At 65.2% G+C, this 42769-nt stretch carries 35 protein-coding genes, 1 other RNA gene, 1 pseudogene and 1 riboswitch (1 of these 38 running past the window's edge); of the genes and pseudogenes, 25 read left to right on the forward strand and 12 right to left on the reverse strand.

The window, feature by feature from the left end; genetic code table 11:
• From HGI30_RS01100 to HGI30_RS01125, 6 genes are all read right to left on the reverse strand, one after another.
• On the reverse strand, nt 1-642 hold the 5' portion of the coding sequence (locus HGI30_RS01100; RefSeq protein WP_235680277.1) for a M15 family metallopeptidase. Its footprint begins 36 nt before the window's first position; the window shows 642 of its 678 coding nt (coding positions 1-642); it begins with the start codon at nt 640-642; its stop codon lies off the left edge, out of view.
• A 43-nt stretch (nt 643-685) separates the two neighbouring features.
• On the reverse strand, nt 686-2194 hold the full coding sequence (locus HGI30_RS01105; RefSeq protein ID WP_235680278.1) for a cryptochrome/photolyase family protein: 1509 nt from the start codon (nt 2192-2194) through the stop codon (nt 686-688).
• 130 nt (nt 2195-2324) lie between these two features.
• Nucleotides 2325-2828, reverse strand: a complete 504-nt coding sequence (locus HGI30_RS01110; RefSeq protein ID WP_168906018.1) for a C40 family peptidase — start codon at nt 2826-2828, stop codon at nt 2325-2327.
• A gap of 5 nt (nt 2829-2833) precedes the next feature.
• Nucleotides 2834-2994, reverse strand: a riboswitch (cyclic di-AMP (ydaO/yuaA leader).
• A 231-nt stretch (nt 2995-3225) separates the two neighbouring features.
• On the reverse strand, nt 3226-3453 hold the full coding sequence (locus tag HGI30_RS01115) for a hypothetical protein (RefSeq protein ID WP_168906019.1): 228 nt from the start codon (nt 3451-3453) through the stop codon (nt 3226-3228).
• 257 nt (nt 3454-3710) lie between these two features.
• Nucleotides 3711-4559, reverse strand: coding sequence for a hypothetical protein (locus HGI30_RS01120; RefSeq protein ID WP_168906020.1), 849 nt, complete (start codon nt 4557-4559; stop codon nt 3711-3713).
• 28 nt (nt 4560-4587) lie between these two features.
• Nucleotides 4588-6540, reverse strand: coding sequence for a M1 family metallopeptidase (locus HGI30_RS01125; protein WP_168906021.1), 1953 nt, complete (start codon nt 6538-6540; stop codon nt 4588-4590).
• Between the two features lie 186 nt (nt 6541-6726).
• On the opposite strand from HGI30_RS01125, the gene HGI30_RS01130 reads away from it, so the two are divergent.
• Nucleotides 6727-7341: a YwhD family protein gene (locus HGI30_RS01130; RefSeq protein WP_168906022.1), complete on the forward strand. Its 615-nt coding sequence runs from the start codon at nt 6727-6729 to the stop codon at nt 7339-7341.
• Between the two features lie 201 nt (nt 7342-7542).
• On the opposite strand, the gene HGI30_RS01135 is transcribed toward HGI30_RS01130, so the two are convergent.
• The gene (locus tag HGI30_RS01135) at nt 7543-8136 is read right to left on the reverse strand and encodes a GNAT family N-acetyltransferase (protein WP_168906023.1); all 594 of its coding nucleotides are present in this window, start codon (nt 8134-8136) and stop codon (nt 7543-7545) included.
• A gap of 622 nt (nt 8137-8758) precedes the next feature.
• Here HGI30_RS01135 and HGI30_RS01140 point away from each other — a divergent pair.
• Nucleotides 8759-10495, forward strand: a complete 1737-nt coding sequence (locus HGI30_RS01140) for a family 10 glycosylhydrolase (protein WP_235680279.1) — start codon at nt 8759-8761, stop codon at nt 10493-10495.
• A 162-nt stretch (nt 10496-10657) separates the two neighbouring features.
• Here the strand turns inward: HGI30_RS01140 and HGI30_RS01145 are convergent, their stop codons facing one another.
• Nucleotides 10658-14050 (reverse strand): galactose-binding domain-containing protein, encoded by a 3393-nt coding sequence (locus HGI30_RS01145; protein WP_168906024.1) that lies wholly within the window; start codon nt 14048-14050, stop codon nt 10658-10660.
• Between the two features lie 380 nt (nt 14051-14430).
• Between HGI30_RS01145 and HGI30_RS01150 the strand changes: the two genes are divergently transcribed.
• The 3 genes from HGI30_RS01150 to HGI30_RS01160 all read left to right on the forward strand — a co-directional run bounded on the left by HGI30_RS01150 (nt 14431) and on the right by HGI30_RS01160 (nt 17270).
• Entirely contained in the window at nt 14431-14865 is a 435-nt protein-coding gene (locus HGI30_RS01150) for a hypothetical protein (RefSeq protein ID WP_168906025.1), read from the forward strand.
• An 84-nt stretch (nt 14866-14949) separates the two neighbouring features.
• Nucleotides 14950-16191, forward strand: coding sequence for a glycosyltransferase (locus tag HGI30_RS01155; RefSeq protein ID WP_168906026.1), 1242 nt, complete (start codon nt 14950-14952; stop codon nt 16189-16191).
• Entirely contained in the window at nt 16188-17270 is a 1083-nt protein-coding gene (locus HGI30_RS01160) for a glycosyltransferase family 4 protein (RefSeq protein WP_168906027.1), read from the forward strand. The genes HGI30_RS01155 and HGI30_RS01160 overlap by 4 nt, the downstream gene beginning before the upstream one ends.
• Before the next feature lie 92 nt (nt 17271-17362).
• Here HGI30_RS01160 and HGI30_RS01165 read toward each other — a convergent pair whose 3' ends face one another.
• The 3 genes from HGI30_RS01165 to HGI30_RS01175 form a co-directional block, all read right to left on the reverse strand.
• Nucleotides 17363-19168: an ABC1 kinase family protein gene (locus tag HGI30_RS01165; RefSeq protein WP_168906028.1), complete on the reverse strand. Its 1806-nt coding sequence runs from the start codon at nt 19166-19168 to the stop codon at nt 17363-17365.
• Nucleotides 19165-19626, reverse strand: coding sequence for a phasin family protein (locus tag HGI30_RS01170; RefSeq protein WP_168906029.1), 462 nt, complete (start codon nt 19624-19626; stop codon nt 19165-19167). Before HGI30_RS01170 ends, HGI30_RS01165 begins: the two co-directional genes overlap by 4 nt.
• A gap of 140 nt (nt 19627-19766) precedes the next feature.
• Nucleotides 19767-21908, reverse strand: a complete 2142-nt coding sequence (locus HGI30_RS01175; RefSeq protein ID WP_235680280.1) for a transglycosylase domain-containing protein — start codon at nt 21906-21908, stop codon at nt 19767-19769.
• A 447-nt stretch (nt 21909-22355) separates the two neighbouring features.
• Here HGI30_RS01175 and speE point away from each other — a divergent pair, with 447 nt between their 5' ends.
• The 6 genes from speE to argS all read left to right on the forward strand — a co-directional run bounded on the left by speE (nt 22356) and on the right by argS (nt 27468).
• Nucleotides 22356-23183: a polyamine aminopropyltransferase gene (gene speE / locus HGI30_RS01180; protein ID WP_168906030.1), complete on the forward strand. Its 828-nt coding sequence runs from the start codon at nt 22356-22358 to the stop codon at nt 23181-23183.
• The gene (speB, locus tag HGI30_RS01185) at nt 23184-24053 is read left to right on the forward strand and encodes an agmatinase (protein ID WP_168906031.1); all 870 of its coding nucleotides are present in this window, start codon (nt 23184-23186) and stop codon (nt 24051-24053) included.
• 126 nt (nt 24054-24179) lie between these two features.
• Entirely contained in the window at nt 24180-24443 is a 264-nt protein-coding gene (locus HGI30_RS01190) for a DUF7667 family protein (protein ID WP_206109995.1), read from the forward strand.
• A 116-nt stretch (nt 24444-24559) separates the two neighbouring features.
• Nucleotides 24560-25090, forward strand: a complete 531-nt coding sequence (locus tag HGI30_RS01195; protein WP_168906032.1) for a DNA-deoxyinosine glycosylase — start codon at nt 24560-24562, stop codon at nt 25088-25090.
• Nucleotides 25091-25189: 99 nt separating this feature from the next.
• Entirely contained in the window at nt 25190-25795 is a 606-nt protein-coding gene (locus HGI30_RS01200; protein WP_235680389.1) for a YwiB family protein, read from the forward strand.
• On the forward strand, nt 25792-27468 hold the full coding sequence (gene argS / locus HGI30_RS01205) for an arginine--tRNA ligase (protein ID WP_168906034.1): 1677 nt from the start codon (nt 25792-25794) through the stop codon (nt 27466-27468). The genes HGI30_RS01200 and argS overlap by 4 nt, the downstream gene beginning before the upstream one ends.
• Nucleotides 27469-27506: 38 nt before the next feature.
• Here argS and HGI30_RS01210 read toward each other — a convergent pair whose 3' ends face one another.
• A complete protein-coding gene (locus HGI30_RS01210; RefSeq protein WP_407945004.1) occupies nt 27507-28625 on the reverse strand; it encodes a S8 family peptidase in 1119 nt (372 codons plus the stop codon).
• 401 nt (nt 28626-29026) lie between these two features.
• Between HGI30_RS01210 and rpoE the strand changes: the two genes are divergently transcribed.
• From rpoE to HGI30_RS01280, 14 genes and pseudogenes are all read left to right on the forward strand, one after another.
• Nucleotides 29027-29578: a DNA-directed RNA polymerase subunit delta gene (gene rpoE / locus HGI30_RS01215; RefSeq protein ID WP_168906035.1), complete on the forward strand. Its 552-nt coding sequence runs from the start codon at nt 29027-29029 to the stop codon at nt 29576-29578.
• A gap of 364 nt (nt 29579-29942) precedes the next feature.
• Nucleotides 29943-31544: a CTP synthase gene (locus HGI30_RS01220; protein WP_168906036.1), complete on the forward strand. Its 1602-nt coding sequence runs from the start codon at nt 29943-29945 to the stop codon at nt 31542-31544.
• A 229-nt stretch (nt 31545-31773) separates the two neighbouring features.
• On the forward strand, nt 31774-32175 hold the full coding sequence (locus tag HGI30_RS01225; protein WP_168906037.1) for a response regulator: 402 nt from the start codon (nt 31774-31776) through the stop codon (nt 32173-32175).
• A 207-nt stretch (nt 32176-32382) separates the two neighbouring features.
• Entirely contained in the window at nt 32383-33642 is a 1260-nt protein-coding gene (locus HGI30_RS01230) for a UDP-N-acetylglucosamine 1-carboxyvinyltransferase (RefSeq protein WP_168906038.1), read from the forward strand.
• A gap of 317 nt (nt 33643-33959) precedes the next feature.
• Nucleotides 33960-35261: pseudogene (gene rho, locus HGI30_RS01235) on the forward strand (transcription termination factor Rho); the annotation flags it as partial.
• Nucleotides 35262-36244: 983 nt separating this feature from the next.
• Nucleotides 36245-37501, forward strand: coding sequence for a radical SAM family protein (locus HGI30_RS01240; protein ID WP_168906039.1), 1257 nt, complete (start codon nt 36245-36247; stop codon nt 37499-37501).
• Between the two features lie 105 nt (nt 37502-37606).
• A complete protein-coding gene (gene rpmE, locus HGI30_RS01245) occupies nt 37607-37804 on the forward strand; it encodes a 50S ribosomal protein L31 (protein ID WP_021882051.1) in 198 nt (65 codons plus the stop codon).
• Nucleotides 37805-37881: 77 nt separating this feature from the next.
• On the forward strand, nt 37882-38292 hold the full coding sequence (locus tag HGI30_RS01250; RefSeq protein ID WP_168906040.1) for a hypothetical protein: 411 nt from the start codon (nt 37882-37884) through the stop codon (nt 38290-38292).
• Between the two features lie 213 nt (nt 38293-38505).
• An RNA gene (gene ffs / locus HGI30_RS01255) (signal recognition particle sRNA large type) lies at nt 38506-38771 on the forward strand.
• A 254-nt stretch (nt 38772-39025) separates the two neighbouring features.
• Nucleotides 39026-40804 (forward strand): DNA polymerase III subunit gamma/tau, encoded by a 1779-nt coding sequence (gene dnaX, locus HGI30_RS01260; RefSeq protein WP_168906041.1) that lies wholly within the window; start codon nt 39026-39028, stop codon nt 40802-40804.
• Between the two features lie 51 nt (nt 40805-40855).
• Nucleotides 40856-41167, forward strand: a complete 312-nt coding sequence (locus HGI30_RS01265; RefSeq protein ID WP_168906042.1) for a YbaB/EbfC family nucleoid-associated protein — start codon at nt 40856-40858, stop codon at nt 41165-41167.
• 118 nt (nt 41168-41285) lie between these two features.
• On the forward strand, nt 41286-41882 hold the full coding sequence (gene recR / locus HGI30_RS01270) for a recombination mediator RecR (RefSeq protein ID WP_168906043.1): 597 nt from the start codon (nt 41286-41288) through the stop codon (nt 41880-41882).
• 189 nt (nt 41883-42071) lie between these two features.
• Nucleotides 42072-42362, forward strand: coding sequence for a DUF2508 family protein (locus HGI30_RS01275; protein WP_168906044.1), 291 nt, complete (start codon nt 42072-42074; stop codon nt 42360-42362).
• Entirely contained in the window at nt 42359-42622 is a 264-nt protein-coding gene (locus tag HGI30_RS01280) for a pro-sigmaK processing inhibitor BofA family protein (RefSeq protein ID WP_168906045.1), read from the forward strand. The genes HGI30_RS01275 and HGI30_RS01280 overlap by 4 nt, the downstream gene beginning before the upstream one ends.
• Nucleotides 42623-42769: the final 147 nt, after the last annotated feature.

The raw sequence follows: 42769 nt of genomic DNA on the forward strand, positions 1-42769 counted from the left end.
GCCGTCTGCGAGCAGCGAGCCGGCCGGGCGGTTGCCGAGCTGAAGCTCGCGGATCGAGTAGCCGAAGTCCATCTGAAGGTGAGGATTGTCCTTGAAGCCCTCCCAGTCGCCGCCCCAGGTGAAGCCGAGCTTTTTGGCCATGCCGGCGACCTCGAGCCAGTCGGCCCGGCCGTTCTTGTTGCCGTCGTATTCCATATCCCAGATGATGTCGCCGGAGCGGTCCTTGAGCGCGAAGTCCAGCGCGAGTCCGTAGTTGTGATACGACTCGCCGCCCTTGGCGTGGGTGACGATGCTGCCTTCGCTGTCCCGTCCTTGGGCGTAGATCTCGTCCTGCTCGGCTTCGCTGCGGAAGCCGTCCGTGAACACGACGGAGATGCCGGCGGCCTTCGCCTGGGCGGCGAGCCGCTCGCTTGCCGCCCGCAGCTCGGGATGCAGGCCGGCTACGGGCGGCACGTCGCGGTACAGGCCTTGCGGCACGATCTTGTCGAACGCCCGCGGCAGCTCCAGCTTGAGCAGGGCGAGCGCCGCCGCGGCCAGTCCGGCGACGATGAGCAAGCCGCCCATCGGGCTCCGCTTGCGCCGGGGCTTGGGCCGGACAGCGGCGCGGGCGCCGCGGCTGGGGGCGGGGGTCGGTCGAGGCATTCCCATGAGCGTCTCCTTTGTCGGCGTAGTCTCGGTAGCTTGTCTAGGTCAGACGATCCAGAGGGCGGGAAGGCTTCGCGAGCAGCTGCTTGTACGTCTCGATGGCGCGGGCGCGCGACGCCTTGAGATCGACGAGCGCGCGATCGGCGGGCTCATGGACGGACGCGGCGGACATCCCGGCCCGCTCCGGCAGCCAGCGCCGGATGTAGGCGCCGTCCGGGTCCCAGCGCCTCGACTGGACGACCGGATTCATGATGCGGAAGTACGGCGAGGCGTCGAAGCCGAGCGAGCTGCTCCACAGCCAGCCCCCGCGGTTGAGCGTGTTGTCGTAATCCAGCAGCTGCTTGCGGAACCACGGCTCGCCGGCCGTGAACGGCGCGAGCAGGTTTTTGCAAAGAAACATCGCCGTAATCATGCGCAGCCGGTTCGGCAGCTCGCCCGTCGTCCGCAGCTGCGTCATCGCCGCGTCGATGAGCGGCACGCCGGTACGGCCTTGCCGCCATGCTTCCGCATGCTCCTCCGTCAGGCCGGACAGGTCGACCCTCTCCTCGTAGCGGAAAAAGTCCGCGTCGAACCGCGCCTGGTACAGGTAGAAGTCGCGCCAGGCGAGCTGGCGGACCCAGCTCTCCGCGCCGGTGCGCGCGGTCGCGGCAGACGGATCGCGCGGAGCGGAGCCCGGCCCTTCGACGCTGCCCGGCAGCGCCAGCTCCAGCTGCACGGCGGCATCCGCCCGCCAGCCGGCCGCGCCGCCAAAGGCGAGCGGATCGCGCTCGTCCTCGCACCGAGCTTCATCCAGGGCGAGGACGTAGGCCCGGCGGGCCGACAGCGCGCCGACATTCAGCCAGCGGGAGAGGCCGCTGCCGGCATCCTGCGCGTAGCGGTCGCGCAGCTCCTCGTATGCCTGCAGGCTGCCGCCGAGGAACCGGTCGAGCTGCCGCTCGGGCCGCTCGTCCTCCGGCACGGCGGCGGAGAGCGCAGCGGCGAGCTCGGCGGGCAAGGGCCAGCGGAGAAGCGAGAGCGGGGCCGTCGGCAGCTCTCCCGCGCGTACGCCCGGGGGCGGAGCGAGCCGCGAGCGGACATAGCCGCTCCAAGCCCGGTAGAACGGGGTGAACACGCGGTACGGCTCTTTTCTTCCCGTATGCTCCTGGAACTCGTCCAGATCGGCGAGCGGCACATCCTCCAGCGCCGTCCAGCGAACGCCCCGGCCGCGGCAGACGGCGGCGAGCCGCTCGTCCCGCCGCAGCGCGTAAGGCGTATGGTCGGCGGTGACGACGACCTCCCGGATCGGCTCCCGCTCGAGCAGCTCGTCCACCACTCGGGCAGGGTCGCCATGCAATAGATGCAGCCGCGCTCCCTGGGCTTCGTAGTCCTGGCGCAGCATCCCGGCGGTCCGCAGGAAGTGCCGTCCCGGATGAGACGCGGCGCGGCCGTCTCCGAGCAGCGCCGGATCGAGGATCAGGACATGGATGCCCGGCATGCCGAGGCTGGCCGCGTAGTCGAACGCGCGCAGATCGCCCGCCCGGAGGTCCTTGCGGTGGATGAACAGATACATGGATGTGCCTCCTTGGACCGGACGCAGCCGGTCATGCTCTTCTCCGTAATACCCGGCCCGAAAGCAAACAAACCGCAGCAGGCGCTCCGGGGAGGCTTGCTGCGGCTTGCTCGGCCGTGCTCGAAAGGCTCTAGTCGACGTCCGGACCGCCGTCCGGCTGGTCGGCGGCTTCGTCCGCGAATTTCTCGAACGTCTTGTCGTCCATGATGCGGCGGGCCGACAGGTAGCGCTTGGCGTAGTAGGACTCGCTCAGCTCGCTGATCGTCACGCCCCGGCTGGAGGAGGAGTGGGCGAATTTTCCGTCCCCGACGTAGATGCCGACATGGGAGACGCCCTTGCCGCTCGTATTGAAGAAGACGAGATCGCCCGCCTTCAGGTCGTCCTTGGCGACCTTCTTGCCCATGGCCGATTGCGCCGCGGACGAGTGGGGGAGCGAGACTTTGAACTGCTTGAACACGTAGGACGTGAAGCCCGAGCAGTCGAAGCCTTTCGAGGTGGTGCCCGCCGCTTTGTACGGCGTGCCGATGACGCCGCTGATGACGCCATCCATTTTGGAGCCTGCCGATGCGCTTTGCGCGCCTGCGGTGAACAGCAGGGCAAGTCCGAGTACGATTGCTGCGGCTTTCTTCTTCAAAGCTGTGGTGCTCCTTCCAGAGCCTACGAGGTTAGCTGTGGGGTTCGGTTGAAGGTTCCCTATGATTTCTCCGGCCTTCCTGCCTTGCGGCGAGGAGGGCGAAATCAATTCACCCTATAGATGGTTCCCCCGTTTCCATGTTCATGGAACTCGGCATGTTTGAACTTCTTCTGGAAGTGGTATTCTTTTCTTTAAGCTATTTTCCTCCCTTTCCCGACATATTCTCATAATTCTCATGTTCAAAAAGAGGATTGACAGCGCTTGCTTCGGGAGCGCGAGTCGAACGGCGCCTCGCCCCGTCCGTATTCGCTCCATTCGAACCATCAAAAAAAAACGCCCCTCGCAAGGGGCGTTTCACATTCGGCGCGTCATCCGCGCCGGCGGGATCCGATCCGGATCAGGCGGTGTACAGCGAGTTTTCCATCAGGGTGAGCAGCTTCGTGCGCATGCCCATCAAGCTCGTCAGCTCGGCCTCGCCGAGGTCGAGCCCTTCCGGCCGCAGGCGGGCGTGCTCGCTTTGCAGCGACTCCAGCTCCTGAGCGTTGCGATAGGCGCCGGCGCGGTCCAGCAGGTCGCCGGTCGCTTGGTGCAGCTGCTCGTAGTAGGCGTAGATTTTTTCAGTCATCTTCATTCTTTCCTCTCTCTCTGGATTGAAACTCTCCTCTAGCATGTCCTGCATTCGTGGGCTTCTATGCTTCATTAAAGCTGCGGATGATGATCGTCAGATCAACGGCAGATGAAGGTTTGGTGTTTGCGGGCGCTGCCGGAGCGGAGATGCGCTGGGCTTCCGGCCTGGATGTTATATACACCGTATCGGAATCCGAAAAACAAGACGAAATTGTCAGAGAATTTACACGATTATAGCTTGACGATAAAAGATTGTCAACTAACCTGACGTCCGCCGGAATCAGGCTTGTCGGACCAGCAGCTGAATTGCGAGGAGAGGATCCAGACGTCGATCAGCGTACGGACGAAATGATAGCCTTGCTGAATGACAAGCGCGGCGAGCCCGGCCCAAGCCATCGCGCCGGCGCTGACGCCGGCTTGCAGCAGGCCGGACAGCAGCAGCAGGACGAGGCTGACGCCTGCCAGCGGCAGCAGGCGGCGCAGCGCCTGCTGGAAGCTTGCTCCCACGCTCAGGCCGCTTGCCGCGCCGAACTGCAGGCCGAGAATGAGCACATGGAGCAGCCCGATCCAGAGCAGCCAGGCTCCGAGCCACGGCAGCGCGTCTGCGGCCAGCTGCGGCAGCGAGCTGTAATGCTGGAAGCGATGGAAGCCTTCCCTTACGAGCCAGACGGCCGGTGCGAGCGCGAGCGCCAGCTCGGCGGCGGCAAGCAGGAGAAACGGCTTCCAGCAGACGCGGATGCCTTCGAGGAAGCGCGTGCCCCCTTCGGCTCCGGACTCGGCGGCGTGGCGGACGGAGTAGGCCAGGCCGGCGCTCAGCAGCGGGCCGAGCAGCAGGCGGGCGAGCAGCAGCCCGCCCAGCAGCCAGAGATAGGGATGCGCCAGGTCCGTCTTGAGCAGCCGGAACTGCGATTCCGCCCAGAAGATCGCGTCCCCGCCGGATGCCGCTCCGTCCGCGCCGGGATAGCGCTGCACGAGCGGCCGCACGACCGAATCGACCAGCCGGTACAGGAAGAAGCCCCACAGCAGCCGGTACAGGAACAGGAAGGCGGCGATCGGCAGATGCTTGACGGTCAGCCCCCAGCCTTGCTTGAGATAATTGGACACGGGATCATGCTCCTCTCTTCCTCCGCCCTCACCAGGCGAACGCTCCTGCGAGCCATTCCAGCGCCTTGACGATGCCGAGGCTGATCCGCACCCGCTGGTCCTCCGGCGCCTCGGCGCGCAGGAAGTTGTTGATCTGGCGGTTGTCCAGCGCGTTGAGCCGGTCCGGATCGACCGACGCCCACAGCAGCGGGGAGGAGGAGCTCAGCTTGTAGCTGACGTCGGCCTCTACGCCGTCCCATGCGCGCTCGATCGTCCGTCCGTCGGCGAAGCGGAAGCGGGTGTTCACCGGGCCGTATACGCCGTCAAGGCGGCGGATGACGACTTGCGACTCGTAGCCGGGCTTGCCGCCGGCGCCTTCCGCCGGAGAGACGCGGATCGAGTCGACCGCGTAGTCGGCCGTCTGGCCGCCGTAGACGAACTGGCTGAAGTAGTCGTCCCAGCTGTCCTTGGTCACCTGCTCCACGACCCGCTTGAAGTCGGCCGTCGTCGGATGCTTGAATTTATACTGGTTGAAATACGTCCGCAGGATCTTGCTCATCATCGCCGGTCCCGTCTGCTGCTCGATGCCGGTCAGCACGAGCTTCGCCCGGCTGTAGACGTTGTCGGCGTAGCGGCCATGCGGGCCGTACGACCAGGACAGCAGCTTGAGCGGGGCGGGGTCGGTGACGTAGCTCGCCTCCAGCGCGGTGCGCGGCTCGACGCCGTACTCGCTTTCCATGATCTTGTCCTCCGAGTAGGAGGTGAAGCCCTCGTCGAGCCACGCTTCCTCGAATTCGTTGGACGCGACCATGCCGTACCAGTACTGATGCCCGATCTCGTGCACGACGGTGCGCTCGAGGCTGTAGCCGGGATTGTCCGTCTCGGCGCCGAAGGCGGTCACGAGCGTCGGATACTCCATGCCGCCGGCGCCGTTCGCGGCAGCGGGAGGGACGACGATGGACAGCGTGCTGTAGGGGTATGAGCCGTACCACTGCGAGTATTTGGCGAGCGCCGACTTGGCCGCGTGCATGTAGCGCTCGGCCAGCTTCTTGTGGAGCGGGTCGAGGTAGAGCTTGATGCGCACGCCGGGGACGCCCGGGGCGGAGAACGCTTCTTCGCTATAGATGAAGTCGGGCGAGGCCGACCAGGCGAAGTCGTGCACGTCCTCGGCATAGAACGTGAACGTCTGCCCGTCCTTGGATGCCTCCGGGGGCTTCGTCTGCACGCCGGTCGCCGCCACCTTGTAGCCGGACGGGACCTCGATCTTGACCGAGTAGAGGCCGAAGTCGCTGTAGAACTCGGAATTGCCGTGGTACTGATGCGCGTTCCAGCCTTCCGGACGCGAGCCCGAGGCCGTGTTGTAGGCGGCGATCTTCGGGAACCACTGGCCGGCCATGACGAAGCTGCCGGAGTAGCCCATGCGCGCGAATACTTCGGGGAGGCCGACGCTGAAGCCGATGTGCAGCGTCACTTCCTCGCCCGGCGCGACCGGCTGCGGGAGCTTGAGCTTCGCCAGCGTGTAGTCGCTCTCGTTGCCGTCGTCCGGCTGGACGAAGTGCACGCGCGGCAGCAGGCTCGCCCCTTCCTCGGTCTTGAGCGACTCCAGCCGCATGTAGCCGCGGCTCGCCTCGGTCGCCTTGTCCTCGCGCAGCCGTCCGCCCGACTCCTTCATGAACGTGGTCTCGCCCGAGAGGAAAGCGTTCGGATACAGATGGAGGTACATGTCCGACACGGTTTTCTTGCCGGGGTTTCTCCAGGTGACCGTCTCGGTGCCGGTGAGCGTCTTGCCGCTCAGCTTGACCTGGATCTGGTAGTCCGTGACGCGCTGGGACAGCGGCTGCGTCACGGGAGCGGGAGCCGGGGAGGTTTCGGCTGCGGGCGTCGCGGCCTGTCCGGCGGAAGGCTCCGCATAGGCCAGTCCCGTTCCGGCCCACGGCAGAGGCAAGAGGGCGAGCAGCAGGGCTGCGTGCAGCAAAGGTTTGAATGATCGGCGACAGGTCATGGACCGGTTCCCTCCCGTTGACAAGCTTGTAAGGCATCTATATGTTTGCTTTTGCCGGATTATTAGCTAAAATGAAAAATATCGAATACAAGCCCCTGCTTGTACGCCGGGAGCGGCGCGCGGGCGGGGGCTATGAGCATAGATGGCTTGTCTTGGGTCACGGAAAGTCATGGAAGGGAGCGGGGCATGGAAGAGAACAAGGAAGCGAAGCGCCCGGAGGGCGAGGCAGGAGCGGCGGACGCGGTACGTCCGGGCGGCGAGGCGGAGGCGAAGCGTCCGGACGGCGAGGCAGGATCGGCGGAAGCGCAGCCGGCCAAGGGCAAGCGGGCGCTGTCGCTGAACGTCGTCAGCAGCAAGGAGCATCGCGGCTTCGGCGCGGGCACGATCGACCTCAGCCGCGTCTCCTCCGTCATCATCGACGGCGCAGAGGCTTACATCGACAACGGCGCGATGCACGCCAAGAGCAAGGTGGAGAAGGGAATCAAGTTCAGCCCGGACAAGGCGAACGTGCCGAACGGGCGTCCGGTCTGGATCGTCTGGGTCGCGGTCGACCGCGACGAGGAGGGCTCCTTCTACGCGGGAGCGACTGCCTGCCCGATGCTTGTGGACACCGAGGCGCGCCGCGGCTGGAAAATTCTCGCCCAGCACGTCAACAACCTCGACTATGCGATCAAGCGGCGCTTCGTCCTGGACGAGCTGTCCGCCGAGGAGAAGGGCGTGCTGCGCGAGCTGCTGATCTCCCATAATGCCGAATGGTGGGAGCGCTCGCCGCAGTCGCTCAAGGATCTTCTGGCGGAGTAGCGGCTCTTAGCCGGGGCCGCGTCGGCTGGCGGACCGGCAGAACCGGCAGGCATCGAGCCGGCTCCTCGGCGCATTGGCGCATGCGAACATAAAAAGGGCGGGTCGGAGAGTTCCATGTTCATGGACTTCTCCGATCCGCCTTTTTTGCTGCCGATGCATGAGCTCCCTCATCGGCTGCAGCATGCAGTTGCCGAGCTTCGCTCACTCCTCCTCGCGGAAGCCGCGGTAAGCCCGGGCGTGGAATCCCTCGATCCAGCGGAACAGCTGCCTCCCGCTTGGAGGAGGGATCAGGTCCGCCTCGCGGCCGGGCAGCGGCCGGTACATCGCCGCATACGGCTCCGGCACCCAGATATAGCGGTGCGCATATCCGTCCGGAGCGACGAATCCGGCGCGCTCCCAGAAGTGCCGGCGGCCCTCGTTCTCCTCGCCGCCTCCGGCTTCCGTCTCGATGACGAGCGCGCTGGCGGAGGCATGCTCCGCCGCCCACCGCTCTACTCCGTCCAGCAGCCGGATGCCGATTCCTTGCCCGCGAAGCGTCGGATCGACGGCGAGGTAGTCGACGATGAGCGCTTTTCCGCCGCCGCCCGGGCCGGCAAGCGCCATCGCGGCTGGCGAGGGGCGGCGCTCCTGCGAAGCGTTCTCGGCCAGCACGAAGACGAGCGCCTGGCCGCGCTCCAGCATGCGGCGCATCAGCGTCTCCGGCTTGCGCCCGTGAGGCGGGAAGGAGCGCTCGTAGATGGACCGCGCGGCGGGCCAGAGCGGATGGTCGAGACGGTCGAGGATGTGCAGCGGCATGCGGGTCGGCCTCCTTTTCGTACCCTGAGTATACCCCTGCGAGCCGGCCCCGAACACGCCAATAGGGCCTCCGCTTGTCTGCTGACAACCAGAGGCCCTATCTCCTGCAATTCGAGTTCCTATTCAATTAGACACTGACACTCCATTCCCAGCAGCTTGCGTAGCCTAACGCTTGCTTCCGTCTCAGATTTCGTTTCCTCCATACCGAATGTACCACAGGTTCGTGTGCGCAACAGATTTCAGCTTCTGTACCCGCATGTCCGCTCGGTCCTGCACGGGGAGCCAGCTTCACCGACCGGAACGTGTTGCCTTCCAGCCGGGGACATGCTTCGCTTACCGTCTCCATTGGACTATCCCCTTCCTGTGAGGAGTGCCTTCATTATACTTCATCTTTACAATTAATTAAATAATCAGAATATTTAGAATAGATCAGTAATCGGGCAAATTCCGCCTTCTTCGCCATCAGGCGCCTCTTTTTTGCCTTTTATTGCGGGAATCGTCGGGTTCTCTTGCGCTCGCGCCTATCCCGGCCTATCCAGCAACTTCCTCTCCGGACCAGGCGTCTAACTAAACGTTGCCAAGACGCGAGGACTCATCATGCAATCGGGGAAGGAATGAGAATGTGAAGCAAGCAAGGAAACCGGGACGGACGCCCGGCAACGGGCGCAGGCTGCTCGCGCTGTCGCTCGCCGCGCTGGTCGTAGCGGGAGCGGCGGCCGTGCCTGGACAAGCCGAAGCCGCGGCGCAGATCCGGCTGTATCTGGACGGCCAGGCGCTGGCATCGGAGGCGCCTCCCTATATCGTGCCCCAGGCGAACGTGACGATGGTGCCGCTGCGCGTCGTGAGCGAAGGGCTCGGCGCATCCGTAGGCTGGTCGGCCAAGGAGCGCCGGGCCGACATCGCCATGTCCGGCAGCGCGATCTCGCTCGTCATGGGACAGAGCTACGCGATCGTAAACGGAGCGCGCGTAAAGCTGGACGCATCCGTGCAAATGAAGCAGAACCGCACGATGGTGCCGCTGCGCTTCGTCGGGGAGCAGCTCGGGCTCGGCGTCGCCTGGAGCAGCGCCGACCGGACGGTCAAGCTGACCTCGCCCGGCGAAGGTCCGGCCCCTGGCCCCGGCGCCACGCCGAGCCCGAGTCCGGGGCCAGGGGCGACTCCGGCTCCGAGCCCGAGTCCCGGCCCGAGCGCGACGCCCGCGCCGACTCCCGGCACGCCGCCGGGCCAGGTCGTGCCGGGGCCGGGCGCCCCGGCCAAGCTGCGCGGGACTTGGGTATCGACGGTCTACAACCTCGACTGGCCGAGCGCCGCATCCGCCAAGAGCCGCGACAGCGCCAAGCAGAAGCTCGAGTTCACCCAGCTGCTCGACGAGCTGCAGGAGATGGGCATGAACGCGGTGTTCGTGCAGGTCCGTCCGGCGGGCGACGCCTTGTATCCGACGCTGCTCAGCCCGTGGTCCGCCTTCCTCACCGGCAAGCAGGGGCTTGCGGCAGACTACGATCCGCTGGCGTTCATGATCGACGAGGCCCATCGGCGCGGCATGGAGCTGCATGCCTGGTTCAATCCGTTCCGCGCGGCCAGCACGGCCGACACCGCCCAGCTCGATCCGGGCAGCATCGTGCGCCAGCATCCGGAGTGGATCGTGAACGCCGGCGGCAAGCTGTACGTCAACCCCGGCATCCCGGCGGCCCGCCAGGCGATCATCGACTCGATCGCAGAGGTGGCCGCGCGCTATGACGTGGACGGCATCCATCTCGACGACTACTTCTATCCGTCCGGCTCGGCGTTCGACGACGAAGGGACGTACAAGCTCTACAGCGCCGGATCGCTCTTGTCCAAGGGCGACTGGCGGCGGGCCAACATCAACGCCTTCGTCGAGGAGCTGGACCGCGCGGTCCATGCGGCGAAGCCCACGGTCCGGTTCGGCATCAGTCCGTTCGGCGTCTGGCGCAACCAGTCGACCGACCCCGCCGGCTCCGAGACCAAGGCGGGCGTGACCGCCTACGACAGCATGTATGCCGACGTGCGCCTGTGGGTGCAAAAAGGCTGGCTCGACTACGTCGCGCCGCAAATCTACTGGAGCTTCGCCCACCCGACCGTGCCGTACGGCAAGGTGGCCGACTGGTGGCAGCGCACGGTGCGCGGCACCGGCGTCGAGCTGTACGTCGGGCACTCGCCGTACAAGCTCGGCACGACCGAGGCCGGCTGGCAGTCGTCGGCGGAGATCGTCCGCCAGCTCGACTACAACCAGCTGGCCGGCTCCGTGACGGGCGAGCTGTTCTTCAGCGCCAAGGACCTGCGGCGCAACCCGCTCGGCATCGCGGACGCGCTGCGCTCCTACTACGCCGGAGCGGAATAGGGCAGGCATCGCCTGACGAAGCCGACCCGCCTGATTTCGTGCCGCCGCAGCGCCCTGCCGCGCGGCAACGCCTCGGCCCGGCGCTCGGCTTTCCGCGTCGCATGGAAAAGGGGCTGTCTCATCTCCGTTGCTGGAGATGAGGCAGCCCCTTTTTGTTCGACCTTACCAGTTGTTGCCGGACACGCGGGTGACGGTGAAGCCTGGGCTCTTGCTTTCGCCGTAGATGGCTTGGACGCCCGGGTTGTTCACCTTGACGTTCGTGAAGCTGGCCTGGCCGACGACCGGACCTTGGCCCTGCTCCGCGCTGGCGACGAGCTTGATGCCGTAGCGGGTCGGGTTGTTGATCGTGACGTTTTCGACGCGCACGTTCTGCATCGGCAGGTTTTCCGGAGACTTGGACTGGAACATGAGGCCGAAGTAGACCGGGTTGTTGATGTCGACGTTTTTGACGAGGATGTTCTTGAACGTGCGGTCGCCGCCGAAGAACCAGATGGCGCCGAAGTTCTGGTATTCGTTGATCTTGTCGTCCGCGCCGACGCTCGTCCAGAAGTCGCCGCCGGTGCGGTCGAGCGTGACGCCGTCGATGACCGTATCCTTGTCGCCGAAGCCGAGCGTGTTGTAGCCGAAGCTCAGGCTGCTGATCGTCAGGCCTGGATAGGTGAGCGTATCCGCGCCGTACAGGTTCTGGTACAGGTTGTCCGAGCCGCCGTACACGGCGAAGGCGGCGGCGCGGCGCACGCAGGTCGCGGTCAGGTTCGTGTACTTGTTGCCGACGTTGTAGGAGCCGCCGGCGTCGACGGCGCTGAACAGCGCGAACGCGTCATCGCCCGCTCCTCGGGAGTAGTTGTTGTCGATGACGTTGTAGGACGAGCCGTTCGTCATGTTGATGCCGTCCGCGAACGTGTTCTTGATGCGGTTGTTCTTGAACGTATTGTTGGAAGAATTCACGCCCCAGTACAGGCAGATGAAGTGCTCGACCCAAATGTTCTGCACGGTCACGTTCTGCATGCCGTTGCCGTCGATGAACTTGCCCGGGCCGTCGGTGCGGTACACGTAGTTGCCCCAGGCCGACAGGTCGCGGATCGTCGAGCCGTTGGCGGTCGAGCTGATGTTGAAGCCGATGTCCGTATTGGTCTGGCTCGCCGGAGCGACGAGCTTCGTGTGCCAAGGACCGGCGCCGATGATTTCCGTCGCGCGGCCGTACAGATAGATCTTGCTGCCGAGCTCCCACTGGCCCGCCGGAATGAAGATGCCCTTCTTGGTCGTATCCTGGCGGAACTCGTTCAGCGCCTGATCGATGGACTTGGAGGCGGACACCTGCACGTACTTGCTCGGGTCCGGATTGGAGGCGGCCGGAGCGACCTGCTCCGTCTCGATCATGTCCACGTAGATCCACGGCACGTCGCCGGCATCCTTCTGGATCTTGATCTTCGTGCCCGCCGGGTACACGGTGTCGAGCAGCAGCTGGGCGTCCTCGTACAGCCAGTACGCGGTCAGGCCCGAGCCGGGCGCGTTGTCGTAGCCGAGCCGTCCGAGCGTGCTCGGCGTGGCGTACACGTGGGAGAACTTGGACGTGACGTTGAACTTTCCTTTGGAAACGCCGTTCGCATACAGCGTGACCGTGCCGCTCGTGCTTTCGGCGACGGAGCTGCGCAGCACGAAGGCGTTCGCCGGCGAGGTCAGCGTGAACTCGACGTATTCCCCGCTCGCGTCCAGCTGGACGGCGGAGCGTCCCGATGCTTCACCGGCATAGTCGCCGGGCTTGAAGTTCGGCGCCAGACGCGTGCCGTTCGTGGCGTTGCCTGCCGCCTCGGCCTCGAGGATCGTGAACGGCATGTTGGCGCCGCGGCCGGAATAGAGGCTGGCCGTGCTCGTATTGTTCTGCTGCTTGACCGCGACCTCGTTGCCGTCGGCGGCGACCGTCGTCGTGACGGAGTAGCTGCCGTTGACGGCCGTCCACGTGCCGGCCGTGACGGTCGCGGATGCGCCGGCGGCAAGCGAGCCGGAGTAGGAAGCGCTCCACGACTGCACGGTCGCGCCGGCGGCGTTCTTCAGCACCACCGTAATCGGATGGGCGCCTCCGGCCGAAGCCGTGTTGCCCTGGTTGGTCAGGTTGACGGAGAACGTGACCGTGTTGCCGGCGCTCGGATTGCCCGGCGTCCACGACGTCGTGGCGATCAGGTCGGAGCTCGTCACCGGCGCGACGACGAGGGAGGAGGAGTGCGTGTAGCTGTTGTTGGACTCGTTCTGCTCGACGACCGTGTTGGCCGGATCGACCTTGGCGCCGGGCGCGTACGTGCCGGCGTTCCTTGCGCCGATGTTCAGCGATACGGTCGTCTGGGCGCCTGCGGCGAGCGCGCCTACCGATGCGGTGCCGACCTGCTCGCTGCCCAGGAGGAAGGCGACCGTGGTCGCGCCGGACGCGAGCGTGCCGCTGTTCTGCACCGTTGCGCTCAGCGTGACGGCCGTATTTTCGACCGGCGAGGACGGCGTCCAGGACATGCCGTTCACCTTCAGGTCCGGGTTGGCCGCAGGCGTGCCGTACACTTCGAATTCCGCGACTTGGCCGGCCGGAGCGCCGGAGTTGGCGGTGATGTTCAGTTGCACCTGCTTGGCCGTCGCCGAGACCGGAATCGTCACTTTGTTGCCGGCAGCGGGGTTGAACGTGTAGGACTGGGCGGCGACGAGGCTCGTGAACGTGGAGCTCGCCTGGGTGTTGCCCAGCACCTGGATCGTCTGCGTGCGCGTGCCCCATGCGCTCGACGGGTCGAGCTTCAGGACGATCGAGCTCAGGCCATGGTTCGTGCCGAGGTCGACGGTCAGCTGGCTGGGATTGCCGCCGCCCTCCCAATAGGTCGTGGCGCTGCCGTCATTGGCGTTCGTCGCGACGAAGGTGTGGACGACCGACGAGGCCGTGATCGGCTTGTTCAGCGCGACGTTGCTTCCGGCTGGCGTCGCGGTCGGCGTTGCCGTCGGAGTCGGAGTCGGAGTTGCGGTCGGCGTAGGCGTTGCCGTCGGCGTTGCCGTCGGCGTCGGCGTTGCCGTCGGCGTCGCGGTCGGAGTGGCCGTCGGAGTCGGAGTCGGTGCGGAAGCGCCGTAGATTTGGAACTCCGATATCTGCCCGGCCGGCCAGCCCGTATTGGCGGTGAAGCTGAGGCGCACGTAACGGGCCGAAGCCGCCGCGAAGCTGATCGTCGCGGAGTTGCCGCCGGATGGGTTGAAGGTATAGCTCGCCGACCCTACGATCGTGGAGAACGAGCTGCCGTTCGTGCTGCCCTGGACGGACAGCGTCTGCGTGCGCGTTTCCCAGGCGGAGGGCAGCTTGAGCACGACCTGGTCGATGCTCGTCGCCGCTCCCAGATCGATCTGGACCCATTGGGGAAAGGCGTTGTTCGGGCTTTCCCAATACGTGGCGGCATTGCCGTCGTTGACGTTGCCGGCGCCATAGACGTCGGCGAAGCCGCTCGCGGTCGCCGTCTTGCCGATCGCGAGGTTCGGTCCTCCCGCAGCGTCCGCCGGCGCAGGCGACAGCGACAGCTGCGAAAGCAGGACCATGCACGCAAGGAGCCAAGATACATAGGGATTTCGTACGGTAGCCTTTCGTTTTGCTTGCTGGCTCGTGGACATCATGTACCTCCTCGTTCAAGTAAATGCGACTGATATAAAGCGCTTTCATCATTTCCGGCCGTGCCTCGTTCCCGCTTCGAGCTCGCCTCCCCCCGGACCGTCCAGGCGGTCCTGCTGTCATTTTAAGCCAGTCATGGACAAGCCTTGAAGATGCGTTCTTACGAGGATCAGGTGCGATTCTATGCCGGTGGGGATGAAAAGGCGCTCGGGCAGGGGCGGAGAGGCACGCCGCCCCTCGGCGCTTGTCCGTTGCCGCCTCGCTTGTCCCGCATATACTACGGCATCAACCGGTACAAGGAGGGGGTAACATGCCGCAATGGCTGGATGCCAAGGCATCGCAGAACGCGAGCTACGGCAGCTCGATCTCCATTCCGCTCGGGGCGGGCGGCGCCCTGCAGCTGGTCGCCCAGCAGACGCTCGACCTTTCGCTGGGGACGGCGGGAGGCACGGTCGTGGAGTTTTCCGGCACCGTCACGGTCCAGCAGCCGACCGTCGCCGCCGATGCGATCCTGTCGTTCTACGTCGTCCGAGGGCTGAGTCCGTTCGGCGGACCGGCTGTCTACACGCTGAATCAGAACCTGCTGGCGACCGAAGTCGGTCCGCGCGCGATCAGCTTCACCGGCTCCGATTCCTCGGCTCCGAACGCTCCCTCCGTCGCTTATTCCGTCTTCATCTCCTCCAGCGTGGCCGGCATTCTGCGCGTCGGACCCGAGAGCTTCAACTTCACGGGCTACAGCAGCTGAGGCGGCTGCGGCATCTCTTCATCAAGAAGGGATGCTCTACATATAATTGGAAAAGGAAGGCATTACGGGCAAGGAGGGACCGCATTGACCGACGTTGGAATTGTCATGCCCGTCTACAAGCAGAGGAGGGACTTCCTGACGGCGGCCGTCCAGTCGGTGCTCGCTCAGACGTACCGCGATTTCCGCTTCGTGCTCGTCATCGACGGCGCGCCGGAGATGGAGCCGCTCGTCCGGGAGCTGATCGCAGGAGACGCCCGGGCGCGCATCATCGCCTACCCGGACAACCGAGGCGTCGCCAGCGCCTTGAACGCTGGCTTCGAGCCGCTGCTGGCCGATCCGTCCATCCAGTACCTGACCTGGGTCTCGACGGACAATGTATACGATCCCGACTACGTCGGCGTGCTGCGCTCGGCGCTCGTCCAAGGCCAGCCGGAGCTCGGCATCGCCTTCAGCTCGTTCCGCAGCATCGACGACGAGGGGCGGCAGCTGCGCTCGGAGGCGGAGCTGGCGGCGCTGCGCGTCTACCAGGCTCAGCCGGAGGACCGGCTGCTCGATTATTCCATGGTCGGCGTCTCGTTCATGTACAAGGCGGAATACGCTCGCCAGATCGCGGGCTACGGCATGCAGCCGGTGGAGGATTACGACTATTGGCTCCGGCTCAGCGAGCGCTGCCGCATGAAGCATCTGCCGGTGGAGCTGATGGACTACCGGGTCGATTCGGCCCATAGCATCTCCGCCCAGCTGCGCGGCCCGCTGGAGCATCGGCGGTGGCGCTACACCTATCATCTCGCCCGCCACCAGGCGCGGATGCGGCGGGGCATTCCGCAGAAGCTGACCGTGCTGTTCCCGCTCGGCCTGGCTCTCGACAACGAGATCGCGGTGCTGGAGGATCTCTATGAGCAGTCCTTCAGCAACTACGGGTGCATCGTGCTGGATCTGTCTGAATCCCAGCAGCCGACCGCGGCGCTCGGCGCCATCTCCCATCCGACGACGAGCTTCAGGTCGCTGCCCGGCATGGAGGTATCGCCTGCGATCCTGTACGCGGCGCAGTCCGTGGCGACGCCCTATGTGCTCGTGCTCGGTCCCGGGCGATTCCACGGAGTCGTCGACCTCCAGGGGCTGATCGACTATGCGGACGCGAGCGGCAAGCCGGGCGAGCTGTCCTGGTTTTACGGAAACGGCCCGGCGCCGGCGCCGGTCTCGATCCGGCGCGAGACCGATACGACCGAGCCGCCGGGCAAGCCGAACCTGTTCCATGAGCTGTTCCGCACCGACGGGCTCATCCGGCTGCTCCGTTCGATTCTCGGGACGGGGGGTCCGCCGTGAAGCTGCTGTTTACCTTTTTCAATCCGAGCGGAGGCATGGAGACGCTGAACCGGATCCGGGGCCAGGCGCTGACGGCGGCGGGACATGAGGTGCATCTGCTCTATACGAGCGGAGGGGAAGGGAGAAAGAATGTCCGAGACCTGCCGGTCCACATCCTGTCCGACCCGGCGGAGATCGGACAGCATGCGCTCGCCGGAGGCTACGACGTCATCGTCGTGTGCACCGACATCTGGACGATGGAGATCATCCGGCAGGCGGGCTACCGCGGCCGCATCGTCTACGAGGTGCAGGGGCTCGGCCGGATCGAAGAGGCGAGGCAGACGATGGCGGCCTTCAGCGAGAGCATCCGCCGGGACGCCGACGCCCTTCTCTTTCCCCGCACGGAGCATCTCGGCGCCTTGATGAAGCAGCATCTGCCCGACCTTCCGAAGTTCAGCTTCGACAATCCGCTCGATACGTCCGGCTTCCGCTACTTCGCCTATCCGCCCAAGCCCTATCCGATCGTCGGCTGGATCGGCCGGATCACCGCCAACAAAAACTGGCGGGAATTCATCGCGATCGGCGAGCGGCTGCTGGATGCCAACCCGTCGATCTATCTGTGGATGTTCGGGGATGCGACGCTCTATGAGCAGCCGGAGCAGGAGGCGTTCGAGCTTTGGCTCGCGGCCTCGCCCCATGCGGGGCGCCTCATCCGCCATTCCAACATCCCGCATCAGCAGATGGCGGACTACTTGAGCCTGATCGGAGATTCGGGCGGGCTGCTCTGCTCCACGTCTCATCTGGAGGGCTTCGGCTACGCGGTCGCGGAGGCGATGCTGTGCCGATGCCCGGTGCTGTCGAGCGATTCGGACGGCATCCGCCGCTTCGTGCAGCCCGAGGTGACCGGCAAGCTGTATCCGGTCGGGCAGATCGACGTCGCGGTCCGCAAGGCGCAGGAGCTGATGGGCGACCGCAAGCGGCGGGAGCGGATGCGCGAGCGCGGAGAAGCGCACATCCGGGCGTTGTTTTCCAAGGAGGAGTATGCGAAGCGGTTCGGCAGCATGCTCGGCAAGCTGATGGCCGCGCCGCCGCGAAGCTGAGGTCCGGTCCGGCGCGAATCGGGCCGGGTCCGTTCCGGCAATCCGACATGACAAAAGCCCGGCCTCCCGCGAGCATGGGGAGCCGGGCCGGTTCATTTGCGGCCGGAGCGGAAGATCGACACGAGCATATAAAGGAACATGACGGCGGCAATCGTGAAGCCGATCTCCAGCACCGGGAAGCGGGAGAGCAGGCCGGGCTGGCGGCCGATCGAGGAGCCGACGACGAGTCCGGCCATGATGATGCTGAAGCTGAGCAGCACGATGCTGAAGCTGAGCCTTCCGCTGATGCGGTCCAGCTTTTTCATCATGCGGTCGACGTCCTTCACCGACAGCTCGAGCGGCAGCTTGCCGCGCGTCAGGTGGCGGCCCAGGCTGCGCAGGCGGGAGGGCAGCTCGCCGAGGAGGTCGACGTATTCCGCGGCATAGCTGGCGGCCGCCTCCGCGAGCCGGGCCGGCTTCAGCCGGTCGAGCAGCAGCTTTTTGCCGAACGGCTCGGCCACGGTCACGACGCTGAAGTCGGGATCGAGCGAAGAGATGACGCCCTCGAGCGTCAACAGCGTCTTGCCGAGCAGCATGAAGTCGGCGGGCATGCGGATGCGGTGGCGATAGGACACCTGGAACAGGTCGGTCACCGCCTCGCCGAGGCTGATGTCGGAGAAGGACACCTGGTAATACTTCTCCCGCAGCCGGTCTACGTCGCGCCTCAGCTCCTGCCAGTCTGCGCTGTCCGGGATGAGCCCCATCGCCTCGATCGCCTGGATGACGCCGTCCGTGCTCTGGCGGCGCAGGGCGATGACGAGCGAGGCGAAGTGCTCCTTCATGCCCGGCGTCAGCCGTCCGGTCATGCCGAAGTCGAGCAGCCCGATGACCGGACGCGGAGCCGGGGCCGGCTCGTCCGGCCCGGCCTGACCGGTCTGCTCAAGTCCCGCGCCGGAGTCGGAGCCGTCCTCGCCGGGCGGCCGCGCGGAAGCTCGTCCGCGGCCGGCCCGCTTGCTCGTCGGCGGCGGGAGGACAAGCACGTTGCCGGGATGAGGGTCGGCATGGAAATGGCCGGAGAGGAACACCTGCTCGAGGATGACGGTGCTGACAGCTTCGGCGATCTCGGTGAGGTCGTAGCCGGCCTGGGCGAGCGAGGCGGTGTCATGCAGCTGGATGCCGCGCATGAACTCCATCGTCAGCACGCGCCGGCTGCTCAGATCCCACCAGATGCGAGGGATGCGGATGTCGTCTCGTCCTTCGAAATGCGCCGCGATCCGTTCCGCGCTGCGTCCTTCCAGCGTATAGTCGAGCTCGGCGCCCAGCGACGAGGCCAGCTCCTCGACGAGCTCGGAGGCGCCGTATTGCCGAGCCAGCTGGAGCCGGTGCTCGGCGATCCGGGCCAGATGGCGCAGGATGTCGAGATCGGTCTCGACCGTCCGGCGGATGCCGGGCCGCTGCACCTTGACAGCGACCTCCTCGCCGGAGCGCAGCCGGGCGCGGTGCACCTGTCCGATCGAGGCGGCGGCTACCGGCTCCGGCTCGAAGCTGCGGTACACCGACTCGAGCGGCGAGCCGAGCTCTTCCTCGATGACGCGCCGCACGTCCTCGAACGGAATCGGCGGCACTTTGTCCTGGAGGCGCTGCAGCTCCTCGATGATGTCCGGCGGGAACAGGTCATGGCGCGTGCTGGCGATCTGGCCGAGCTTGACGAAGGTCGGACCGAGCTCCTGCAAAAAAGACCGGAGGCGTTCTCCGGTCGTGCGCGTCGGCTGGTGATGCTGGCTCTCGACGCTGCGCCAATGGGGGATGAGACGGTTCAGGCCGAGGTCCCGGACGAAATAGCCGAAGCCGTTGCGGGCAAAGGCAAGCGCGATCTCGCGATAGCGCTGCAGATGACGCAGCCGGCGCATGGCCGTCATCGGACGCTGCCGTCCGGTTCTGTCCCCGGCTCCTGGCCGGCAGGCTCCGCCGCTGCGGACGGGATGGAAGGCGGCACGCCCGGTCCGGCCTTGCCGGTGCCCTCGTAGGCGCCGTCTTCGCCGGCGGCTCCGTGGGGGAGCGCCTCCGGCGCATGGGCCGAGGGGGCGCCGAGCCGCGCTTCAAGCTCCGCGACGCGCGCCTCGAGCCGCGCGAGCTCGCTGCGATGCGCGAGCTCCAGCTCATCCGTCACGTCCTTGACGCGCTCGCGAATGAACGTTTCCATGCCGCTGCGGGCTTCCTGTCCCCGCGAGATCATGCTGCTGACAAACTGCTGCGAGTCGGCCTTGCTCATGTCGCTTCGGGCCGACAGCTCCTGCGCCAGCTTCTCCGCCTGCTCCTTGGTCGAAGCGGCGAGGCCGAGCCCCAGCGAGAACGCCTTGTTCAAGAGGTCTTTCATGAATCGACACCTGCCTTCTTTTTCGAGTCTATCGCTACCATGTTCCATCCTTGCTTCTTCATTATACTCAACGCCTCGGGGTTAATCACCCGCTTCGGCTCCGGCAAAGAAGGACGGAAGGCGGTTCTTCTGCCTGAAAGCTAACGGTTCCGCCACCAGCGGGAGAGGCCGCCGAGCCAGCCCCGCTCCTGGCCGGTCTGGGCCGAGTCGGCGGCCGGCTCGGCCGCGCCGGCATCCGCGGCGGCCTCCACGCCGGAGGCCGAGCTGCCGTCGCAGGTGCCGGTCGGCTCCGTGCCGGCGACGAACAGCTCCATGCGCCAGCCGGAGCAGCCGGGGCCGTAGCGCAGGCCGCTCGCCGGATCGACGGCGACGCTGACGACGCCGTCCGGCACGGGGAACGGCCGCGCGGGCCGCCCGCTCAGCGCGCGCTCGGTGAAGGAGGCGAAGATCGGAGCGGCTCGGTGCGACTCCGCCGTCGTCAGGCTGCGCCCCTTGTCGTAGCCGGTCCAGACGGCGGCGGCCAGCTCGGGCGTATACCCGACGAGCCAGGCGTCGTCCGCCGTCGTGCCGGTCTTGCCGGCGACGGGACGGCGGATCATTGCGGAGACGCGGCTGCCGGTGCCCCCCGTCTCGAACACGCTCTCCATCAGGCTCGTGAGCACGTAGGCATGGGCGGGATCGGACACCTGCGACCGGCGCGGCTCGGCCCGGTACAGCACCTCTCCCTTGCTGTCCTCGACGCGCAGGATCGCCGTCGGCTCGGCGCGCATGCCTCCCGCGGCGAGCGTGCCGAACGCCGACGCCATCTCGAGCGGGCTCGCCGGATACGTGCCGAGCGCGAGCGACGGCAGCGGCTGCAGGTCGCCGGCGAGCCCGAGCTGCCGCGCGGCGGAGACGACCTTGTCCGCGCCGATGCGCAGGATCGTGTTGACCGCGTACGTGTTGTCCGAGCTCGCGATCGCCTCGCGCATCGTGATGTCGCCGCCGGCGTAGCGGTCGTGGTAGTTGCGCGGCGCGTACGTCTTGCGGCCGCTGTCGTAGCTGAAGATCGTCGGCGCGCTCGTGAACGGCGTCACGGCGGTCAAGCCGTTCTCCAGGGCGGCGAGGTAGAGGATCGGCTTGAACGACGAGCCGGGCTGGCGGCGCGCCAGCGCCCGGTTGAACGGGCCCGTGCGGTAGTCGCGGCCGCCGACCATGGCGCGGATGTAGCCCGTCGCCGGCTCTATGGCGACGAGCGCCGCCTGCTGCTGCGAGCTGGACGGCAGCCCTTCCTTGACGGCGGCTTCGGCGGCTTGCTGCATCGCGGGGTCGAGCGTCGTATAGATGCGCGCGCCGCCCTCGCTGATGAGCCCTTCGTCGAGGCCGAGCTGGTCGACCGCCGTCTGCCGCACATAGTCGCGGAAGTACGGCGCGCCGCCCCCGCTGCCGGCAGGCTGCAGCGGCTGCAGCTCCAGCTTCTCCGCGCGCGCGGCGGCGGCCTGCTCGGCGGTGATCGCGCCGGTCTCGACCATAGCGGCGAGCACGAGCTTCTGCCGGCGGTAGGCGTTCGCCTCGTTGAGATAGGGCGAGTAGTACTTCGGCCCCTTCGGCACGCCGGCGAGCATGGATGCTTCGGCCAGCGTCAGCTCGGAGGCGTGCTTGCCGTAGTACATCTTCGCCGCCCGCTCGATGCCGTAGGCGCCGTGGCCGTAGTAGATTTGGTTGAAATACTGGCCGAGGATCTCTTCCTTGGACAGGTTCATCTCCAGCTGGGCGGTATAGGCCGCTTCCTTGAGCTTGCGCTTCCACGTCCGCTCATGGGTCAGATACAGGTTGCGGGCCAGCTGCTGCGTGATCGTGCTCGCCCCTTGGCGGGCGCGTCCGCTCTCCAGGTTGACGAGCGCGGCGCGGGCCATGCCGCGCACGTCGAAGCCGCCATGCCCGTAGAAGCGGCGATCCTCGATGGCGATCGTCGCGTCGACCAGATAAGGCGAGATGCGGGCGAGAGGCACGCTCTCCCTCGTCTGTCCGGCGTGAAACGAATCGAGCAGATTGCCGGAGGCGTCGTAGATTTGCGTCACCTCCGCCGAGGATGAGGCAGGCAGCGCCTGCAGGCGCAGCGTCAGCAGCGCGGCGGCGAGCAGCAGCAGCGTCAGCGAGAAGCCGGTGCCGGCGAGCAGCGCCAGCCAGCGCAGCGGGCCGCGGGCGCGAAAGGCGGAGCGGCAGACGGAAAGCAGCGCCCGGCCGGGCTTTTGGATGTTTGCCCGCTCCTTTTTCCGGCGCGAGGCGGGACGATTGGTCACGATGCGGTTCCTCCCGAAGATTCGACATGGTTTTCCATAGTATGGATATCGAGAGGGGGGAATATACGAGCGGGCCGGAGGGCGCGGCCGCTCTGTGAAATCGCGGTAAAGCCATCCGGAAAGGGTTTGAATTGAGGGGGGGTTTTGACTATAATACAGGTTGAACCGTCGACCTGAAGGGGGCTGATTCGGCAGGATATGCTTTTTGCCGGAGCCTTTCGGATGGGAGCGATGGATGCGTAAGAGCCTTCGGGGGCATCCCTGCGCTTCGAGTTCTCGAGCCTGAATATATCTGGAATTCGATATAGATTCTAGCCGCTCCGCCGCGCACGTCTTCGTCCGAGGACGAGGGGGCGTGCCGCTCGGGCCAGCCGTCCGGCCGGGGCGGTCTTCCGATGGACGGGCTTCCCGTCCCCACACCTGAACAAGAAAGAAGGGACTCTTACCATGGAATTGTGGTATACCGAGAAACAGACCGAGTCGTACGGCATCACTGCCAAAGTGAAGGAAACCTACGTCCACGAGCAGACGGACTTCCAGCAGCTCGCCATGATCGAGACCGAGGAGTTCGGCACGATGCTCGTGCTCGACGGCATGGTCATGACGACCGACAAGGACGAGTTCGTCTACCATGAGATGGTCGCCCACCCGGCGCTCAACACGCATCCGAATCCGGAGCAGGTGCTCGTCGTCGGCGGCGGAGACGGAGGCGTCGTGCGCGAGATTCTCAAGCATGAGAAGGTCAAGCGCGTCGTGCTCGTCGACATCGACGGCAAGGTCATCGAATATTCCAAGAAGTATCTGCCGAACATCGCTTCCGGCCTGGACGACGAGCGCGTCGAAGTGCACGTGAACGACGGCTTCATGCATATCCACGACCACAAGAACGAATACGACGTCATCATGGTCGACTCCACCGAGCCGGTCGGCCCGGCGGCCAACCTGTTCACGCGCGGCTTCTACCAGGGCATCTACGAGGCGCTCAAGGAAGACGGCCTGTTCGTCGCGCAGACGGACAACCCGTGGTTCAAGGCCGACCTCATCCAGAGCGTCAACCGCGACGTCAAGGAAGTGTTCCCGGTCGTGCGTGTGTTCTGGGCCAACGTGCCGACCTATCCGTCCGGCCTCTGGACGTTCACGATGGGCTCCAAGCAGCATGACCCGCTCGCGGTCGACGAGACGGCGATTCCGGAGCGCGAGACCAAGTACTACACGCCGCGCCTGCACAAGGCCGCGTTCGTGCTGCCGAAGTTCGTCGAGGACCTGGTGAAATAAATGAAAATCGACCAGAAATACTCCGGCAACGTCTTCATCCTGAGCTCCGAGAATTATGAAGCGTCGCGCGCCGTCATCTACGGCATGCCGATGGACTTCACCGTGAGCTTCCGTCCCGGCTCCCGCTTCGGCCCGGCCCGCGTCCGCGAGGTGTCGATCGGCCTCGAGGAGTACAGCCCGTACCTCGACCGCAGCCTCGAGGACATCGAGTACTTCGATGCCGGCGACCTGCTGCTGCCGTTCGGCAACGCGGCCCGCTCGCTCGACATCATCGGCGAGTTCGTCGCCGGCGTCTTGGCGGACGGCAAGATGCCCGTCGGCCTCGGCGGCGAGCATCTCGTCAGCTGGCCGATCTTCCAGGAGGTCTACAAGAACTATCCGGACCTCGCGATCATCCACTTCGACGCCCATGCCGACCTGCGCGAGTCGTACGAAGGCGAGCCGCTGTCCCACTCGACGCCGCTGCGCAAGGCGGCCGGCCTGATCGGCGGCCAGAACATCTACCAGTTCGGCATCCGCTCCGGGTCCCGCGAGGAGTGGCAGTTCGCCCGCGAGAACATCAACTTCCATCCGTTCGAGGTGCTCGAGCCGCTCAAGAAGGTGCTGCCGGAGCTCGAAGGACGTCCGGTCTACCTGACGATCGACATCGACGTGCTGGATCCGTCGGCCGCGCCGGGCACCGGCACCGCCGAAGCGGGCGGCATCACGAGCAAGGAGCTTCTTGAAGCGGTGCACGCGATCGCGCGCTCCGGCGTGAACGTCGTCGGCTGCGACCTCGTGGAGGTCGCGCCGGCCTACGACCCGACGGAGCAGACGCAGATCGTCGCTGCCAAGGTCATCCGCGAGATGCTGCTCGGCTTCATCAAGTAAAGGATGTTCGTTCCCCGTCGCTTCCTTCGGAAGGACGGGGATTTTTCGCTTTCGGCGGCGCCGGCTGCTTGAACCTCTTTTTCTTTGGCCATACTGGCTGATAGAATCCAAGGAGGTGCTTGAACGATGGGATTGCTGCCGATACATGAGCATCTGGCGGAGCTGTGGACGATCCGCGAGCGCCGCGCGCTGACGAGCGAGGAGCAGGCGGACTTCGAGCATTGCTTGGCGGTGAACGCCTCGCATTGCCGTCGTCTGGCCAATCTGTACAATATGTCGCTGCTGGCGTCGATGACGGACGATACGGAGTGGCATCACGAAATTTGCGGCAAGATCGAGAAGCTCGACGGCACGCCGCCGGCGTTCCGGGGCAAGAACGGCCAGATGTAGACGGCTTGCAGGCGCCCTCCAGCCTCGCTCGGCACGACACGCCGGCGGAGCAGGCCTCGCGCTCGACACGCCGTCTGCCGGCTCGTCTCGGCTTGCCGCTCCAAGGAGGGGTCCGGTTGCCGGAACCGATCAAAGTCTACTCGTTCCCGCCGCTCATCGAGCCGGGGGCGACCGTGCTCGTTCTGGGCAGCATGCCCGGCGTCAAGTCGCTGCAAGCGCAGCGCTACTACGCCAACGACCGCAATTTTCTGTGGCGCATCCTCTACGCTCTGTCCGGCCGCGAGCCGGACGAGACGTACGAGGAACGCGTCCGGTATGCCGCAAGCATCGGAGTCGGCATGTGGGACATGATCGGCTCGTGCGTGCGGCCGGGCAGCCTGGACATGAACATCCGCGATGCCGAGCCGAACGACCTGCCGGGGCTCGTTGCCGCCCACCCGACGCTGCGGGCGCTCGTGTTCAACGGCACGAAGTCGCACTCGATCTACTTGAAGCATTTCAAGGGGCATCCGACCCTCGCGGGGCTGGACCTGCTGCGGATGCCGTCGACCAGCCCCGTGCCGACTCCGGCGATGCGCACGCTGGAGGACCGGCTGCGGGAGTGGACGCGGCTGAGGCCGTATTTGCGCTTTCCCTCCGACCGCTAGCTTTCCGGGGGACGCCGCTTCAAGCCGCCGGGCTGTCTTCGCAGCCGAGGCGGCTTTTTGCATGGGCTCGTGGGGAGCTCATTGAAACTTTTGCCCGCCATGTATATAGTAAATAGGAACAATCGACAGGAAGCGCCAGAGGAGGAGAACGCCATCGAACGGAAGGATCGAGCCGCGCAGCCGGAAAGATCGGACGGGAACGGCGCCGCCGGCGGCGCCGAAGCCGGTCCGGAGGCGAAATCCCCTCAGCAGCCGGCCTCGAGCCCTGGAGCCGGCCCCGGCAAGCTTGCCGTCGACATCGCCGTCAGCAGCACGCAGGACGGCAAGCGCGAGCCTGCCGCGCGCCACCATGGCGAGCTGATTTCCAAGGGGCGCTCTCTCTACCTGCGCTACGAGGAGCGGGACGAGCTGCACGGCGTCGTGCGCACGACGCTCCGGTGGAACGGCGAGGAGCTGACGCTCACGCGGCGCGGCGGACTGGAGTCCGACCAGACGTTCGCGGCCGGGCAGTCGCGCGGAGGACGCTACGCGTCCCCGCATCTGTCGTTCCCTCTCGTCACCGAGACGGAGGAGCTGGCCGCATCGTCCCCCGGAGAGGGACTGCTGCCGCTGACGCTGTCGTGGACGTACCGGCTGCGCATCGAAGACCAGTCAAGCGGCCGCTTCCAATTGCGGCTTACGATACAGGAGGCTAATCAACCATGAGTCAGAACGTGCTGGAGCAAGTCTATACCGCCATCCGCGAGGGCATCGCCGATGCCGTCGTCGCCGCCGGGCTGGCGCCCCGCGAGGAGCTGCCGGTGTTCGTGCTGGAGGTGCCCCGCGACAAATCCCACGGCGACCTCGCGACGAACGCCGCGATGCAGCTGACCAAGCTCGCCCGCAAAAATCCGCGCCAGATCGCCGAGGCGATCCTGGAGCATCTGGACAAAGGCAAGGCGTCCATCCTGTCGGCGGAAATCGCCGGCCCGGGCTTCATCAACTTCCGCCTGGACCGCGCCTACCTGTATCCGGTCGTCGGCCAGGTCGAAGCCGCCGGGGAGAACTACGGACGCGGCGCCGGCACCGGCAAGCGCGTGGAGGTGGAATTCGTCAGCGCCAACCCGACCGGCAGCCTGCATCTGGGCCATGCCCGCGGCGCGGCCGTCGGCGATGCGCTGTGCAACGTGCTCGACTTCGCCGGCAACGAAGTGACGCGCGAATACTACATCAACGACGCGGGCGCGCAGGTGAACAACCTCGCCAAGTCGATCGAGGCGCGCTACCGCCAGCAGCTCGGCCAGCAGGCGGAGCTGCCGGAGGACGGCTACCATGGCGAGGACATCGTCGGCTTCGCCAAGGCGCTGGCGGAGGAGAAGGGAGACGGACTGCTCTCGCTGACGGACGAGGAGCGCTTCGCGTTCTTCAAGGCGTACGGCCTCGAGCGCGAGCTCGGCAAGATCAAGCGCGACCTCGAGCGCTTCCGCGTGCCGTTCGACCTGTGGTACAGCGAGACGACCCTGTACGACAAGGGGCTCGTGACGCAAGCGCTCGACGCGCTCCGGGAGCAGGGCCACGTGTACGAGGAGGAAGGCGCGACTTGGCTCAATACGACCGCCTTCGGCGACGACAAGAACCGCGTCCTCATCAAGAACGACGGCTCCTACACGTACCTGACGCCGGACATCGCGTATCATCGGGACAAGTACGGCCGCGGCTACGACACGATGATCAACATCTGGGGCGCGGACCATCACGGCTACATCCCGCGCATGAAGGCCGCCATGGAGGCGCTCGGCAACGATCCGGACAAGCTCGTCGTGCTGATCGCCCAGATGGTCAGCCTGTTCCAGAACGGCGAGAAGGTCAAGATGTCCAAGCGCACCGGCAAGGCCGTCACGATGGAGGACCTGATGGACGAAGTCGGCGTCGACGCAATCCGTTATTTCTTTACGATGCGCAGCATGGACTCGCATCTGGACTTCGACATGGACCTGGCCGTCTCCACCTCCAACGAGAACCCGGTCTACTACGTGCAGTACGCCCATGCGCGCATCTGCAGCATCCTGCGCCAGGCGGAGGAGCAGGGCGTGAGCCGGCTGCCGCTGGAGCAGGTGGAGCTCACGCGGCTGACGAGCGAGCATGAGTACGATCTGCTGCTCAAGCTCGCCGAGTACCCGCAGGAGATCCGCCAGGCGGCCGAGCAGCATGCGCCGCATCGCCTCGTGCGCTACGTGTACGAGCTGGCCTCCCAGCTCCACAGCTATTACCGCGCCGAGCGGGCCATCACGGAGGATGCGGCTCAGACGCAGGCGCGACTCGCCCTGCTGGCCGCCGTCCGCACCGTCATCGCGAGCGCGCTGCGCCTGATCGGCGTATCCGCGCCGGAGCGCATGTAGCCGCTGCCCTTGGAGCCGATAGAAAAGCCGCCGGAGCCTCAGGCCTCGGCGGCTTTCATCATTTTCAGGACGTCGAGCTCGCCCGGCGTGCGCCCTTCCTTCGCTCCGCGAAGAGGCACCATCGAGCGCTTGAGGATGGATTTGATCTCGCCCGGATCGAGCTCGGGCTGATGGGCGAGCAGCAGGGCCACCGCGCCGCTCACATGCGAGGTCGCCATCGACGTGCCGCTCATTTCATGGTACTTTCCTTTCAGCCAGGCCGAGTGGATGCGGTCGCCCGGAGCGTAGATGTCGATGTAGGGGCCGCGGTTGCTGAAGGCCGCGATGCGGCGCAGCCGGTTCGTCGCGCCGACCGAGATCGTCTGCGGATACCGGGCGGGGTAGTCGACCGAGCGTCGGCGGCCGTCGTTGCCCGAGGAGGCGATGATGACGACGCCGGCGTTCGTCGCGCTGATGACGGCGTTGTGCAGCGACTTGCTGCGCGACTTCATGCCGAAGCTCATGTTGATGATGTTCATGCCGCTGCGGACGCACCATTCGATGCCGAGGATGATGTCCGACACATAGGCGCTGCCGTTCTGGTCGAACGCCTTGACCGGGTAGACGACGGAGCGCGGAGCGACGCCGATCATGCCGCCCGGCTGGTTGGCCGCGGCGATCGTGCCGGCGATATGGGTGCCGTGCCCGTTGTCGTCATGAGGCAGCTGGCCGCGGTCGATCAGATTGATGCCGCGGCCGAGCGAGGCTTTGAGATCGGGATGGTTATGGTCGACGCCGGTGTCGATGACGCCGATCTTGATCCGATGGCCCGTCGTCCGGTTCCAGGCGAGGGGAGCGCGGATCTGCTGCACGCCCCAGGGCAGGCCCTTTTCGGGCATCGTCTTGGGCAGGCCGGACGCTTTCATCGTAATCCGGCGGTCCTCCTCGGCCATCACGCCGTCGGTCGGAGGGGGAGGAGGCTGCAAGGCGGGCAGCGCCAGGCTGACCGCCTGGACGAGAGGCAAGGGAACGAGACGTTCAGGCGGAAGAAGGGCTTCCCGACATGCTTGCAGGAAGGCCCGATAATCTTGCGAATGGCGGAATGTAAGCATGAGCCGTTGGGCCGGAGAGCCGGCGGAGGCGGGGAGGTCGCGCAGCCAGCGGAGCAGATGATCCAAGATGAGTCCCTCCTGACGGACAATGCTTGGATAGTGTATGAGGGGCCGCCCTCCGCCCGATAGAGCCATCGGCCCGTTTTTGCCCCAATTTGGGCCGCGGCTCGTGTCAATCGCCCTCCGCTCTTCATACAATGCAAGTAAGAGTCGTCGGACTCTTGCAGCCGGGAATCCGCCGCTCCTTTCCGGAAGGCGCTCCAGGCGGAAGGATACAGTCAGGAGCGAAGGGGCAGCCCTTCGTTCTTCCTTTTCGAGGATGGATGCGACCTTCGGACGAGGGACAAGCCCTCTCGAGGAGCGCCTTGATTTTTTGAGGCAAATAGGTTTTACTAAAGGTTGACTGTGGACAAGATGGAACCATATTGAGCTGCGTATGATTATCCGAGAGGATGTGTCTGGATTAGATGAGCACGAACCTGTCTCAAAAATTCGATGCGGAGCGGCTGCGCGAGATGCCGATGGTCGATCTGGCCTTCGAAGTGCTGAAAGCGGCCAATACGCCCTACTATTATCGAGACCTGATGAAGGAGATCGCCAAATACCGCGGTCTGACGGAAGAGGAAGTCAACAACGTGATCGCCCAGGTCTACACGGAGATCAACATCGACGGCCGCTTTGCCTGCGTCGGCAGCAACACCTGGGGCCTGAAGCGCTGGTACCCGGTCGAGAAGAACGAGGATCCGATCACGAACGCCAAGCGTCCGCGCATCATCAACGACGATGACGATCTTGAGGACGAGGAGCCGTTCGAGGCGGAGGAGGAGGACACCTACGCCGAGGGCGAGGAGGACTTCGACCTGTTCGACGAGGACCGCGAGTTCGACGAGAGCGAAGAGGAAGACGCCGAGGCGGTCGACGAGACGATCGAGGAGGAAGACGCCCAAGCCGAAGAATCGGACGACGACGAAGAAGATTTCGAGGACGAGGACTCCGACGAAGAGGAAGACGGCAAGTAACGCCCACGGTTTTCGCCTGCCTGCGGCGGGCCGCTTCGAGGCCCCTGCGGGGCCTTTTTTTATGGATGGAAGCTCGGCGCGGAAGTCCGGCTTGTCCTTGACAGGGCGGATTGCGGTGAGATAAACTATTGCATGGGCTTTTTGAAGCTTTTCGTGAAACCATCATCAGCTCAAGGCTGCGGCGCACCGGTCCCGTTTGGGAGCCGGGAAGCGTTCGGCCTGCATATTTGCATGGGTGATTGTAAAAAGTGCCCCCTTTATATGGGTGACACTTTTTTTGTTTTTATATGGGGTCTGCGCCATGTTTTGGGGCAGGCCTGGGCAACCTTTAATTAACCATAGGGGCATGGAGGGGTACTAAACAGTGACGAAATATATCTTTGTAACGGGCGGTGTGGTGTCGTCTCTCGGCAAAGGCATTACCGCGGCTTCGCTTGGCAGGCTGCTCAAGAACCGTGGATTGAAGGTGACGATCCAGAAGTTCGATCCTTATATCAACGTGGACCCGGGAACGATGAGCCCGTACCAGCACGGGGAAGTATTCGTCACGGACGACGGAGCGGAGACGGACCTTGACCTGGGCCACTACGAGCGCTTCATCGACATCAACCTGTCCAAGAACAGCAACGTGACGACCGGCAAGATCTATTCCTCCGTCATCACCAAGGAGCGCCGCGGCGAATACCTCGGCGGCACGGTCCAGGTCATCCCGCATATTACGAACGAGATCAAGGAACGCGTCTTCCGCGCCGGCCGCGAAGCCGGTTCCGACGTCGTCATCACGGAGATCGGAGGTACGGTCGGCGATATCGAGAGCCTGCCGTTCCTCGAGGCGATCCGCCAGATCAAGAGCGACATCGGCCGCGATAACGTCATGTACGTGCATGTGACGCTGATCCCGTACATCAAGGCTGCGGGCGAGGTGAAGACCAAGCCGACCCAGCACAGCGTCAAGGAGCTGCGCAGCATCGGCATCCAGCCGAACGTCATCGTCTGCCGTACCGAGAAAGCCATCTCCGAGGACCTCAAGAACAAGCTGGCGCTGTTCTGCGACATCGATCCGAACGGCGTCGTCGAGTGCCGCGATGCGTCCACGCTGTACGAAGTGCCGCTCATGCTCCAGGAGCAGGGCCTCGACCAATACGTCGTCGACCATCTCAAGCTGACGGCGCCGCAGCCGGACATGACCGAGTGGACCGCCCTGGTCGACCGCGTCAAGAACCTGAAGCGCAAGACCGAGATCGCGATCGTCGGCAAGTACGTGGCGCTGCATGACGCATATCTCAGCATCGTGGAGTCGCTCGCCCATGCCGGCATCGAAGCCGATTCCGAGATCAGCATCCGCTGGGTCGACGCCGAGGAGCTCACCGACGCCAACGCGGCCGAAGCGCTCGCCGGCGTGAACGGCATCCTCGTGCCGGGCGGCTTCGGCGACCGCGGCATCGAAGGCAAGGTCGCGGCGATCCGCTATGCCCGCGAGAGCCGCACGCCGTTCTTCGGCATCTGCCTCGGCATGCAGGTCGCCGTCATCGAGTACGCGCGCAACGTGCTCGGCCTGGCCGGGGCCAACAGCTCCGAGATCAACCCGACGACGCCGTACCCGGTCATCGACCTGCTGCCGGAGCAAAAGGACATCGAGGATCTGGGCGGCACGATGCGCCTCGGCCTCTACCCGTGCAAGCTCGTCGAAGGCTCCCTGGCCGCTCGCGTATACGACGACGAGCTCGTCTACGAGCGCCATCGCCACCGCTATGAATTCAACAACGAGTACCGCGAGCAGGTGGAGCAGGCCGGCCTGCGCATCTCCGGCACTTCGCCGGACGGTCGTCTGGTCGAGATGGTCGAGCTGCCGGATCATCCGTGGTTCCTGGCCGTCCAGTTCCACCCCGAGTTCACCTCCCGCCCCAACCGCCCGCAGGCGCTGTTCCGCGGCTTCGTCCGCGCTTCCCTCCAGCTGTCCGAATAGGGGCAGGGCGAGCAAGCCTCTCTATTTCCTTGGCCGTCCGGCATCGCGTACCGCGATCCGGGCGGCTTTTTTCCGTCTTGCAGAAGGAGATGGAAGGAGCAGGGCGAATATAGGGGGTGGGCAAATCAGGAGCTGTCGCCATGCCGTCTCATCGCCGCAAACGCCAAAGGATCCGACACATAGAGCAGCTAGTTCTGTCGAAGAGAGAACCTAACGGGAGGTAGAGAAGTTGGACAAGAAGAAGGTACTCATCGTGGATGACCAGAACGGAATCCGCGTGCTGCTGATGGAGGTATTTACGAGCGAGGGATATACGACCTACCAGGCTTCCAACGGCAAGTTGGCCCTGGAGATCGTCCGCAGCGAAAGTCCCGACCTGGTCCTGCTGGACATGAAGATTCCCGGCATGGACGGACTGGAGATCCTCAAGCACGTCAAGGCGATCGACCGCAGCATCAAGGTCATCATGATGACGGCATACGGCGAGCTCGACATGATCAAGGAAGCGACCGATCTCGGCGCCGTCATGCACTTCACCAAGCCGTTCGATATCGATGAGATGAGGCTCGCGGTCAACATGCAGCTGCGCCGCGACGACGAGAACAACAGCAAATACGCCATCGGGTCCTGAGCAGCAGGGCCTGTTTTTATGCCCGGACAAGTATGATATAATAGCCCAGAATGACCCGCTTCATTGGACTGAACCAACCACAAACGATGAGCGCGCGCCCTTGCAGCTGCATTGCCGGCGCGCGCTGCGTTGTTTTCAGCTGCAGGGCGCCGGCGCGTCTGGACGCGCCGGCGATGCCTGCTTCTTCTCGGGGAGGATACAGCAGTAATGGAGAAACTAATGGTTCGCGGCGGACGTCCGCTGCGAGGCACGGTGCAGATCAGCGGTGCCAAGAACAGCGCGGTCGCGCTGCTGCCAGCCGCCATCCTGGCGGAGTCGGAAGTCGTTCTGGACAACCTGCCGCAGCTGAGCGACGTGGCGGTCTACGGTGAGATTCTGGAGCAGCTCGGGGCCGGCGTGTCCTGGAGCGGCGACACGATGAGGATCGATCCCTCCCGCTTGCAGTCGGCGCCGATGCCGGACGGCAAGGTCAAGCTGCTGCGCGCTTCTTATTATTTGATGGGAGCGCTGCTCGGCCGCTTCGGAGAAGCGGTCATCGGCCTGCCCGGAGGCTGCAACTTCGAGCCTCGCCCGATCGATCAGCATATCAAAGGCTTCGAAGCGCTCGGCGCGGAAGTGTCCAACGAGCATGGCTCGATCCGCATCTTCGCCCGCGAGCTTCGCGGCGCCAAGATTTACCTGGACGTCGTCAGCGTCGGCGCGACGATCAACATCATGCTGGCCGCATCCAGGGCCAAGGGCGTCACCACGATCGAGAACGCGGCCAAGGAGCCTGAAATCATAGATGTAGCGACGCTGCTCAATGCGATGGGAGCCCGGATCAAGGGCGCCGGCACGGAGACGATCCGGATCGAGGGCGTGGAGGCCATGCACGGCTGCCGCCACTCCATCATCCCGGACCGCATCCAGGCCGGGACCTATATGATCGCGGCGGCAGCGACCCGCGGCGACGTCGTCATCGACGGCGTCATCCCCAAGCATATGGAAGCGATGAGCGCCAAGCTGGTCGAGATGGGCGTGCAGGTCATCGAGATGGACGAGTCCATCCGCATCGTCGGCGCGCCGACCTACGAGCCGATCGACGTCCGCGCGCTCGTCTATCCCGGCTTCGCGACGGACCTGCAGTCGCCGATGACGAGCCTGCTCACGCAGGCCTCCGGCGTCAGCATCCTGACCGATTACGTCTACAGCAACCGGTTCAAGCATGTGCCGGAGCTCGTGCGCATGGGCGCGGGCATTCGCGTGGAGGGACGCTCGGCGATCATCGAGGGCGGCCCGCTCAACGCGGCCAAGGTCCGCGCCGCAGACCTCCGGGCCGGAGCGGCGCTTGTCGTCGCCGGCCTGACCGTTCCGGAGGGCGTCACTGAAATTGCCGGAGTCGAATACATCGACCGGGGGTACGACAACCTCGTCGAGAACCTGCGCCGGCTCGGAGCAGACGTATGGCGGGAGCAGGCTGACGCCTGAGCCTGCCCTATGCGGCCTAGGCCCGGCTTGATGATCGGTCCGATCGTCCACCCGTACCGGCCCATATGCAGCCGGATCTGCAGCCCATCGCTTTCCGCGCGTCGCCAGGCCCGCTCCTCGCGGGCCTTTTTCCCCGCATCGGCTTCACGCCCTCTTTCCAGGATTCCCTAGGACTTATGCGACTCATCCGCGATTCCCTCTTGCAGGTTAGGGCGGAGCCCGAACGGACACACTAAGAGAATAGAAGTCATAGATTCGGATCGTCCCGGCTTGAGGTAAAGGATTAAGGTGCGAAAACTGAATAAAGTGGTGAGATCATGAGCGAATTTCAGATCGCCGATCTGGAAGCAATGTCATTGAATGATCTGTACAAGCTCGCCAAGCAGTTCGAGGTGCCGAGCTTCAACCAGATGAGAAAGAAAGAGCTCGTCTTCGCCGTCCTGCGCGCGCAGGCGGAGCGGGGCGGCCTGCTGTTCATGCAGGGCGTGCTGGACATCCTGCCGGAAGGCTTCGGCTTCCTGCGGCCGATCAACTACTTGCCGAGCAACGAGGACATCTACATCTCGTCGTCCCAGATCCGCCGGTTCGACCTGCGCAGCGGAGACCTCGTCTCCGGCAAATGCCGTCCTCCGAAAGAAAACGAACGCTACTTCGGCTTGCTGCAAGTAAATGCCGTCAACGGCATGAGTCCGGAAACAGCGGCCGACCGCCTGCATTTCCCGGCGCTGACCCCTCTTTTTCCGCAAAAGAAGCTTGTCCTGGAAACGACCCCGCATCGCCTGTCGACTCGAATCATGGACCTGCTCGCGCCCGTCGGCCTCGGCCAGCGGGGGCTGATCGTCGCGCCGCCGAAGGCGGGCAAGACGCTGCTGCTCAAGGAGATCGCCAACAGCATATCCGAGAACAACCCGGAGATCGAGCTGTTCGTCCTGCTCATCGACGAGCGGCCGGAGGAAGTGACCGACATGCAGCGCTCCGTACGGGGCGAGGTCGTAGCCTCGACGTTCGACGAGCTGCCGGAGAACCATATCAAGGTGGCCGAGCTCGTGCTGGAGCGGGCGCTGCGCATGGTCGAGCATAAAAAGGACGTCGTCATCCTGCTCGACAGCATCACCCGCCTGGCGCGCGCCTACAACCTCGTCATCCCGCCGTCCGGGCGGACGCTCAGCGGGGGCATCGATCCGGCGGCGTTCCACCGGCCGAAGCGCTTCTTCGGCTCGGCGCGCAACATCGAAGAGGGCGGCAGCCTGACGATCCTCGCGACGGCGCTGATCGACACCGGCTCGCGCATGGACGACATCATCTACGAGGAGTTCAAGGGCACCGGCAACATGGAGCTGCACCTGGACCGCAAGCTCGCCGAGCGCCGGATCTTTCCGGCCCTCGACATCCGCCGCTCCGGTACGCGCCGCGAGGATCTGCTGCTGAGCAAGGAAGAGCTGGACAAGGTCTGGGTCATCCGCAAAAACATGAACGACTCCATGGAGTTCGTCGATAACTTCCTGAAGAAGCTCGGCGAGTCCAAGACGAACGCGGAGTTCCTGACGACGCTGGAGTCCAAGAACGGCCAGCGGCCGAACCAGCCTTCCGCGAGCGGCGCCGGCTCCAGCAGCGCCCAGGCACCGGGCACGCCGGCCGGAGGCAGCCCGATCGTCTCCAACACGTCCGGCTATCGGAATCATGGAACGCCGACGGCACAAGGCTACCGCAGCTATGCTGCAGGCAGCGGAGGCAACGCCCCGGGCAGCGGCTCGGGCAACGCTTCCGCGCCGGGCAGCTTCTCTTCGGCAGGCTCGTCCCGCTCCGAGAGCGGCTACGGCAGCCGGGGAGAGACGGGCAGCTACGGCTCTTCGCGGCCGAGCGCATCCGCCGGCAGCTCCTATGCGAGCCGCGGCGGGACAGGAGCCCGGCCGAGCGCGGCGTCGCGTCCGGCCGCGACCGGCGCTCGGCCGGCCGCATCGGCGCCTGGCGCGCGTCCGGGCGGGAACAGCCCGGCGCCGCGCTCTGGCGCCGCGCAGCCGCCGGAGCAGCCGGCCGGCGGCGAGCGCGAGGCGGCGCCCGCCGCCGCTGCGGAGCCTTCCGGCGCGCCAGCGCCGGCGCGCGCCGTAGCGGCGCGGCCGAGCGCAGCCGCGCCGCAGGCGGCGCCTGCGGCCGAGGCGCCGCCTGCCGCGGCCGAGCCGGCGGCCAAGCCGCGCGGACGCGCCGCCTCGCCGCGTACGGCTGCGGCGCGAGTCGCCGCCGCGCCGGATGCCGGCGCCGCGCAAGCCGCCGCGGCGGAAGCGCCGGCGGCTCCGGCCGCGCCGGCGAAGCGCACGCGCGCAGCCGCGAGCACGGACGCCGCGGCCGACGCCAGCGCCGCGCCGCGCTCGCCGCGCGGCACCAAGGCGGCCGCCGCAGCCGCGGCCGCCCCGGATGCGCCGGCGGCCGAAGCCGCGCCGGCGAAGCGCCCGCGCGCCTCATCCGCCGCGCGCGCAGCCGCAGCGGCGGCCGGCGATCAGCCGGCCGCGCCCGCCCGCCGCACGACGCGCGCCAAGGCCGCGCCGACCGACACGCCGCCGGCCGAATGACGGCCGGCGCTTCGCACAGACTTTAGGAGGACATCATGAATCTTGTATACGCCGACGAACAAGGCCAATTGTTCGACCATCCCGACTGGACCGGTCTCGGCCGCGGCGGGGACATCGTCATCGAGCTGATGGAGGAGGAGCTGATTCCTCTGCCGGAGGGCGCCACGCTGGTGGGGCTGCCGGGCACGCGTCCGATCGGCATCGGCCCGAGCGGCAAGATGGAGCTGCTTCCGGGGCCGTACCAGGCGGTCGGAGCGCTGCTGCCGCAGGGCTTCACCCGACTCGCCTTGCCGGGCTACGCCAAGTCGGACAAGACGGCCGTGCTGCCGCTGTTCGGCTACACCGCCGTCGTCTGGAAGGACGGGGGCTTCTGGGCCGCCGCCGAGCCATGCGACGATCCCGAGCGGTGGAACCCGCTGAACTGCGACCGGACCGAGCTGAACGTCAAGGTGGAGGAGCTGCTGGCCAAGTATCCGGACAACCGGCTGTACAAGCATCTGTCCCATTGCGCGCTCGGCTACGAATGCCTGACCGCTTCTAATACGTTCCTGCAGCGCTGGGAAGGAGCGGTTCCCGTCTCCTATTTCTGCAACGCCGGCTGCTTCGGCTGCATCTCCGAGCAGCCGGAGGACAGCGCGTTCCCGGCTCCGCAGACGCGCATGAACTTCAAGCCGACCGTCGACGAGGTCGTGCAGATCATGCTGGAGCAGCTCCGCACCCCGGATTCGATTATCAGCTTCGGCCAAGGCTGCGAGGGCGAGCCGTCCACCCAGGCCAAGATCATCGTCGAGGCGATCCGCCGCGTGCGCGAGCAGACCTCCATGGGCTACATCAACATCAATACCAACGCCGGCCTGACCGACTTCATGCGGGCGATCGTCGATTCGGGCCTCGACCTCATGCGCGTCAGCACGATCAGCGCTCTGGACGACCATTACAACGCTTACTACAAGCCGCGCGCCTACACGCTCAAAAACGTGGAGAAATCGCTCCGCTACGCCGCCGACCAAGGCGTCTACACATCCATCAACTATCTCATCTTCCCGGGCGTCACCGACCGCGAGGAGGAGATGGAGGCGATGATCGAGTTCGTGCGCCGGACCGGCCTGCGGCTCATCCAGATGCGCAACCTCAACATCGACCCGGAGAGCTACCTGAACCTCATCCCCAAGGCGCGCGGTGAAATCTACGGCATGAAGCAGATGCTGGAGATTTTCCGCGAGGAGCTGCCGGATGTCGTCATCGGCTCGTACACGCATGTGCCTCCGGCCGAGCTGGTCCGTCGCCGCTGAGGCGGCCGAAGGGCATTGCGCGGTACGGGCATGCATGATATAGTATTCAAGTATGCGATAACTCTGGGCTCGCATGAAGCTCAGGGCAGAAAGAGGTGAAAGACGATGAAAGAGGCTATTCATCCGAAATACCACGTGACTACGGCTACTTGCGCTTGCGGCAACACGTTCGAGACCGGTTCCGTAAAACCGAACCTGCGCGTGGAGATCTGCTCCGCTTGCCACCCGTTCTTCACGGGCAAGCAGAAGTTCCTGGACGCCGGCGGCCGCGTAGACCGTTTCAAGAAGAAATACGGCATCTAATCGACTTCAGCTGCCAGCCATTGGCAGTATAGAAAAACCTCCCTTCGCCATCCTATGGCCAAAGGGAGGTTTTTTGCATGCACACGACCACGCTCCGCCCGCTCGCCCGGCGCATCGCGCTGTCCGTCTCCGCCCTGGCGCTCGGCGCCGCCTTGCTGTCCGGCTGCGGAGGCAGTCCGGACTCGATGAAAGGCAAAAGCTACGGCCGGGACGGCCAGCTCGGGCTGACCAACACGAATCCGCATCTCATCAATACGCCGCATGCGCAGAATATCCAGCAGGACGCCAATTTCGCCAAGCAAAAAGCGAAGGAGGTCCAAGGCGTCGGCTCCGTCCGCCTCGTCATCGACGGAGCGACGATGCGCGCGTACGTAACGCCGAGCGCCGGGATGAACTCCGCGCAGCGGGAAGAGATGCGCGCCCGCGTCCAATCTCAGCTCGCCTTCAACATGCCGCGGTACAAAGTCGTGACGGAGCTCGCGCAGTAGCCGGGTACGTCCCGGCAGGGTACTAGCCGCTAGGGGGAGGCGGCGGTTCGGATCGGATCGAATTCCAGTGCGGCGGGGCGAACGCCTTCGAGGTCCGGACGGTTCTCCGGTCCGAGCGGACCGGGCGCCTGAGCTTCGAGCCGTCCGACTCTCGGTTCGGCCGGACCCTGTCCGGTTGCGCAAGGCACGCAAATCGGCTATACTGAAACCCTGCCGTGCTAGACGGGGAGGTAGCGGTGCCCTGTAACTCGCAATCCGCTATAGCGAGGTTGAATTCCTGCCGTAGGTTATGCGTTGCAGCGTCTGGCGCCTGGGAACAGTGTTGACGGACGGGTCCTCCGCAATGGACGCTTGTGAACCCGGTCAGGTCCGGAAGGAAGCAGCCGTAAGCAAGTTTTTTCATGTGCCGGAGGGTTGCCTGGCCCGAGCTGGGAACAGGAGTGCCGGCTGGGACGCATGGATCGAGGGCAGGTGCACGGCCCTACCCGATTAATCCCGCACGCCGGGCGATTGTCTGATTGCAGACGTCGCCCGGCGTTTTTGCATGCCGTCCCGCTCCCGCTTTGCTCCTTCCGCTCCTCCCGCTCCTCCCTCCGCTGCGTTCTCTGCGCCCCGCCGCTTCTCGGGCCGATTCCTTCGGCAGCGAGCGTCTCCCTTTTGCCCGGCCGCCCCGTCATGTATAATGGAAGAACGATAACGGCCGCCATCCGGCGGCGCGAAAGGAAGCCGACCTTTGACTCATATCGCCTTGTACCGTGCCTGGCGTCCGCAGACGTTCCGGGACATGGTGGGACAACAGCATATCCGGCAGACGCTGCAGAACGCGATCCGCGAGCAGCGCATCGCGCATGCTTACTTGTTCAACGGGCCGAGGGGCACGGGCAAGACGACGGCGGCCAAAGTATTCGCCAAAGCCGTCAACTGCGAGCGCGGACCGGCGCCCGAGCCCTGCAACGAATGCGCGGCATGCCGAGGCATCACCTCCGGCACGGTGATGGATGTCGTGGAGATCGACGCCGCCTCCAACCGGGGCATCGACGAGATTCGCGAGATCCGCGACAACGTGCGCTACGCGCCGTCCGAAGTGCGCTATAAGGTCTACATCATCGACGAGGTCCACATGCTGACGACGGAAGCGTTCAACGCGCTTCTGAAGACGCTCGAGGAACCGCCGGGGCATGTCATTTTCATCCTCGCGACGACCGAGCCGCACAAGCTGCCGGCGACGATCGTCTCGCGCTGCCAGCGCTTCGACTTCCGCCAGGTGTCGCTGGAGGAGCAGATCGAGCGGCTGCGCGAGATTACGCAGGAGGAGGGCATCGAGGCCGAGCCGGAAGCGCTCGACTACATCGCCCGCCTGTCGGATGGCGGCATGCGCGACGCCATCAGCCTGCTGGAGCAGGCGGCCGCCTTCGGCGCGGAGAAGATCACGCTGGAGGGTGCGGTCGACGTCACCGGCGGCCTCGCCGCCCGCCAGTTCGCAGGCATCGCCGTCGCGGTCCGCGACTCCGACGCGGCGGCGGTGCTGCCGCTCGTCGAAGGCCTCATGCAGGCGGGCAAGAGCCCGGACAAGTGCCTTGAGAACCTGATTTATTACTTCCGCGACCTGCTCGTGCTCAAGCTTGCTCCGGACAGCGCTCAGGGCATGGGGCGGCTGGCCGACCCCGGCGTTTTTCGCGATATGGCCGAAGGTTTCAGCGCAGAGCGCATCTTCCGCATGATCGACGAGCTTAACCGGTATCAAAATGAGATGCGCCACGCCGCCCATCCGCAGACGCTGTTCGAGGTCGCGCTGCTGAAGATTTGCACCCTGCCGGAGAGCGGCGCTCCCGCAGCGGGCGCGCAGCCTGAGGCGGAGCGGCGAGGGGCAGCGGCCCCAGGCGCCTCCGGCCATGAAGTCGCCGCGCTGCAGCAGCGGATCGACCAGCTCGAGCGCAAGCTCGAGCAGCTTCAGCGCAGCGGAGGCGCAGCAGTTGCGGCGGCTCCAGCAGCCGCCGCGCCGCTGCGCGGCGCTCCCGCCCGCGGCGGCGGCGGGTTCGGCCCTCGGTCCGGGGGCAGCGTCCGGACCGTCAAGCTCGACCCTTTCGTCTCCGCGTCGGGCAGCCCCGACACCGCCCAGCTTCGCGCCAAGTGGGCGGAAGTGCTCGCGCGCGTCAAGGATGCGCGCGTCACCGTCCATGCCTGGCTCGTCGACGGCGAGCCGGTCTCGTGGGCGGGCGACACGGCGCTCATCGCCTTCAAGAACACGATCCACCGCGAGACGACCGAGAAGCAAGCCAACCGCGAGCTGATCGAGCGCGTGCTGCAAGAATCGTTCGGCAAGCCGCTGCAGCTGGCGACCGTCATGCAGAAGGACTGGCAGCAAGCGGCTTCGGGGCCGGCCGCAGAGGGCGGCGGCGAGCCGTTCGAGCTTTCCCATGACGATCCCGGGGCTCCTCCGGCGAGACCGGAGTGGGTCGAGGAAGCGTACAAGATGTTCGGAGAGGACCTGGTGGAGCTCAAGAAGGAATAGAGCGTCGGGTCCGCTCATGCAAGGCCAAATTCCGGAATAGGGGTGACCGATATGAACAACATGAACCAGATGATGAAGCAAGTGAAGAAGATGCAGGAACAGATGCTCAAGGCGCAGGAAGAGCTCGAGACGAAGCAGGTCGAAGGCACGGCCGGAGGCGGCGTCGTGACCGCTGTCGTCAACGGCCACAAGAAGCTTGTCAGCATCGCCATCAAGCCGGAAGCGGTCGATCCGGACGACGTCGAGATGCTTCAGGATCTGGTTTTGACGGCCGTCAACGATGCCATCGCCAAGGCCGACGAGCTCGCCAACAAGGACATGGGCAAGTTCACCGGCGGCATGAAGATTCCGGGCCTTTTCTAGTCCGGATCAGGCCGACGCGTTTCATTTCGCTTTTCAAGCCGTGCGAGAGCGTACGGCGGCGGGACGGACTTCCGGTTCGCGGGAGGCCGTCCCGATTTTTATGGAAGGAGCTGGGCTTTTGTACTATCCCGAACCGATCGCGAAGCTCATCGACTCCTTTACCCGGCTCCCGGGCATCGGCCCCAAGACAGCCGCGAGGCTGGCTTTCCATGTGCTCAAGATGAAGGAAGACGATGTGATCGATTTCGCCAAGGCGCTCGTCAGCGTCAAGCGCAACCTTCATTTCTGCTCCGTCTGCTGCAACATTACCGACACGGACCCTTGCCGCATCTGCCAGGACAAGTCCCGCGACTTTTCCTCGATCTGCGTCGTGCAGGAGTCGCGCGATCTGGTCGCCATGGAACGGACCAAGGAGTTCAATGGCCAGTATCATGTCTTGCAAGGGGCGATCTCGCCGATCGAGGGCATCGGACCGGAGGAGATCCGGATCGCCGAGCTGCTGCGCCGGCTGGAGGACGAACGGGTGCAGGAGCTGATCCTCGCGACCAATCCCAACATCGAGGGCGAGGCCACCGCGATGTATCTGTCCCGGCTCGTCCGGCCGTTCGGCATCAAGGTCACTCGCATCGCGCACGGCTTGCCGGTGGGCGGAGACCTGGAGTATGCGGACGAAGTCACGCTTTCCAAAGCGCTGGAAGGACGGCGCGAGCTTTGATTTCTATTACTGCCAACGACTGGCCGATATTCGGCTGGTCGTTTTTTTGTTTCGGCAAGTTCCGGCCTCACTACCCGAGTTCCGCGGTTGATCGGCGCTGCCGCGTTCTAAACGGCGAATCCCGTTTATACAATAAGTACAGGCAAGCGGGCAGGTGGAGAGGACAAGCCGAAAGGGGGACGTGGCGGAATGGGAGCTAGGCTTTTTCAAGGCGGCCGCGTAGAGGTGTTGGCGCTGGGCGCAGAGTCCGATCAGCCGGTGGAGATCAGCTTGGACAGGCTGCTCGAAGAAATTAAGGAAGCGCATCGGGACTGGGTGAACGCTCAGTATCACTTCGAGCAGGCGTCCGGCCACGATCAGATCGATTACGCCGTTTTTGCGATCGAGGCGGCGCAGAAGCGCTACGAGATGCTGTTGCGCCAAGCGAAGCGGATCGGCGCCGTCTCGCCGGATTGGCAGAAGAGGGGGATGCAAGGATGAAGTGGATTTGGCTCAGCATGCTCAGCCTCTCGTCCATTTTGCTGGTCCTTACGCTTCTGCGGGCGAAGCTGTCTTGGTCGTGGTTCAGTCGTTTCGCCCTCCACTTGACGGCGGCAGCGGCAGGGTTGTATTTGTTGAATGGCTCCGGACTTCTTCCCGGCGCGGAGATTCCGCTCAATCCGGCCACGATCGCAACTGCCGTCGTCCTTGGTCTTCCCGGCGTCGCCGTCATGGCCGGCATTCAAGCCGTCGTTCTCTGAGGCAGCCCCGTTGGGGGCTCTTTTCGTTTCTGGGGTTGCTTAAAAAGAAATCCAAAAAAGTTTTAAAAAACACTTGCATCGATCTGGGCGGGCGTGTTATATTATCCAAGTCGCCGCTGAGAGGCGGGGCGGAAACAAAGCGAATTT

The organism is Paenibacillus albicereus (assembly GCF_012676905.1).
GTDB lineage: Bacteria > Bacillota > Bacilli > Paenibacillales > Paenibacillaceae > Paenibacillus_O > Paenibacillus_O albicereus.

Coding starts and splice junctions, on each gene's coding strand:
- argS (WP_168906034.1), top strand. CDS start 25,792: ATGAGTCAGAACGTGCTGGAGCAAGTCTATACCGCCATCCGCGAGGGC.
- speE (WP_168906030.1), top strand. CDS start 22,356: ATGGAATTGTGGTATACCGAGAAACAGACCGAGTCGTACGGCATCACT.
- HGI30_RS01135 (WP_168906023.1), bottom strand. CDS start 8,136: ATGCCGCTGCACATCCTCGACCGTCTCGACCATCCGCTCTGGCCCGCC.
- rpoE (WP_168906035.1), top strand. CDS start 29,027: ATGAGCACGAACCTGTCTCAAAAATTCGATGCGGAGCGGCTGCGCGAG.
- HGI30_RS01125 (WP_168906021.1), bottom strand. CDS start 6,540: ATGACCTGTCGCCGATCATTCAAACCTTTGCTGCACGCAGCCCTGCTG.
- HGI30_RS01250 (WP_168906040.1), top strand. CDS start 37,882: ATGCACACGACCACGCTCCGCCCGCTCGCCCGGCGCATCGCGCTGTCC.
- speB (WP_168906031.1), top strand. CDS start 23,184: ATGAAAATCGACCAGAAATACTCCGGCAACGTCTTCATCCTGAGCTCC.
- HGI30_RS01200 (WP_235680389.1), top strand. CDS start 25,190: ATGTATATAGTAAATAGGAACAATCGACAGGAAGCGCCAGAGGAGGAG.
- HGI30_RS01170 (WP_168906029.1), bottom strand. CDS start 19,626: ATGAAAGACCTCTTGAACAAGGCGTTCTCGCTGGGGCTCGGCCTCGCC.
- HGI30_RS01280 (WP_168906045.1), top strand. CDS start 42,359: ATGAAGTGGATTTGGCTCAGCATGCTCAGCCTCTCGTCCATTTTGCTG.
- HGI30_RS01230 (WP_168906038.1), top strand. CDS start 32,383: ATGGAGAAACTAATGGTTCGCGGCGGACGTCCGCTGCGAGGCACGGTG.
- rpmE (WP_021882051.1), top strand. CDS start 37,607: ATGAAAGAGGCTATTCATCCGAAATACCACGTGACTACGGCTACTTGC.
- HGI30_RS01165 (WP_168906028.1), bottom strand. CDS start 19,168: ATGACGGCCATGCGCCGGCTGCGTCATCTGCAGCGCTATCGCGAGATC.
- HGI30_RS01130 (WP_168906022.1), top strand. CDS start 6,727: ATGGAAGAGAACAAGGAAGCGAAGCGCCCGGAGGGCGAGGCAGGAGCG.
- HGI30_RS01190 (WP_206109995.1), top strand. CDS start 24,180: ATGGGATTGCTGCCGATACATGAGCATCTGGCGGAGCTGTGGACGATC.
- HGI30_RS01105 (WP_235680278.1), bottom strand. CDS start 2,194: ATGTATCTGTTCATCCACCGCAAGGACCTCCGGGCGGGCGATCTGCGC.
- HGI30_RS01275 (WP_168906044.1), top strand. CDS start 42,072: ATGGGAGCTAGGCTTTTTCAAGGCGGCCGCGTAGAGGTGTTGGCGCTG.
- HGI30_RS01145 (WP_168906024.1), bottom strand. CDS start 14,050: ATGGTCCTGCTTTCGCAGCTGTCGCTGTCGCCTGCGCCGGCGGACGCT.
- HGI30_RS01265 (WP_168906042.1), top strand. CDS start 40,856: ATGAACAACATGAACCAGATGATGAAGCAAGTGAAGAAGATGCAGGAA.
- HGI30_RS01115 (WP_168906019.1), bottom strand. CDS start 3,453: ATGACTGAAAAAATCTACGCCTACTACGAGCAGCTGCACCAAGCGACC.
- HGI30_RS01240 (WP_168906039.1), top strand. CDS start 36,245: ATGAATCTTGTATACGCCGACGAACAAGGCCAATTGTTCGACCATCCC.
- HGI30_RS01150 (WP_168906025.1), top strand. CDS start 14,431: ATGCCGCAATGGCTGGATGCCAAGGCATCGCAGAACGCGAGCTACGGC.